This is a genomic window from Actinophytocola sp. NPDC049390, from assembly GCF_044466355.1.
In the GTDB taxonomy this organism is placed as follows: Bacteria; Actinomycetota; Actinomycetes; order Mycobacteriales; family Pseudonocardiaceae; genus Actinophytocola.
In genome coordinates this window covers 170,241-227,911 of sequence record NZ_JBITMQ010000012.1, presented here as the reverse complement: position 1 = coordinate 227,911, position 57,671 = coordinate 170,241, and the positions used below count along the sequence as shown (strand labels likewise).

General features: G+C 71.2%; 44 protein-coding genes and 1 pseudogene (2 of these 45 cut by a window edge). 23 read left to right on the top strand and 22 right to left on the bottom strand.

Annotation, left to right across the window (positions count from 1 at the left end; all coding sequences use genetic code 11):
- From ACIBVP_RS30755 to ACIBVP_RS30745, 3 genes are all read right to left on the bottom strand, one after another.
- Window positions 1-1,293, bottom strand: the 5' portion of a protein-coding gene (locus ACIBVP_RS30755) for an FGGY-family carbohydrate kinase (RefSeq protein ID WP_396109872.1). The gene continues 138 nt to the left of window position 1, outside the view; the window shows 1,293 of its 1,431 coding nt (coding positions 1-1,293); its start codon is at window positions 1,291-1,293; the stop codon falls past the left edge of the window.
- Entirely contained in the window at window positions 1,284-2,729 is a 1,446-nt protein-coding gene (locus ACIBVP_RS30750; RefSeq protein WP_396109871.1) for an FGGY family carbohydrate kinase, read from the bottom strand. Before ACIBVP_RS30750 ends, ACIBVP_RS30755 begins: the two co-directional genes overlap by 10 nt.
- Before the next feature lie 111 nt (window positions 2,730-2,840).
- Window positions 2,841-3,581, bottom strand: a complete 741-nt coding sequence (locus ACIBVP_RS30745; RefSeq protein ID WP_396109870.1) for a DeoR/GlpR family DNA-binding transcription regulator — start codon at window positions 3,579-3,581, stop codon at window positions 2,841-2,843.
- On the opposite strand from ACIBVP_RS30745, the gene ACIBVP_RS30740 reads away from it, so the two are divergent.
- The 9 genes from ACIBVP_RS30740 (at window position 3,580) to treZ (ending at window position 14,331) form a co-directional block, all read left to right on the top strand.
- Window positions 3,580-3,858: a hypothetical protein gene (locus ACIBVP_RS30740; RefSeq protein WP_396109869.1), complete on the top strand. Its 279-nt coding sequence runs from the start codon at window positions 3,580-3,582 to the stop codon at window positions 3,856-3,858. The genes ACIBVP_RS30745 and ACIBVP_RS30740 overlap by 2 nt on opposite strands.
- A 5-nt stretch (window positions 3,859-3,863) precedes the next feature.
- A complete protein-coding gene (locus ACIBVP_RS30735) occupies window positions 3,864-4,355 on the top strand; it encodes a GNAT family N-acetyltransferase (protein WP_396109868.1) in 492 nt (163 codons plus the stop codon).
- A gap of 121 nt (window positions 4,356-4,476) precedes the next feature.
- The gene (locus tag ACIBVP_RS30730) at window positions 4,477-4,665 is read left to right on the top strand and encodes a hypothetical protein (protein WP_396109867.1); all 189 of its coding nucleotides are present in this window, start codon (window positions 4,477-4,479) and stop codon (window positions 4,663-4,665) included.
- 89 nt (window positions 4,666-4,754) lie between these two features.
- A complete protein-coding gene (locus ACIBVP_RS30725; protein ID WP_396109866.1) occupies window positions 4,755-5,594 on the top strand; it encodes an endonuclease V in 840 nt (279 codons plus the stop codon).
- 137 nt (window positions 5,595-5,731) lie between these two features.
- Window positions 5,732-6,070, top strand: a complete 339-nt coding sequence (locus tag ACIBVP_RS30720) for a hypothetical protein (protein WP_396109865.1) — start codon at window positions 5,732-5,734, stop codon at window positions 6,068-6,070.
- Window positions 6,071-6,082: 12 nt separating this feature from the next.
- A complete protein-coding gene (gene malQ, locus ACIBVP_RS30715; RefSeq protein WP_396109864.1) occupies window positions 6,083-7,879 on the top strand; it encodes a 4-alpha-glucanotransferase in 1,797 nt (598 codons plus the stop codon).
- Window positions 7,880-7,958: 79 nt separating this feature from the next.
- Window positions 7,959-10,100, top strand: a complete 2,142-nt coding sequence (gene glgX, locus ACIBVP_RS30710; protein WP_396109863.1) for a glycogen debranching protein GlgX — start codon at window positions 7,959-7,961, stop codon at window positions 10,098-10,100.
- On the top strand, window positions 10,100-12,610 hold the full coding sequence (locus ACIBVP_RS30705; RefSeq protein ID WP_396110014.1) for an alpha-amylase family glycosyl hydrolase: 2,511 nt from the start codon (window positions 10,100-10,102) through the stop codon (window positions 12,608-12,610). The genes glgX and ACIBVP_RS30705 overlap by 1 nt, the downstream gene beginning before the upstream one ends.
- Window positions 12,607-14,331 carry a malto-oligosyltrehalose trehalohydrolase gene (treZ, locus tag ACIBVP_RS30700; RefSeq protein WP_396109862.1) on the top strand — a complete coding sequence of 575 codons (1,725 nt, stop codon included), beginning with the start codon at window positions 12,607-12,609 and terminating at the stop codon, window positions 14,329-14,331. The genes ACIBVP_RS30705 and treZ overlap by 4 nt, the downstream gene beginning before the upstream one ends.
- Before the next feature lie 32 nt (window positions 14,332-14,363).
- Here the strand turns inward: treZ and ACIBVP_RS30695 are convergent.
- Together ACIBVP_RS30695 and ACIBVP_RS30690 are read right to left on the bottom strand one after the other, a co-directional pair.
- Window positions 14,364-14,474 (bottom strand): annotated as a pseudogene (locus ACIBVP_RS30695) (oxidoreductase); the annotation flags it as partial.
- A complete protein-coding gene (locus tag ACIBVP_RS30690; RefSeq protein WP_396109861.1) occupies window positions 14,473-15,762 on the bottom strand; it encodes an MFS transporter in 1,290 nt (429 codons plus the stop codon). The pseudogene ACIBVP_RS30695 and the gene ACIBVP_RS30690, both read right to left, overlap by 2 nt.
- A 406-nt stretch (window positions 15,763-16,168) precedes the next feature.
- Here ACIBVP_RS30690 and ACIBVP_RS30685 point away from each other — a divergent pair, with 406 nt between their 5' ends.
- From ACIBVP_RS30685 to ACIBVP_RS30675, 3 genes are all read left to right on the top strand, one after another.
- Entirely contained in the window at window positions 16,169-16,798 is a 630-nt protein-coding gene (locus tag ACIBVP_RS30685) for a hypothetical protein (RefSeq protein WP_396109860.1), read from the top strand.
- A 207-nt stretch (window positions 16,799-17,005) separates the two neighbouring features.
- Window positions 17,006-17,173 carry a hypothetical protein gene (locus tag ACIBVP_RS30680; RefSeq protein ID WP_396109859.1) on the top strand — a complete coding sequence of 56 codons (168 nt, stop codon included), beginning with the start codon at window positions 17,006-17,008 and terminating at the stop codon, window positions 17,171-17,173.
- A gap of 371 nt (window positions 17,174-17,544) precedes the next feature.
- Window positions 17,545-17,934 (top strand): DUF6401 family natural product biosynthesis protein, encoded by a 390-nt coding sequence (locus ACIBVP_RS30675; RefSeq protein WP_396109858.1) that lies wholly within the window; start codon window positions 17,545-17,547, stop codon window positions 17,932-17,934.
- A gap of 89 nt (window positions 17,935-18,023) precedes the next feature.
- Here the strand turns inward: ACIBVP_RS30675 and ACIBVP_RS30670 are convergent, their stop codons facing one another.
- Entirely contained in the window at window positions 18,024-18,947 is a 924-nt protein-coding gene (locus ACIBVP_RS30670) for a hypothetical protein (RefSeq protein WP_396110013.1), read from the bottom strand.
- 334 nt (window positions 18,948-19,281) lie between these two features.
- On the opposite strand from ACIBVP_RS30670, the gene ACIBVP_RS30665 reads away from it, so the two are divergent.
- On the top strand, window positions 19,282-20,154 hold the full coding sequence (locus ACIBVP_RS30665) for a ParB N-terminal domain-containing protein (protein ID WP_396109857.1): 873 nt from the start codon (window positions 19,282-19,284) through the stop codon (window positions 20,152-20,154).
- Between the two features lie 321 nt (window positions 20,155-20,475).
- Here ACIBVP_RS30665 and ACIBVP_RS30660 read toward each other — a convergent pair whose 3' ends face one another.
- Window positions 20,476-22,533, bottom strand: a complete 2,058-nt coding sequence (locus ACIBVP_RS30660; protein WP_396109856.1) for an MMPL family transporter — start codon at window positions 22,531-22,533, stop codon at window positions 20,476-20,478.
- A gap of 104 nt (window positions 22,534-22,637) precedes the next feature.
- Here ACIBVP_RS30660 and ACIBVP_RS30655 point away from each other — a divergent pair, with 104 nt between their 5' ends.
- Genes ACIBVP_RS30655 through ACIBVP_RS30645 form a run of 3 tightly spaced genes read left to right on the top strand, consistent with a single transcriptional unit; the run spans window position 22,638 to window position 24,514 of the window.
- Window positions 22,638-23,078, top strand: a complete 441-nt coding sequence (locus ACIBVP_RS30655; protein WP_396109855.1) for a MarR family winged helix-turn-helix transcriptional regulator — start codon at window positions 22,638-22,640, stop codon at window positions 23,076-23,078.
- 18 nt (window positions 23,079-23,096) lie between these two features.
- Entirely contained in the window at window positions 23,097-23,513 is a 417-nt protein-coding gene (locus ACIBVP_RS30650; protein WP_396109854.1) for an organic hydroperoxide resistance protein, read from the top strand.
- A complete protein-coding gene (locus tag ACIBVP_RS30645) occupies window positions 23,513-24,514 on the top strand; it encodes an NADP-dependent oxidoreductase (protein WP_396109853.1) in 1,002 nt (333 codons plus the stop codon). Before ACIBVP_RS30650 ends, ACIBVP_RS30645 begins: the two co-directional genes overlap by 1 nt.
- Window positions 24,515-24,596: 82 nt before the next feature.
- Here the strand turns inward: ACIBVP_RS30645 and ACIBVP_RS30640 are convergent, their stop codons facing one another.
- A complete protein-coding gene (locus ACIBVP_RS30640) occupies window positions 24,597-27,224 on the bottom strand; it encodes a BTAD domain-containing putative transcriptional regulator (RefSeq protein ID WP_396109852.1) in 2,628 nt (875 codons plus the stop codon).
- A 121-nt stretch (window positions 27,225-27,345) separates the two neighbouring features.
- Between ACIBVP_RS30640 and ACIBVP_RS30635 the strand changes: the two genes are divergently transcribed.
- From ACIBVP_RS30635 to ACIBVP_RS30620, 4 genes are all read left to right on the top strand, one after another.
- Entirely contained in the window at window positions 27,346-28,920 is a 1,575-nt protein-coding gene (locus tag ACIBVP_RS30635; RefSeq protein WP_396109851.1) for a TIGR02677 family protein, read from the top strand.
- A gap of 116 nt (window positions 28,921-29,036) precedes the next feature.
- Window positions 29,037-30,227, top strand: coding sequence for a TIGR02678 family protein (locus ACIBVP_RS30630; protein ID WP_396109850.1), 1,191 nt, complete (start codon window positions 29,037-29,039; stop codon window positions 30,225-30,227).
- Window positions 30,224-34,300 (top strand): TIGR02680 family protein, encoded by a 4,077-nt coding sequence (locus tag ACIBVP_RS30625; RefSeq protein ID WP_396109849.1) that lies wholly within the window; start codon window positions 30,224-30,226, stop codon window positions 34,298-34,300. Before ACIBVP_RS30630 ends, ACIBVP_RS30625 begins: the two co-directional genes overlap by 4 nt.
- A 247-nt stretch (window positions 34,301-34,547) precedes the next feature.
- On the top strand, window positions 34,548-35,498 hold the full coding sequence (locus ACIBVP_RS30620; protein ID WP_396109848.1) for a hypothetical protein: 951 nt from the start codon (window positions 34,548-34,550) through the stop codon (window positions 35,496-35,498).
- A 39-nt stretch (window positions 35,499-35,537) separates the two neighbouring features.
- On the opposite strand, the gene ACIBVP_RS30615 is transcribed toward ACIBVP_RS30620, so the two are convergent.
- The 5 genes from ACIBVP_RS30615 to ACIBVP_RS30595 form a co-directional block, all read right to left on the bottom strand.
- The gene (locus tag ACIBVP_RS30615) at window positions 35,538-37,199 is read right to left on the bottom strand and encodes a hypothetical protein (protein WP_396109847.1); all 1,662 of its coding nucleotides are present in this window, start codon (window positions 37,197-37,199) and stop codon (window positions 35,538-35,540) included.
- A gap of 114 nt (window positions 37,200-37,313) precedes the next feature.
- Window positions 37,314-37,823, bottom strand: coding sequence for a DinB family protein (locus ACIBVP_RS30610; RefSeq protein ID WP_396109846.1), 510 nt, complete (start codon window positions 37,821-37,823; stop codon window positions 37,314-37,316).
- The gene (locus ACIBVP_RS30605; protein WP_396109845.1) at window positions 37,820-39,028 is read right to left on the bottom strand and encodes a sensor histidine kinase; all 1,209 of its coding nucleotides are present in this window, start codon (window positions 39,026-39,028) and stop codon (window positions 37,820-37,822) included. Before ACIBVP_RS30605 ends, ACIBVP_RS30610 begins: the two co-directional genes overlap by 4 nt.
- 118 nt (window positions 39,029-39,146) lie before the next feature.
- Window positions 39,147-39,839 (bottom strand): two-component system response regulator CseB, encoded by a 693-nt coding sequence (cseB, locus tag ACIBVP_RS30600; protein WP_396109844.1) that lies wholly within the window; start codon window positions 39,837-39,839, stop codon window positions 39,147-39,149.
- A 7-nt stretch (window positions 39,840-39,846) separates the two neighbouring features.
- Window positions 39,847-40,425 (bottom strand): hypothetical protein, encoded by a 579-nt coding sequence (locus tag ACIBVP_RS30595; protein ID WP_396109843.1) that lies wholly within the window; start codon window positions 40,423-40,425, stop codon window positions 39,847-39,849.
- A 147-nt stretch (window positions 40,426-40,572) separates the two neighbouring features.
- On the opposite strand from ACIBVP_RS30595, the gene ACIBVP_RS30590 reads away from it, so the two are divergent.
- The 3 genes from ACIBVP_RS30590 to ACIBVP_RS30580 all read left to right on the top strand — a co-directional run bounded on the left by ACIBVP_RS30590 (window position 40,573) and on the right by ACIBVP_RS30580 (window position 43,888).
- On the top strand, window positions 40,573-41,766 hold the full coding sequence (locus ACIBVP_RS30590; protein WP_396109842.1) for an LCP family protein: 1,194 nt from the start codon (window positions 40,573-40,575) through the stop codon (window positions 41,764-41,766).
- A 134-nt stretch (window positions 41,767-41,900) separates the two neighbouring features.
- A complete protein-coding gene (locus ACIBVP_RS30585) occupies window positions 41,901-42,095 on the top strand; it encodes a hypothetical protein (RefSeq protein WP_396109841.1) in 195 nt (64 codons plus the stop codon).
- 65 nt (window positions 42,096-42,160) lie between these two features.
- On the top strand, window positions 42,161-43,888 hold the full coding sequence (locus ACIBVP_RS30580; RefSeq protein WP_396109840.1) for an aKG-HExxH-type peptide beta-hydroxylase: 1,728 nt from the start codon (window positions 42,161-42,163) through the stop codon (window positions 43,886-43,888).
- Here ACIBVP_RS30580 and fxsT read toward each other — a convergent pair.
- From fxsT to ACIBVP_RS30535, 9 genes are all read right to left on the bottom strand, one after another.
- Window positions 43,851-48,242 (bottom strand): FxSxx-COOH system tetratricopeptide repeat protein, encoded by a 4,392-nt coding sequence (gene fxsT / locus ACIBVP_RS30575; protein WP_396109838.1) that lies wholly within the window; start codon window positions 48,240-48,242, stop codon window positions 43,851-43,853. The genes ACIBVP_RS30580 and fxsT overlap by 38 nt on opposite strands.
- Before the next feature lie 78 nt (window positions 48,243-48,320).
- Window positions 48,321-49,367, bottom strand: coding sequence for an AAA family ATPase (locus tag ACIBVP_RS30570; RefSeq protein ID WP_396109837.1), 1,047 nt, complete (start codon window positions 49,365-49,367; stop codon window positions 48,321-48,323).
- Between the two features lie 61 nt (window positions 49,368-49,428).
- Window positions 49,429-50,826 (bottom strand): hypothetical protein, encoded by a 1,398-nt coding sequence (locus tag ACIBVP_RS30565; protein ID WP_396110012.1) that lies wholly within the window; start codon window positions 50,824-50,826, stop codon window positions 49,429-49,431.
- 227 nt (window positions 50,827-51,053) lie between these two features.
- Window positions 51,054-52,028, bottom strand: a complete 975-nt coding sequence (locus ACIBVP_RS30560) for a hypothetical protein (protein ID WP_396109836.1) — start codon at window positions 52,026-52,028, stop codon at window positions 51,054-51,056.
- A gap of 127 nt (window positions 52,029-52,155) precedes the next feature.
- Entirely contained in the window at window positions 52,156-54,012 is a 1,857-nt protein-coding gene (locus tag ACIBVP_RS30555; protein ID WP_396109834.1) for a hypothetical protein, read from the bottom strand.
- On the bottom strand, window positions 54,009-55,070 hold the full coding sequence (locus tag ACIBVP_RS30550; RefSeq protein WP_396109833.1) for an AAA family ATPase: 1,062 nt from the start codon (window positions 55,068-55,070) through the stop codon (window positions 54,009-54,011). Before ACIBVP_RS30550 ends, ACIBVP_RS30555 begins: the two co-directional genes overlap by 4 nt.
- Before the next feature lie 224 nt (window positions 55,071-55,294).
- Window positions 55,295-56,092: an EamA family transporter gene (locus tag ACIBVP_RS30545; protein ID WP_396109832.1), complete on the bottom strand. Its 798-nt coding sequence runs from the start codon at window positions 56,090-56,092 to the stop codon at window positions 55,295-55,297.
- A 1-nt stretch (window position 56,093) separates the two neighbouring features.
- A complete protein-coding gene (locus ACIBVP_RS30540) occupies window positions 56,094-56,594 on the bottom strand; it encodes a MarR family winged helix-turn-helix transcriptional regulator (RefSeq protein ID WP_396109831.1) in 501 nt (166 codons plus the stop codon).
- A gap of 3 nt (window positions 56,595-56,597) precedes the next feature.
- Window positions 56,598-57,671: the 3' portion of a CHAD domain-containing protein gene (locus ACIBVP_RS30535; protein WP_396109830.1), read on the bottom strand. The gene runs 405 nt beyond the window's last position; only the last 1,074 of its 1,479 coding nucleotides appear in the window; its start codon lies beyond the right edge, outside the window — the gene reads right to left on this strand; its stop codon occupies window positions 56,598-56,600.

The following is a 57,671-nucleotide window of genomic DNA, read 5'->3' as shown; positions in this document are numbered from 1 at the left end:
ACCCGTCCGCGCGCCGGCCGCGAGCACCGCCATGCCCAGCGCGGGTTCGGGGTTCGCCGGCAACCGCACCGGTACCCCCAGCACGTCGCAGCGCAGCTGGTTCCACCACTCGTTGCGCGCGCCGCCGCCGGTGAACGTCACGGTCCCGCCCACGTCCGCGCCCGCCGAGGCCAGCAGCTCGAACGACAGCCGCTCGACGTGCGCGACGCCGGTGCACACGGCGGCGAACACCGTCGCCGAGTCGCCGGTCAGCGGCCCGTCGCCGAGGAACCCGCGGGCCTCCGGCGCCACGAACGGAAAGCGTTCTCCGTGCCCGACCAGCGGATAGCACAGCGGCACGTCCTTCACCTCGGCCGCGGCGGCGGTCAACACGTCCAGGTCCGCGCCGGGGAAGAGCGCTCTCACGGCCCCGGCCCCGGTGCTCGACGCGCCGCCGGGCAACCACAGGTCGCCGTGCGGCGCGCGGTGGGAGTAGACGGCGCCGGTCGGGTCATGCGGCAGCGACGTGCTGACCCCCTTGAGCGCCAACGTGGTCCCGAGCACGGAGTTCCACTCGCCCACGTCCAGCGCACCGGCCGCGAGCTGCGCGGCGCACCCGTCGGTCATGCCCGCGATCACGGGCGTCCCGGCCGGGAGCCCGGTGAGCGCGGCCGCCTCGGCGCACAGCTCGCCGAGCACCGTGCCCGGCCGGACCACCTCGGGGAGAGCGCTCTCCGACACGTCCAGGGCCGCGAGCACCTCGGCGGGCCAGCGGTCCTCGATCAGGTCGTAGCCGGTCTTCAACGCGTGGCTGGCGTCGCTCGCGACCGGGTGGCCGACGAGCGCGGCCGCGACCACGTCGGGCTGGTGCGCGAGCCGCACGCCCGGGCCGAGCAGGCCCTTGTCCCGCCACCACAACAACTTCGGCAGTGCCCACGCGGGCTGCATGCGGTAGCCCAGCCGCGTCCACAGCGCCTCGCCCGCCTCCTGCGCCTGCCGGGAGAGCGCTCCCGCGCGGGCGTCGTCGTACATCAGGCCGGGGGTGCGCGGCGTGCCGTCGGCGTCGGTCAGGAGGACTGTCCCCGAGGTCGCGCACACGGCGACGCCGCCGACCTCGCGACCACGTAGGTCCAACTCGGAGAGCGCTTCCGCGGCCAGCACCCACCACGCGTCGGGGTCCTGTTCGTGCCGCGTGCCCGAGCGAGTGCCGCGCAGTGGGCGCTTCGCCGCCGCGACGGTGTGGCCGTCGTCGTCGACCGCCAGCGCGCGGATGCTCTGGGTGCCGACGTCGACACCGACCCAGGTCACCGCCACTGGGCCCACCTGGTCGCCGCGAGCGCGCGGGTCTCGAGGAACTCGGCGTGCCTGGCCTCGTGGAGAGAGCGCTCTCCCGGGTTCGGTTCGTACCGTGCGGACGGCCGGACGAGCGCGGCCGCGGCAGCCGTCAGGTCGGGGTACTCGCCGAGCGCGGAGAGCGCGTACACGAGCGCGCCCTTCGCCCCAACCTGGGTGTCCTCAGTGGACACCGCGGGCACGCCCGTGATGTCGGCGATCACCTGGCACCACAGGGAACTCGCCGCGCCGCCGCCGCACAGCCCCAACTCGACCGGCCTGCCGGGGGCCGCGTCGAGGCAGTCGCGGATGACGTGGGCGAGCCCTTCGAGGACGGCTCGCGCGAGGTGGGCGCGGCCGTGCCCGAACAGCATGCCGGTAACGAGCCCGCTCGCGGCCGGGTCCAGGAAGGGAGAGCGCTCTCCCGCAGGTGAGAGGTACGGCAGGACACGCAGCCCGTCCGCGCCCGCGGGTGCCTGTGACGCGAGCTGGGTGACCTCGGCGTGGTCGGCGAGGCCGAGAAGGTCGACGAGCCAGTCGATCACGCCGGTGCCCGCGAGCGTGGGGAACGAGCGCATCAGCAGTCCGGGCACGCCGAAGTCGAGGGTGAGGCCGGACGGCTCACCGGTCGTGTCCGGTGCCTCGACGAGCATCTCCGTGCAGAGGGTCGTGCCGAGGATGCAGGTCGCCTGCCCCGCGGCGGTGGCGCCGGTGCCGAACGCGGTGGTCACGATGTCGTACGGGGCGAGCACCACGGGCGTGCCGGCCGGGAGACCGAGCTCGGTGGCGGTCAGCGGGTGGACCTGGTCGGTCAGCAGCGGCGGCAGGACGTCCGGGTCGATGCCGTACAGGTCGGTGAGCTCGGTCGAGTACGCGCCCGCGTGGATCTCGAGCCAGGGCGCGGACGCCTCGGATTTCTCGATGCCGCGCACACCGGTGAGCTTCGAGTACAGCCAGCCGCCGCAGGTGAGCACGGTGTGCGGGCGGGTCTCGCCGAGGCTGCGCAGGATCGCGTTCGGCAGGCCGGCGTTGGTGAGGGAGCCGTTGATCCGGTAGGCCCGCTCGAGGGTGCCGTCGGCACGCCAGCCGCGGACGACGTCGGCAGCGCGGCCGTCGTTCCACAGGACCGCGGGCCGCAGCGGTTCGCCGTCCGCGTCGACGAGCCACGCGCCGTCGCCCTGGGCGGTGACCGCCAGCAGCCGCACCGGGCGGGCGACCCGTTCGACCGCCTCACGCACGGTCGCCACGACCGCGGCCCACACCTCGTGCATGTCCTGTTCGCACTGTTCGCGGGTCGGGTGGCGCACCTCGGTGTCGCGCCGGGTGACCACCAGTTCCCGCCCGTCCGCGTCGAACACGACGGCCTTGATGACGGTCGTGCCCGCGTCGACACATACCGCGACTTCGCTGTCTGCCACGTCCGGTATTACAAGCGCGCCCAGGAGAACTTCGCAACTTTTAACATTGATCTTGGTCAGTCGGTCGCAAATCCCCAGGTTGAAACGTTCGACCGCCGACCGAACTTCACATCACTTAGCAACGACGTCGACCGTGGCACCCCGCGCCCGCTCCCGCCGGACCACCTGCTCCGACGTCGCGTCATCGACCACGACCCGGTCCAGCTCCCGCAACCCGACCAGCCGGTGCAACGCGCGCCGGTCGAACTTCGTGTGGTCGACGAGCGCGACACTGCGGGCCGCGGACGCGATCAGCGCGCGACGGGTGATCACCGTGTCGAGCGACTGGATGTAGCAGACCCCGTCGGCAACCGCGGTGGTCGACAGGAACAGCAGGTCGTAGCGCAGTCCGGCGGCGGCCTCGGCCGTGACCTGGCCGAGGAACGAGTCGTAGGCGGCGTCGTAGCGGCCGCCGAGCCCGATCAGCTCGATGCCGGGCTGGGCGGCGAGCGCACGGATGACCGGCAGGAAGTGCGTGACGACGGTCAGCGGCGCCTTCTCCGGCAGCAGCCGGGCGAGCACGAGCGAGGTGGTGCTGTCGTCGAGCGCGACCACCTGCCCGGACTCCACTTCGGACCGCAGCACCTCGCGGGCGATGGCGAGCTTCGCGTCGACCTGCGCCTGCATGCGGTGTTCGAGGTCGCCGTGGAAGGTGGTGGTCGGCGCGCTGGTGGCGCCACCGCGGACCTTGTGCAGGAACCCGAGCCGCTCCAGCTCGTCGAGGTCGCGGTGGACGGTCATGATGCTGACGCCGTAGTCGCGGGCCAGCGCGTCAACGCGCACGAACCCGGCCTCGGCGATCTGCCGCCGCATGGCGACGCGCCTCAGCTCGGGGTTGCGCCGCGCACTGTCCGGAAGCTCACTGACCACGGCCATCAGCATGCACCAGGGCCCGCACGACCCGCACGAACTCCCCGGCCAGCGGGGTGACCGGCTCGCGCGGCCACGCGAGCCGCGGCTGCGCAACCAGCGTGGCGTCACGCTCGTGCAGCCGTCCGGGCGCGACAGGCTGACGCTCGCCGAGCGCGACATCACCATGTCGCCCGGCGACGCGGCCGAGCGTGCGGGGCGGCCTGCGCGAGTAGGTTGACGTGCATGGCCTGGCTTCCCGACGAATTCACGCATCCCACCTGTGTGCCCGTGCTCGACGGGTACCACCTGAAGCCCATCCGTGAATCTCACACTGAGATCGACTACCCGGCGGTGATGGGTTCCCGGGAACGGCTGTGGGAGTTCTACGGCGAGGCCTGGGGATGGCCGCCCGCCACCATGACCGTCGAGGAGGACCGCGCGGACCTGGCCAGGCACGAGCGGGAGATCGAGGCGCACGAGTCGTTCAACTACGCGTTGCTGAACCTCGACGAGAGCGCGCTGTTCGGCTGTGTCTACATCGACCCGCCGGAGAGAGCAGGCGCGGACGCGGAGATCAGCTGGTGGGTCGTCGACGAGAAGGTCGGCACGCCGTTGGAGGACGCGCTCGACGTCCTCGTGCCGAGGTGGATCGCGCGGGTCTGGCCGTTCGAGAAGCCCAGGTACATCGGCAGGGACCTCAGCTGGGCGGAATGGCTCGCCCTACCCGGCGCCTGACCCCTTACCCACCCCTTCCGGCGGGCCTCACCGGCCGAGGTAAGGGGTTTGGTGCGTGATCGTCCGATGCCCGGGCACCGGCCTCAGGACGACTCTTCTCCTTGTCACCGAAACGAGGGGAATGAGATCGATGTTCATCACGCAGGAAGTCGTCAGCGCCGAGATGAGCTACCGCATGGAGCAGGCCCGCGACGCGGCACGGCGTGCGCAGGTCCAGCGCCTGTCGTTCTTCAGCAGGCTGTTCACGAGGGCACCGAGGGCCAGGTCCACGGTGGTCACGCGGGGTAGGCCGGTGTCCGCACGAATCTGACGTCGGGCAGCGGCACGGTCCGCGGCGCGCTGTCCGGACCGCTGTCGCACCGGTACCCGAGCGTGGCCCGAGGCCGATATCGTCGCCCGGTGCTGGTTCCGTCCACCGTCGAGGAGGCCGTCGCGCTGCAGTCGGCGCTGGCACCGTCGGTGATCAGGACCCCGCCGCCGGACTTCGCGCCGCGCACGGCGACGGGTCTCGACGTCGCGTACGCGATCGACTCGCCGGTGATCGCGGCGGCCGTGGTGACGATCGACGTCGCGACGGGCGAGGTACTGGAGTCGGCGACAGCGGTCGGCGAGACCGAGTTCCCCTACGTGCCGGGCCTGTTCGCGTTCCGCGAGCTGCCCGCGTTGCTGACGGCGCTGTCCCACCTGCGCACGACCCCGGACCTACTGGTCGCCGACGGCCACGGCCTCGCCCACCCGCGCCGGTTCGGCCTGGCATGCCACCTGGGCGTGGTAACCGGTCTCCCCACGATCGGAGTCGCAAAGACCCCAATGGGTGACTACGCCCCACCGGCACCAACACGAGGCGCCACCACCCCGTTGGTGGACCAGGCCGAAGAGGTGGGCGCGGCCCTACGCACCCAGCCACAGGTCAAACCGGTCTTCGTGTCGGTAGGCCACAAGATCGACCTGCCGACAGCATGCGCTCTGACCCTCACCCTGGCCCCCCGCTACCGCCTCCCGGAAACCACCCGCCAAGCAGACCACCTGAGCCGAACCACCCTGAAAACCCGCGAGTCGCGCCCCCACACATATAGCGAGTCGCGCCCCCAGACACCGCGAGTCGCGCCCCCAGGCAGAACGAGTTGCACGTTTCGTGCACCTCGCGCCCGCGCGGACCAGCACGAAACGTACAACTCGATGTGTCGTGGCGCGCGACTCGCGGTGTTCTCGCGCGCGACTCGCGGGGTTGGGCGTTAACTCTTTGTGTCGCTGGTCAATCATTCGGGTGCGGACTGGGTTATCGGGTTCAAGAGTGCGAGGATCAGGGCATTCAGGTTTGCCGCGGGACTGAAGGGGCCCCTGCCGGCATCACCTGAACAAGCTGGAGGGTCGCGGTGACCAAGCAACAGTTGTCCGTGCAGTCCCCAAGACGGGTTCCCCCCGTACGCAAGCGGCCGTTGCCCGTGCCGGGTGAGCGGCTCGGTCGTGCCGTGGACGTCGTGCTCACCAGGCTGGGAGCAGGCGACGCGGACCTCACCCACCTCGACGACGTCCTGCGCACCGCGCTCGCGTGGACCGCGGCCGCGGGGGAGACCTGCCGGATCGCACCCGCGGCGCGCCAGGTGCGGGACGCCCGCATCAGCCTCGCCCAGGCCGACACCGAGCACGCGAGGGTGGCCCTGCTCGCGGCTCGTGACGCCCTGCGCGTCGTGCCGAACCAACGCATGCACTGACATCCTTACCGGATGGACCAACAGCTGAGTGCGCTCGCCCGCGCGCACGGAGTTGCCACCTGGTACGAGAACGCCGACCGCCACCGGGTCACGGTGGCGGACGACGTGGTGCGTGCCGTGCTCACCGAGATGGGTGTGGACGAGAGCACTCCGCCACCGCCCAAGGTGAAGGTTGTCCGGGAAGGCCCGGACACTCCCCCACTCGGGTATCACCGACTCGATGACGGCCACGAGCTGATCGTCACACCGCGTCGCCTGCCGCCAGTGGCCCCGGCCTGGGGCTGGATGCTGCAGCTCTACGCACTGCGCTCCCCCGCCTCGTGGGGCATCGGCGACTACGCCGACCTGCGCGACTTCACGAACGCCTCGGGCGCGGGCGTGGTCCTGGTCAACCCCGTGCAGGCCATCACGCCCACCTTGCCGGTGCAGCGCTCCCCGTACTCGCCGTCGAGCCGCCGTTTCGCCAACCCGATCTACCTGCGCATCACCGAGACCGACGAGTTCGCCCGCGCCGACGCGGCGACGAAGGACGCCGTGCTCGCCCTCGCCCCACCGCACGCGGACCTGATCGACTACGACGCCGCGTGGACCGCGAAGCTCCGCGCCCTCGAACTGCTGTGGCCGGGCACGCCCCAGGACATGCCAGACGACCTGCGCGACTTCGCCACCTTCTGCGCGCTCGCCGAACGGCGCGGCTCCGACTGGCGGAAATGGCCGTCCTACCTGCGCGACCCTGCCCACCCGGCCGTCGCCACCGCCCGCGACGAGGTGCTGGCCGACCGCATCGCCTTCCACGCGTGGCTGCAGCGGCTGTGCGAACAGCAGCTCACGGCCGCGCGCCAGGCCACCACGGCGAAAATCGTCCACGACCTGCCGGTCGGCGTGGACCCGGCGGGCGCGGACGCGTGGGCGCTCCAGGACGTGCTGGCCTCCGACGTCACCGTCGGCGCGCCCCCGGACGCCTTCAGCCAGCAGGGCCAGGACTGGAACCTGCCGCCGTTCCGCCCCGACAAGCTCGCCGAGCAGGGCTACCGCCCTTTCCGCGACGTGATCCGCAGCGTGCTGCGGCACGCCGACGGCATCCGCGTCGACCACATCGCCGGCCTGTTCCGGCTGTGGTGGATCCCGCCGGGCCACCCGGCGAGCGAGGGCACGTACGTGTACTACGACGCCGACGCCATGCTCGGCATCCTCGCGCTCGAGGCGCACCTCGCGGGTGCGATGGTCGTCGGCGAGGACCTAGGCACCGTGCCCGACGAGGTCACCGACGCCATGCACGACCGGGGCGTGCTCAGCTCGTCGGTGCTGTACTTCGAACGCGACGCCGGCGAACCGGGCGAGCCGCTGCTGCCGCCGAAGCGCTGGCCCGCCGACGCGATGGCGAGCATCTCGACCCACGACCTGCCGACCACGTCGGGGTTCCTCCGCGGGGAGAACGTGCGGGTGCGTGCCGAGCTGGGGCTGGTCGGCGACCCGGACGCCGAGTACGCCCGCGCCGAGACCGCGAAGGAGGAGATGCTGGCGGCACTGGACGCGCACGGGCTGCTCCCGGACGACCCGTCAGAAGAGGACCTCGTCGTCGCCTTGCACCGGCTGCTGGCGACAGCGGCGAGCCGTCTCCTGCTGACGTCACCGCAGGACGCTCTCGGCGAACCGCGTCAACCCAATCTGCCCGGGACGGTCGACGAGTACCCGAACTGGCGAATTCCGCTCCCCCTGGAGGTCGACGCACTGCTGGCCGACCCCACGTTGCGGGCCGCCGTCGCTGCGTTGCGTGACGCGCGACCTGATGGGGTATCACCCAACTGACAGTCCGTTGGCGGTAGCGCCCCGACCCCAGCGCTCTACGGTGGTAGGGGCACAGAATCGATTCTCGTGAGGAGCAGGCGTGCAGCCCTGGCCAGGTTCTCCCTATCCGCTCGGCGCCACCTACGACGGCGCCGGCACCAACTTCGCGTTGTTCTCGGAGGTCGCGGAGCGGGTCGAACTGTGCCTGTTCGACGAGAACGGCAACGAGACCCGCGTCCGCCTACCCGAGGTCGACGGCTTCGTGCACCACGGCTACCTGCTGAACGTCAACCCCGGACAGCGCTACGGCTACCGGGTCCACGGGCCGTACGACCCGGCGCGCGGGCTGCGGTGCAACCCGAACAAGCTGCTGCTCGACCCGTACGCGAAAGCCGTCACCGGTCAGGTCGCGTGGGACCAGGCGGCGTTCGGCTACAACTTCGGCGAGCCGGAGAGCCGCAACGACGAGGACTCGGCCGGGCACACCATGCTCGGCGTGGTCGTGAACCCGTTCTTCGACTGGGCGAACGACCGGTCGCCGAACATCCCGTACAACGAGACGGTCATCTACGAGGCGCACGTCCGCGGCCTGACCAAGTTGCACCCGGACATCCCGGAGGAGCTGCGCGGCACGTACGCGGGCCTCGCGCACCCGGTGATGATCGACTACCTGAACACGCTCGGTGTGACGGCGGTCGAGCTGATGCCGGTGCACCAGTTCCTCCACGACCACGGGCTGATCGAGAAGGGCTTGCGGAACTACTGGGGCTACAACACGATCGCGTACTTCGCGCCACACGACGAGTACGCGACGCACTCGGCGGCCGGCAACCAGGTCCAGGAGTTCAAGGCCATGGTCCGGACGCTGCACGAGGCTGGCATCGAGGTGATCCTCGACGTGGTCTACAACCACACCGCCGAGGGCAACCAGCTCGGCCCGACGTTGTCCATGCGAGGCATCGACAACGAGGCGTACTACCGGCTCGTCGAGGACGACAAGCGGTACTACATGGACTACACGGGGACGGGCAACTCGCTGAACGTCCGCAACCCGCACACGCTGCAGCTGATCATGGACTCGCTGCGGTACTGGGTGAACGAGATGCACGTCGACGGTTTCCGCTTCGACCTCGCGGCGACGCTGGCCCGCGAGTTCTACGACGTGGACCGGCTGTCGACGTTCTTCGACCTGGTGCAGCAGGACCCGGTGATCAGCCAGGTCAAGCTGATCGCGGAACCGTGGGACGTCGGCCCCGGTGGCTACCAGGTGGGCAACTTCCCACCACTGTGGACGGAGTGGAACGGCCAGTTCCGCGACACGGTCAGGGATTTCTGGCGCGGCGAGCCCGCGACGCTCGGCGAGTTCGCGTCCCGCATCACCGGTTCGTCGGACCTGTACCAGGACGACGGCAGGCGCCCGTACGCGTCGATCAACTTCGTGACCGCGCACGACGGGTTCACGCTCAACGACCTGGTGTCCTACAACGACAAGCACAACGAGGCGAACGGCGAGGACAACCGCGACGGCGCCAACGACAACCGTTCGTGGAACCACGGCACCGAGGGTCCGACCGACGACGAGAAGGTCACCGAGCTGCGGGCGCGGCAACGCAGGAACATGATCGCCACGCTGTTGTTGTCGCAGGGCGTTCCGATGCTGCTGCACGGTGACGAGCTGGGCCGGACCCAGCGGGGCAACAACAACGCGTACTGCCAGGACAACGAACTGTCGTGGGTGGACTGGTCGCTGCTGGAGACCAACGGCGAGCTGGTGGACTTCGTGACCGGCGTGGTCGACCTTCGGCACAGCCACCCGGTGTTCCGCCGCCGCCGGTTCTTCGCGGGGAGACCGATCCGCAAGGGCGAGGAGCTGCGCGACATCGCGTGGTTCACCCCGGCGGGCGAGGAGATGTCCGACGAGGACTGGGAGTCCGGCTTCGGCCGGTCGATCGTCGTGTTCCTGAACGGCGAGGGCATCCCGGACCTGGACCGCAGAGGCGGACGCGTCACCGACGAGTCGTTCCTGATGTGCTTCAACGCCCACGACGACGAGATCGAGACGACGCTGCCGGACGACAGCTACGGTACCAAGTGGACGGTCGTGCTGGACACGTTCACCGGCGAGGTGCTGGAGCCGAACGGCGGCGGACCCGCGGAGGGTCGGTCGTTCGACGCGGGCACGGTGGTCCCGGTGCCCGCCCGGTCGTTGATCGTGTTGCAGCGCACGGGGACCAGCGAGTGATCACGTCGACCTATCGCCTGCAGATCAGCCCGAAGTTCACATTGGACGCCGCGGTGTCCGTTGTGGACTATCTGGCCCGCTTGGGGGTGTCCGCGGTCTACACGTCGCCGTTGCTGACGGCGTCCCCGGGCTCGACCCACGGCTACGACGTGGTGGACCCGACGGGGGCGTCGGCGGAACTGGGTGGCGAGGAGGCGCGCCGCAGGCTGGTGTCCACCGCACAGGCGTCGGGTCTGTCGGTGGTGGTCGACATCGTGCCGAACCACATGTCGGTGGAGGTTCCGTCGGCGAACCCGTGGTGGTGGGACGTGCTGCGACACGGCCCGGACTCGGCGTACGCGAGGTACTTCGACGTCGACTGGTCCCGGGGCAGGATCCTCCTGCCGGTCCTGGGCTCGGACTCACTGGACGACCTGTCGGTGCGCGACGACCGCCTCGTGTACTTCGAGCACGAGTTCCCGCTGGCGCCGGGGACGGCGGGCGGGACACCGCGGGAGGTGCACGACCGGCAGCACTACCGGCTGGTGAACTGGCGTGAGGGCAACGCGGAGCTGACGTACCGCCGGTTCTTCGACATCACGACGCTGGCGGGCGTGCGGGTGGAGGACCCCGCGGTCTTCGAGGCCACGCACGGCGAGGTGCTGCGATGGGTGCGCGCGGGCGAGGTGGCCGGGCTGCGGGTGGACCACCCGGACGGTCTGGCCGACCCGGGCGCGTACATGCGCAGGCTGCGGGCCGAGGCGCCGGACGCGTGGCTGGTGGTGGAGAAGATCCTCGCGGTGGACGAGTCGCTGCCGGCGTCCTGGCCGGTGGACGGCACCACGGGGTACGACGCACTGCGCGAGATCTGCGGCGTGTTCGTCGACCCGGCGGGCGAACCCGCCCTGACGGCGCTCGCTCATCTCGGTGGCGGCCTCCGGCCCCCCGACAACCAGCCTACCGGTGAGCACCGACACAACCCGGCCGCCGAGACCCACCCTGTGGACAACTCGGCGGAGCGTGGCCTCCGGCCCCCCGAAATCCAGCGTACTGGGGAGCACCGACAGGAATCCGCGCGTGGCGCCGAGGCTGTGGACAACCCCGTCGCCGACGGCGGCCCTGTGGACAACCCCCGAGGACTGTCGGGCCCTTCCGGTAGCGTGGAAACCGGGGGCCGGAGGCCGACCCTCCATGAGGTCGAGACCGAGTGCCGTCGGCTCATCACGCGTACCTCGCTCGTCGCCGAGATGCGGCGGATCGCCGTGCTCGCGAACGTGGCGCCCGAGGCGATCGCCGAGATCATGGTCGCCTTCCCGGTGTACCGGTCCTACCTCCCCGAAGGCCTCGACAACTGGACCGCGGCCGTCTCCGGCGCCAAGCAGGCCAACCCGGACCTCGCCGACGACATCGACTCCGTCGACCACGCCGTGCGGACCGACCCGCGCGGCGAACTGGCCACCCGCATCCAGCAGACCTCTGGCATGGTCGTCGCCAAGGGCGTCGAGGACACCGCCTTCTACCGGTGGAACCGGTTTGTCGCGCTCAACGAGGTCGGCGGCGCGCCCGACCGGTTCGGTGTCACCCCCGACGAGTTCCACACCCGCGCCGCCGCGCGGGCCGCCGGATGGCCACGCACCATGACCACACTGTCCACACACGACACGAAGCGCTCCGAGGACGTGCGGGCGCGGCTCGCCGTGCTCTCGGAGATCCCGGACGAGTGGGCGGCGACCGTCACGCGATGGTCCGCTAAGCACGGCATCGACGAGCCCTCGCTGAACGACCTCGCCTGGCAGTCGCTCGTCGGCGCCTGGCCGATCAGCGCCGACCGGCTCCGCGCCTACCTCGACAAAGCCGCCAAGGAAGCCAAGGTCCGCACCTCCTGGACCGACCACGACGAGGCCTTCGAGGCCGCCGTCGCCGAATGGCCGGACAAGGTCATCGCCGACCTCGGCGCCGAGATCGAGGAGTTCGTGGCGCGGATCGCGGGCCCCGGCTGGTCCAACGCGCTCGGCCAGAAGATCGTCCAGCTCGCCGGACCGGGTGTGCCGGACGTCTACCAGGGCACCGACCTGTTCGACCTGTCCCTGGTGGACCCCGACAACCGGCGACCGGTCGACTTCGCCGCGCGGCAGCGGTTCCTGAGCCGCCTGGAGGACGGTTGGCTCCCCGACGTCGACGACACCGGCGCCGCCAAGCTGCACGTCGTCCGCCAGGTGCTGCGCCTGCGCCGCGACCGGCCCGACCTGTTCACCGGCTACCGCCCACTCGCCGCGGAAGGCCCCGCCGCCGAGCACGTGCTCGCCTTCGCACGCAGTCCCGAACTGGTCGTCGTCGCCACGCGGCTACCGGTGAGGCTGGCCAGGAACGGATGGCGGGAGAGCGCTCTCCCGCTGCCGGCCGGCCCGGGCACCTGGCGCAACCTGCTCACCGGCAACCCCGTCGACGTCGGACCCGAGCCGCGCTGTGCCGCCCTCGCCGACCTGCTCTCCCGCTACCCCGTCGCCCTCCTGCTGCGAGGAAACCGTTGACCCACTTCTCCGTCTGGGCCCCCGAACGCGACCGCGTACGCCTTCAGATCGGCCCGGGCGTCCACGACATGACCCGTGACGACCGCGGCTGGTGGCACGCCGACGTTCCCGGCACGGGCGAGGGCACCGACTACGCGTTCCTCCTGGACGACGATGACGATCGTGGCGGGAGAGCGCTCCCCGACCCGCGTTCCGCCTGGCAGCCCGCCGGGGTGCACGGCCCGTCGCGCCGCTACTCCCACGACGCGTTCGACTGGACCGACGACGCGTGGACCGGGAGAGCGCTCCCCGGCAGCGTGATCTACGAACTGCACGTGGGCACCTTCACCGAGCAGGGCACGTTCAACGCCGCGCTCGACCACCTCGACCACCTCGTCGACCTGGGCATCGACTTCGTGGAGGTGCTGCCGGTCAACGCGTTCGACGGCACCGCGGGCTGGGGCTACGACGGCGTCGCGTGGGGCGCGGTGCACGAACCCTACGGCGGCCCCGACGCGTTCAAACGGTTCGTCGACGCCTGCCACCACCGCGGCCTCGGCGTGCTGCTCGACGTCGTCTACAACCACCTCGGCCCGTCCGGCGCCTACCTCGACCGCTTCGGCCCCTACTTCGCGGGCCGCACCATCTGGGGGCCCGCGCTCAACCTCGATGGAGCGCTCTCCGACGAGGTCCGCCGGTACGTCATCGACAACGCGCTCGGCTGGCTGCGCGACTTCCACGTCGACGGGCTGCGCCTCGACGCCGTCCACGCGCTGGTGGACAAGGGCGCGACGCACCTGCTCGAAGAGCTCGCGACCGAGGTGGACGCCCTGGCCACGGGGCTTCGGAGACCGCTCTCCCTGATCGCCGAGTCGGACCTCAACGACGCCCGGCTCGTCACGTCCCGCGACGCGGGCGGCTACGGCCTGACCGCACAGTGGTGCGACGACATCCACCACGCACTGCACGTCGCGCTCACCGGTGAGGTCGAGGGCTACTACACGGACTTCGGCGCGCCGGGTGCGCTGGAGAAGACCTTGGAGAGCGCTTTCTTCCACGCCGGCACCTGGTCGTCGTTCCGGCGGCGCACGCACGGCCGCCCGTTCGACCGCACCCGCGTCTCCGGTCACCGCTTCCTCGCCTACCTGCAGAACCACGACCAGATCGGCAACCGCGCACAGGGCGACCGGCTGACCGCGACGATCTCCCCCGCACGCCAGCTGTGCGGCGCCGCGATCGTGCTGACGTCGCCGTACACGCCGATGCTGTTCATGGGTGAGGAGTGGGCCGCGAGCTCACCGTGGCAGTTCTTCGCGTCGTTCGAGGACCCGGAGCTGGCGCGGGCGGTCCGCGACGGCCGCCGCGAGGAGTTCGCCGAGCACGGCTGGGGCGCGTCGGAGGTCCCCGACCCGATGGACGTGTCGACCGTCGCGCGGTCGACACTGCCGTGGGGCGAGCTGACCGACCCGGCACACCGGGCGGTGTACGACACCTACCGCGCGCTGATCGCCTTGCGCCGCAAGCACCCCGAGCTGTCCGACCCGCGGCTGGACCGCTACCGGGTGGCGCATGTGGACGGTGCGCTCGTGCTGCACCGCGGTTCGCTGCGGGTGCTGGTGAACCTGGGCACGACCACCGCCGAGGTCGCCGTGAACAGCCGGGAGGTGCTCATCGGCACCGCCGAGGTCCGGGACGAGGGCGTCACCCTCGCACCGGACACCTTCGCCGTCATCCGTGTGTGACGGCGTCCACCCCGGTCAGCTCGATCATCTCCGCGCCGACCGTCCTCCACGACGAAGGCGCCCGCGTGCACGAGCGCCTTCGTCGTCTCGATGCCGATCCTCGAGTACCCACCGGTGACCACCGCCGGCCTGCCGGTCAGGTCAAACCGCGGCGGCTTTCACCTGCACCGGCTCCATCTGCGGCTTGGTGTCGATACCCGGGATGCCGTCGCCGCGGATGGAGCACGCCCGCGTCTCCGGCACGAACCACAGCGCGACCGCACCGACCACACAGGCGGCCATCATGTAGTAGGCGGGCATGAGCTGGTCGCCGGTGGAGTTGATCAACGCCTGGTTCACGGCGGGCGCGGTGCCACCGAACAGCGACGTGGACACGTTGTAGGCGATGGCGAAGCCCGCGTACCGCACCTTCGTCGGGAACATGGCCGGGAACATCGCGGAGATGGTCGACAGCTGCGGCACGTACAGCAGGCCCAGGATCGCGAACGCGATGATCGCCTGCGCGAAGCCGGCGCCCATCAGCTTGAACAACGGGATCGCCAGCACGAACAACCCGACGATGCTGATCCACCACATGGTCTTGCGGCCGACCCGGTCTGACAGCGCACCGGAGAACGGGACCACCAGCATCATCGCGGTCTGCCCGATGATGATCAGGACGAGCGACGCCCGCGAGGAGAGCCCGATCTCGCCCTCGAGGTAGGTGGGCATGTAGGCGAGCAGCGTGTAGTTCGCGATGTTGAGCGTGACCACCAGGCCCATCAGCAGGACGAGCGGCTTCCAGTACTTGAGCAGGTCACGCAGGTACGTCTTGGTCTCGTGGTCGATCTTGCCCTCGGCCTCGGCCTCGCGGAACACGGGCGTGTCCTCGAGCCTGCTCCGCAGGTAGAGCCCGATGAGGCCCATCGGCGCGGCGACGAGGAACGGCAGGCGCCAGCCCCAGTCGGCCATGTTCTCTGGGCCGACGACCAGCTCGGTGATCAGCACGAGCGTGGCGCCGAGGGTGAAACCGGCGAGCGTGCCGAACTCGAGGAACGACCCGAAGCGACCGCGCTTGCGGTCGGGCGCGTACTCGGCCATGAAGGTGGCCGCGCCGCCGTACTCGCCGCCGGTCGAGAAGCCCTGGATCATCCGGAGCACGATGAGGCCGATCGGCGCGAGGATGCCGATGGTGACGTAGCCGGGGAGGATGCCGACGCAGAAGGTCGCCGCGGCCATGAGCAGGATCGTGGTCGCGAGGACCCGCCGCCTGCCGAGCCGGTCGCCGAGCGGTCCCCACACCATGCCGCCGAGCGGCCGGATGAGGAACGACACCGCGAAGACGAGCAAACTACCCAAAGTGGACGCCGTCTCGTTCTCGCTCGGGAAGAACGCGTCACCGATGTAGACCGCGGTGTACGCGTAGACCCCATAGTCGAACCATTCGGTCATATTGCCGATAGCGGACGCGGATATCGCCCGCCGCAGTGTCTTCGCATCGGGTTCTGCCACCCGACCAGCAGCACCGTCCGCGTGAGCCGACGTCATGTTTTCCCTCCGACCTGGGCAAACGCCTGCCCCCACCAGAAGCACAGGCGTAGCTGACCGGACGGGGGTACCCAACTCCGCAGGTACAAAACTCTCCGAAGTGAACGCCTACCCAAAGTGACGAACGCGGGTGGCCGCCGGCCCCCGGAATCCAGCGTAGAAGGGGGCACCGACGGAAACGGGCCGGTGGACGTGGTGATGGACCGTTCGTTCGGGTCCCTTAGGGGATGACCAAGGGCCTTACCCGGATGTGGCGGGGTTCACCGGGTGACACGGTTTCTCCGCCGCCACATCACGGGGAGAACCGTCAATGATCAGAACCGCCTTCGTCGTCGCGCCGTTGTTTCTGCTGCTCGGCGTGCTGGGCATGAAGCTCGGCTGGAAACCCAATCCCGATCTGGACCGGACGATCGCGCTCCCGCTGTGGACCGCCGCGCACCTCGCGTACATCGTCGGGAACCTCGCGATGTTCGTCGTCATCGCAACCCTGTGGTCGCGGGTCCGGAACGCCGCCCGGCACCCGGCCGAGCGGATCGCGGTCGGCGGGGTCGCACTCGCGGGGGTCGTCGGTACGGTCGCGATGACCGGTCAGATGGTGATTGACCTTGTTGTCGGATTCCGCGCGGGGGCACGGAGCGAGATGTCCGCCATCTCCCGCTCGATCCACGAGCTACCCGGCTTCGAGGCGTTCTTCTACGGCGTGGTCCCCGCCCTCGGTCTCACGGGTGTCGCACTGCTCGCAGTGATCTCGGCCGCGCGGCGGCAAATGTCATTCTGGGTCGCGGGCACGTTCTTCGTCGGCGCGCTGCTGATCGGCTCCGGGGTCACCGTGCTCATGATCATCGGGGGCCTGACCTCGTGCGTCACGATGCCCGCGATGGTGCGACCCGGCCGCGACACACCCGCGGCAGATGCCGGTCGCGTCACGGTGGCGTCCTGATCGGATTCCGCTGGTAAATAGCGTCGGCTATTGCCGGTATCTTTTCGCTGGATTTGACAATTGCCCCGCGCACTTGCATCGGCACTCGCGAACACGGAATGTCATCCTGTTATCCTGGTGGCCGCCGTCCGGGTGACACCACTCGCGACGGACTTCCGAATGTCGCATCATGAGACACACATTCCGCCGATTCTTCAGGAGTACGCGATGTCCGAACCCTCGCACCGCGCGATATCGGGCTACGTGAACGACGACTGCATCTGGACGTACTCCGTGTACGACCAGAACAGTCGGGCGTGGCTAGACGTCAGCCAGAACCGGCACGAGGCCGAGCAGTACGCGGCCCATCTCCCCGAACCGCGACGCGGCGACTAATCCATAGTCGACGCCGCACAGGACGGGGAATCGTGTCAACGTGACGCACATCTCGTCCTGCCAAGTGGGAAACGCTGACGATCAGCTCGGATAATTCAGCGCCATCCCATTTGTCACCGCAGTTGGAATGCGAAGTAGATCCGTACGGGGTACTTCGGTAGTCCATCCGTCGCGCCGTCGGCAATGCCGGCGGCGACGATGCGGTGTTCACGTCGAGCAAGCCGACGGTCACGGTGACGATCCTCCCAGGACCTTCACGCGCTCGAACCCCGCTGGGGTCGGCGTGTGGTTCCGCCCACTTCCGCAATCGTCACAGCTACCGCGCGTGATACACACGCGGGTGGTTTTCGACTGATTAGTGGGTGATCTTCATGGGGGTCCGGCGCCTCGAACGCTCGGCACGGCGAACGCTCGAGCGTCTTCACGAGCAGTTGGGCACGGCCGGCCTGGTGGCCGCGGCGTCCGTTCCCGGCCTCGCGGCGGTGCTCGACCAGCACTCGGCCGCGGTCCGCGACATCCTGACCACGGGCGTCGAGTCGGGCGCGACCGTGGCGGGCGCGGTGCTGCTCGCAGGCTATGCGCAGGGCATCCAGGACCACATCCGGGAGCGCGGTCTGACCCTCCCGATCCCGACGGACGTCATCGAGTGGCGCGAGGCGAGCTGGTTCCACGTGCGCCTGCTGGCGGTCTGTTCGCTGGCCACGAACGTCCTCCCGGGTCACCCGGTCGCGAGAGCCGACGACCTGCCGTCCCTGGCCTGAGACCGGCGGGAGCGGCGGGCTCCTGACACGTTCGGCGGCGGCTCGGGAGCCGAAGAGGCTCCTGAGCCGCCGCCGAGATCGTCAGACCGTCACTGCGGACGGGTCGGCGGCAGGGTGCCGCCCTGTTGGGGGTAACCGGGGCTCTGCGGATACTGCTCGTAGCCCTGCGACGTGCGCTGCTGGTGCATGCCCTGCGTGCCGCCCGGCGTCGTGCCGGTCTGGGCGCTGTGGGCACCGCCACCTGCGTGCGCCATGTGCTCCGCACGCGTCGGAGTACCCGCGCGGGTCGCGTCCTCCTTACCGCGCTGGTAGGCCTGCGTAGCCGCCTTGGCCTGCGGGAACTCGTTCTCCGCGCGGTTCAGCCAGCCCTCCCAGCGCTGCTGCATCGGCCGCACCAGGCCGCCGCCGACGCCGATGATCGCGATGCCCGCGACGGTCGCGAGGACCGCGATCAGCACCGGGGTGGTCACCGTCGTCGCGACGCCGATCTGGTTCAGCGCGGCGATGATGCCGAGGCCCCAGATGAACACCGAGGCGAGCGTGCCGAGGAGCCGGCCGTACGACAGGCCGCCGAGAGCGCCCGTGACCAGGTCCTTGACCGCGCTGGCGACGGCACCGGCCACGACGATGATGACGATCGCGACGATGGCCTTCGGCAGCCAGGCCACGACGGCGGCCAGCATGGCGCTCACCGGGTTCGGGCCGAACACGCCGAACGCCATCTGGAGGGCGATCAGCAGCACGGCGTAGTACACGATCTTCGCGATGATGTCCGACGCGTCGTACTTGCTCCGGGACATCATGCGCTTGATCCCGCCGCGTTCCACCACACGGTCGAACCCGACCCGCTCGAGGACCTTGTCCACGAGCTTGCTGAGCGCCTTGGCGATCAACCAGCCGACGAACAGGATCACCAGGAACGCGAGCAGTTTGGGCACGAACGTGGCGATCGTGTTCCACGCGTTCGAAAGCCCCTGACCGAAATCGACGGCCGCGAGGTTGGAACTCTGCAACGCCATCGCCTCCTTCCAGGCGTGACGGCACGTCCCCTCTGGACGCGCGTTAGAGAAAGCCTGTACCCACTCTGTGACCTGCCACACTTCGTAACGGGGGTATTCACCTGGCCGGGTGAGGTCGGACGATCAATCCGCAGGGGCCTCTACCAGCGACGTTCCGGCTGGTCCGGGTCGACATCGGCACCCTTCGCGCGAATGCGGCCGGGAGCAAATCCCACCCGTTCCGTGAATCGGTCACTGGCGGCGAGGACCACGGCCTGGAAACGTCATACGGAACGTTTGCTTCTCGACCGCGGCCCGAGCGTGGCCGCCGTTTTCCTGGGGGGCCGGCATGCCGTTCGACGTCGACGGTCCTGTCACCATGGTCGTGGTGTCGGAGGTGCGCGGCGGCCACTCGCCCCGTCAGGGCGGGGAGAACCTCGAGCACGTCCGCACACTGGCCGACACCGACAGCGGACTGCCACCCATCATCGTCCGCCGCGATGACATGCGGGTCGTGGACGGCATGCACCGGCTTCGAGCCGCCCGCATGCGCGGCGACGAGCGGATCGCGGTCCGGTTCTTCGACGGCGGCGACGACGAGGCGTTCGTGCTGGCCGTGCGCACGAACGTGACACATGGCCTGCCACTGTCACTCGCGGACCGGAAGGCGGCCGCGACGCGCATCATGGCCTCGCACGCGCACTGGTCGGACCGCATGATCGCCAAGGTCGCAGGGCTGTCCGCGGCGACCGTCGCGCGGATCCGCCGGGAACGGCCGGGGCCCGCGCCGGACGTGCGCCTCGGGCACGACGGCAAGCTGCGGCCGGTCAACAGCCTGGAACGGCGGCGGGTGGCACGCGCGATCCTGCTGACGGAGCCGGACCTGTCGCTGCGGGAGGTCGCGCGGCGGGCGGGCATCTCCCCGGAGACCGCCCGGACGGTGCGCAAACGACTGACGGAGGCCGGCCCCACACCGAGCCCGGACCCGGCGACGCTGGTGATACGGCTGCGCAACGACCCGACGCTGCGGTTCTCGGAGACCGGCCGGACGCTGCTGCGGCTGCTCGACGCCCGTTCGGTACCGCCGGAGAAGTGGGCCGAGATCGCGGCCAACGTCCCGCCGCACTGGCGGGACACGGTCGCACGGATGGCCGTCGAGTGCGCCGACACCTGGCGCACCTTCGCAGAAACCCTGCTGACCCCCCGCACCAAAGCAGGCTGACCCCGCGAGTCGCGCGTTCGCGCACACCGAGCTGTCAGGTTCATGCAGGCCACACAGACCCGAACCTGCACGAAACCGACAACTCAACCTGTTCGAGAACGCGACTCGCCCTGATCTACAGCGCGACTCGCCGGGCTCCGGAACGCGAGTCACGCGCCCGGACAGCGCGAGTCACGCGTTCGCGCGCACCGAGTTGTCGGGTTCATGCAGGCCACACAGGCCCGGGTGTGCACGAAACCGACAACTCGACGTGTTCTAGAGCGCGACTCGCCCTGTTCTGGGGCGTGACTCGCGGTGTTCTAGAGCGTGACTCGCGGTGTTCTAGAGCGTGACTCGCGGGTTACTTTGGGGGGCTTGGTGGCTTAGTTTGGCTGGCCACCAGATTTTTTGGCCTATGTCGATCGTGAGGGCTGGGACCAGTAGTGAGCGGACCACGATGGTGTCCAGTAGGACGCCGAACGCGACGATGAACGCTATCTGGGCCAGGAACAGCACGGGGATGACCGACAGGGCCGCGAACGTCGCCGCGAGGACCACGCCCGCCGACGTGATCACGCCGCCGGTGACCGCGAGGCCACGTAGTGTGCCCTTGCGGGTGCCGGACTCCAGTGCCTCCTCCCGCACCCTGGTCATCAGGAAGATGTTGTAGTCGATGCCCAGTGCGACCAGGAAGATGAACCCGAACAGCGGTATGGCCGGGTCGGCGCCGGGGAAGTCGAGCAGGTCGTTGAACACGATCGCGGACACGCCCATCGTCGCCGCGAACGACAGCACGACCGTCGCGATCAGCAGGAGCGGGGCCACGAGCGCGCGTAGCAGCAGCGCGAGGACGAGGAAGATCACCACCAGCACGATCGGGATGATCAACGTGCGGTCGTGACGGGACGCGGTCTGCACGTCGAGCTGGATCGCGGTCTGGCCGCCGACCCGGGCGTCGGCGCCCGGCACGTCGTGTACCGCGGTGCGGATTCGTTCCACCGTGGACAGCGCGGCCTCGGAGTCGGCCGGGTCCTCCAGGGTCGCCTGCAGCAGCACGAGGCCGTTCTTCTCCCCCGTGGGCAGCACCCGCGCCACGCCGTCCACCGTGGCGGCCCGCGTGACCTGTTCGGTCTGCGCCGCGTTCGCGATGATCACCGTCGGTGCGCCGGAGCCGCCCGGGAAGTGCGCCGACAGCACGTCCTGGCCGCGTACGGAGTCCACTTCGGTCAGGAAGATGTCCGACTGCGCGGTGCCGTTCGCCTTCAGCTGCGGGACGAACGCGACCCCGGCGAGCAGCACGATCGTCGTGAGGACCCAGATCAGCCGGGGCCGCGCGCCGACGTGCCGCGCGATCCAGCCCCACATGCCGCGGTGTTCCGGCTTCTCCGAGCCGTGTTTGGGGAGGAACGGCCAGAACGCGGCGCGGCCGACGAGCGCGAGCGCGGCGGGCAGGAACGTGAGCGAGGCGAGCAGTGCCGCGCCGATGCCGATCGCGGCGACCGGGCCGAGGCCCTGGTTGGAGCGCAGGTCGCTGAACAGCAGGCACAGCAGGCCGAGCACGACGGTGCCCGCGGACGCGGCGATCGGTTCGAGGGTCGCGCGCCACGCGGTGCGGACCGCGGTGTACTTGTCGTCGGCGTCGCGCAGCTCTTCGCGGAACCGGGACACGAGCAGCAGCGCGTAGTCGGTGGCCGCGCCGAAGACCAGGATGAACAGGATGCCCTGGCTCTGGCCGTTGAGCGTCAGCACGTCGTGGTCGGCGAGCTGGTAGACGACGAACGCGGCGACCCCGAGCGCGAACACCGCCGACAGCAGCACGATCAGCGGCAGCAGGGGGCTGCGGTACACGACGACGAGGATCAGCGCGACCACCAGACCGGCGACGAGCAGCAGCAGCCCGTCGATGCCGCCGAACGCGACGACGAGGTCGCCGATCTGCCCGCCCGGTCCGGTGACCAGCACGGTCAGCCCGTCCGGCGTGCCCTTCGCCAGCTCGTCGCGGACGTCCGCGACGACCTTGTCCGGTTCACCCCCGTCTGCGGCGATCGGGACGACGAACTGCGCGGCCTTGCCGTCGTCCGACGGTTCCGGCGGCATCGACCGGCCGGCGATCCCCTCGACCCGCGCCAGCGCCGCACCGCGTTCGGCGAGGAAGCGCAGGTCGCCCTCGGTGATCCCGGACTTCCGCTCGGCGACGACCACGGCGGGCAGCACCTGCCGGTCGCTGAACTGCCGCTGCAGGTGCTCGACCTCGGTGGCCTCGGCCGACTCCGGCAGAAAGGACGCGTTGTCGTTCTTCGCCACGTCGGCGAGCTTTCCCGCGAACGGACCGCCGACTCCGCCGACGGCGAGCCAGACGACCACGAGCAGCGCGGGCAACCACCATCGGATACGACCCATGCGCAGAGCCTAGAGGCACTATTGGCAGCGTGCTCAATAGTGGTGCGGGGTGAGCCGGGGCACATTGAGTTGTGTACAACTGAATTGTGCGTAACGTACCTGTCGTGCCGGCCGACGACCTGAGGCTCGAGAAGCAGGTGTGCTTCGCGCTCTACGCGGCGTCGCGGGCGGTCATCAACCTCTACCGGCCCGCGCTCGACGCGCTCGGCCTCACCTATCCGCAGTACCTCGTGCTGCTCGTGCTCTGGGAGCGCGGTCCCGCGCTGGTCAAGGAGCTCGGCGAGGCGCTCGACCTGGACTCGGGCACCCTCTCGCCGCTGCTCAAGCGGCTCGAGGCGAACGGGCTCGTGCGCCGTGAGCGGTGCACGGAGGACGAGCGCGCGGTCCGGATCCACCTCACGGACTCGGGGAGCGCTCTCCGAGCCCGGGCGGCCAACGTGCCGCGCAAGCTCTCCGGCACGACCGGCATGGCACTGAGGGAACTCGAGGCGCTGCGGGACAACCTCACGCGTCTGACCCGAGAGATCACCACACAGCAGGACTGACCGAGAAGGGGATCCACCATGGAAGCGCTCTACACGGCGGCGGCCACCTCGTCCGGGGCCGGCCGCAACGGCCACGTCGCGTCGTCGGACGGCGTGCTCGCGCTCGACTTGTCCATGCCGAAGGAGATCGGGGGCGCAGGCGGCGCGGGCACCAACCCCGAGCAGCTGTTCGCCGCCGGGTACGCGGCCTGTTTCCACAGCGCGCTGCAGGCGGTCGCGCGCCGGGAGAAGGTGTCCGTGCGCGACTCGACGGTGACCGCCGAGGTCGGCATCGGCAAGCAGGACGGCGGTTTCGGCCTCACCGTCGACCTGGTGGTGTCGCTGCCGGGCGTCGAGGAGGAGGCCGGCCGCAAGCTGGTCGACGCCGCGCACCAGGTGTGCCCGTACTCCAACGCGACGCGGGGCAACATCGACGTCAACCTGCGGGTCGCCTGATGGGCGTCACCGCACGGGAGATCCGGCTCGCGGCACGGCCGAGCGGCTGGCCGACCGACGAGAATTTCGCGTTCGCGGACGTCGAGGTGCCCTCGCCTGGCGCGGGGGAACTACTGGTACGCAACACGTTCATGTCCGTCGACCCGTACATGCGGGGCCGGATGAACGACGTGAAGTCCTACACGCCGCCGTTCGAGCTCGGCAAGGCCCTCGAGGGCGGCGCGGTCGGCGAGGTCGTCGAGTCCGGTGTGGACGGTGTGGCCACCGGCGATCTGGTGCTGCACAACGCGGGCTGGCGGTCACACGCGCTGGTGTCGCAGTACACGCCCCTGACGCCGATCGAGGGGGTCTCGCCGTCGCGCTTCCTCGGCGCGCTGGGCATGCCCGCGCTGACCGCGTACGTCGGTCTGCTGGACATCGCACGGTTCACGCCGGGCGAGGCGGTGTTCGTGTCGGGCGCCGCGGGCGCGGTCGGCAGCGTGGCCGGGCAGATCGCGCGGCTGAAGGGTGCGAGCCGGGTGATCGGCAGCGCCGGTTCGGCCGAGAAGGTCGCGCACCTGACGGACGACCTGGGCTTCGACGCGGCGTTCAACTACCGCGACGGCGACGTGGGCGAGTTGCTCGCGCAGGCCGCGCCGGACGGGATCGACGTCTACTTCGACAACGTGGGCGGCGACCACCTGCAGGCCGCGATCGACGCGCTGCGCACCAACGGGCGGGTCGCCGTGTGCGGGTCGATCTCCATGTACAACGAGAAACAACCACCGCCCGGGCCGCGCAACCTGCACCTGCTGGTCGGGAAACGGTTGACGCTGCGCGGTTTCATCATCCTGGACCACTACGACCGGTTCGGCGCCATGGCCGAGGAGGTCGGTCAGTGGCTCGCGAACGGCGAACTGGTGGCCGAGGAGACCGTTGTGGACGGTCTCGACAACGCGCCCGCCGCGTTCGTCGGCATGCTGCGTGGTGAGAACACCGGCAAGATGGTGGTCCGGCTGTAGACGGCGGAGAGCGCTCCCCCGCAGGTCTGGGAGAGCGCTCTCCAGTCCGCGGGTCCGCCGGGTTCCCACGTATTGCCGGCTGTCACACAGCGGCCAGCAGCTTCTGGATCTCGGCCGCGGACTCGGTGTCCCCCACCTCGTCGAACAGCGCGCGGGCCTGCCGCAGGCGCTCGCCGGGCTCCCCGTCCAGCGCGGCCAGCCGCATGAGCAACTTCGCGGCCAGCCAACGGTCCCCGGCGGCGAGACCGGCCGCGACGCCCTTCTCGTACCACTCACGCGCGTCGACGAGCCGGTCCCAGTCCCAGCACAGGTCGGCGAGGTGGGCGAACGTGTACCGCAGCCCGTCGTCCTCCCCCACCTCCTGCTGCAGGGCCAGCGCCCGCAGCAGGTTCGCCTCCGCGGCCACGAATTCCCGCCGCTGCCGGAACACGTCCCCGAGGTTGTTCAGGCTGTAGCCGATCCCCCGGTCGTCCGCGACCGCGCGGAAGAGTTCCAGCGCCTCGTGGTGCGTGGCGACCGCGTCGTCGAACCGCCCGAGCCGGTCGTACACCACACCGAGGTTGTTCAGGTTCCACGCGGCGAAATGCGGTTGCCCGACCCGTGCGAACAACTCCGCCGCCCGCGTGTGACACGCGATCGCCTGGTCGTCGTGGCCGAGATCGTCGTGGACCACCCCGAGACCGTTAAGCACCACGGCCTCGCCCAGCTCCGAACCGGACCGGCGGGCGGCGGCGAGGCCCGCGCCGTGGACGGCGAGCCAGTCGTCCCAGTGCTTGCCGATGTTGAAGTACGTCAACGACAGTCCCGCCAGCCGCCAGGCGAGGTCGTCCTCCCGGCCGCTCGTCGCGAGCGCCACCAGCACGGCCCGTTCCGCGTCGAACCAGGCGAGCGCCGACGACGCGTCCGGGAAGGTGACTTCCGGCGCACCGGCGATGGGAATCGCCGGGGACTGCGGGACGATCGCCATCCGGGCGGCGGCCGCGGTGCGCGTGTACCACTCGAACAGCCGCCGGACCGCGCCCTCGTCGTCCTCCGGCTGTTCCGCCGCGTACGCGCGCAGCAGGTCGTGCATGCCGAACCGGCCGCCGGCGGACTCCTCGACCAGGTGCGCCCGCGCCAGCGACGCCAGCGCGCGCCGCGTGGTGCGTTCGTCGAACCCGGCCAGTGCCGCCAGCGCGGCGGGCGGCGCGTCCCACGGATGCCTGCCCATCAACCGGAACAGGCGGGCGGCGTGGTCGTCCAGGTGCCGGTGCGACCACGAGAACACCGCACGGATGTCGGTGCTCGGGTCGCCGGTCGCGTCCAGCACGTCCAGGTCCAGGTCCGCGACCACGTCCGTGACCCGCAGACCGGCGCGGTTGCCGACGGACTCCGCCGCGATCCGCAGCGCCAGCGGCAGCCGCGCGCACCGGTCCACCAGCTCCGCCACCGCCGTGTGCTCGGCGTCCGCGCGGGCGCCGACCAGCCTGCGCACCAGGTCCAGCGCGTCCCCCGGAGGCAACCGGTCCAGGTCGATCCTGGTGGCGCCGTCGCGGGCGACGAGCCCGGCCAGCGAGTCCCGGCTGGTGATCAGGACGAGGCAGTCCGGCCCACCCGGCAGCAGCGGCCGCACCTGCGCCACCGAGTGCGCGTTGTCCAGCACCACCACGAGCCGCTTGTCGTGCACGAGCGACCGGTACCGCGCGGCCCGCTCCGCCGGGTCGGACGGCGCGCCGGCGCCCGCGACCCCCAGCGCGCGCAGGAAACCACCCAGCACGTCCTCCGGCGCGAGCGGCCGGCCCGGTCCGAAGCCGTGCAGGTCGACGTACAGCTGGCCGTCGGGGAACGCGTCCCTGTTCTGGTGTGCCCAGCGGACGGCGAGCGCGGTCTTGCCGACCCCGGCGGTGCCGGCGATCACGACCGGCCCGCCGCGTGCCGCCCACACCCGGTCGAGCCCCGCCATGGCGTCGGCCCGGCCGACGAACGTCGGCACGTCCTTGGGCAGCTGCGCGGGCCCGGCCGTGGTGGCGGCGGGCTCTCCCGCGAGCATCCGCGCCTCGAGCTCCCGCAGCTCGAAACCCGGCTCGATCCCCAGCTCGACGACCAGCACGTCCCGTGCGGCGCGGTACGCGGCGAGCGCGTCGGCCCGCCGCCCCAGCTCGTACAGGGCGGTCACGTACAGCAGGTGCGCCCGCTCCCGCAGCGGGTGGGCGCGGACCAGCTCGGCGAGGTCACCGACGACGGTCGCGGCGCGGCCGGCGGCCAGTTCCGCGGCGAGCCGGGTCTCCTGCGCCGTCACGCGCAGCTCGACGAGCCGGGCGGCCTCGTCGGCGAGCAGTGGCACGTCCAGGCCCAGGTACGGGTCGCCCTGCCACAGTGCGATGGCCTCGGCCAGCGACTCGGGCCGTCCGTCGCGGACGAGCAGCTCGAACCGGGTCGCGTCCAGCTCGTCGGCCGCGACCCGCAGCCGGTAGCCGTCGGCGTGGAACGTCAGCCGGCTCGGGTCGTCCAGCGCCCGGCGCAGGCGGTGCACGTGGAGCTGCAGCCGCTGCGCGCCACGCGGGTCCGGCGCGCCCCACATGGACTCGATCAGCACGCCGACGGGCACCACGGCGTTCGCCCTGGCGAGGAGCACCCCGAGCAGCACGGACTGCATCCTGCCCGCGGCGGGCCGCACCCGCGGGCCGGCGTGCAGCCGCACCGACCCCAGGACCCCGAACGTGATCGTCATCGGAGAACAAGAGTGCCCGATGGGGCAGCAGATACGGCACGCCGCCCCGAATGCCGTGTCCCCCGGCCGGGTGGGGCACGTCGCCCGGCGTTGTCGGCAGGCGCGGGTAGGGTGAGCGACCGTGTCATCGGAACCGGCAGCCAACGCGTCCGACGCGCCGGCCGACCTGGCCGCGGACGAGGCGCGCCGGCTCAAGCTGTACGCCTACCTGGACGCACGCGAGCACCGCCGCACCTATCTGTGGATCATGCGGCTGTTCGCGTCGACGCTGCTCGCGGACCTGTCCGCGGGTGAGGTGTCGGCCGCGCTGAGCGCCGCGGAACGCCGAGGTGACATCGCGCAGGGCGAGTCCCGCGTGGAGAACGTGATCACCCGGCTCAAGCAGCTCGTGGAATGGGGCAACCTGGTCGCGGGGCGGCGTGAGGTGGTCGCGTCGTCGATCGCCGAGTTCCAGCACGGCAGCGTCCGCTACCAGGTCAGCAAGCTGGGTGTGCGCGTCCAGCGGGACGTGGACGAGCTGCTGCGCACCACGGAGGGCGCCCGCGAGGTGTCCCGGGAGCTGCTGCCCGCCATCGCCGCGGGCCTCGACGAGCTGCTGGTCCGGCTGTCCCGCGCGAGCTACGAGCACACCCGCGACCCGGCCTCGGAGTCGGCGCAGAAGGCGGTCGAACGGCTGGCCGAGCAGGTCACCACGCTCTTCCTGCAGCACGGCGAGCTGGCCGCGACCGTCCGCGACTTCTACGCCTACCTCGGCCAGGTCGTCACCCGCTACCACCTGGCCTCCGACGAGATCTCCGGCTTCCGGAACCTGCTCGTCGAGTACATCCAGATGGTCGTCGAGGACGTGCTGCGCTACACGCCCGCGATCGCCGAGATCCTCACCCGCGACGAGTTCGCGGGCGCCACCCGCCACCTGCTGCGGCTGCTCACCCCGTCCGGCTCGCTGGGCCGCGACGTGGAACGCGCCCGCGGCCGCGCGGCCGCCGACTGGCGCGAGCTGACCGACTGGTTCGTCGACCGGCCCGGCCGTCCGTCGCAGGTCACCGCGCTGCGGGAGGCCACGGCCCGCGCCATCGGCACGCTGCTGGCCACGGTCAAGCGCGCCACGTCCGCAGGCGGCCCGGAACCCGGCCGCCGCGCCGAGCTGCTCCAGCTCGCCACGTGGTTCGACGAGTCGACCCCCGACCAGGCGCACACGCTGGCGGCGGCCGCGTTCGGGCTGTACCCGGCCCGCCACCTCGGCCCGCCGCCCGAGCACGACGGCGACGACGAGCAGACCCCGTGGGCCGACGGGCCGGTGGTGGACGTGCTGGTCACCGTGCGCGGCCGGGGTGAGCGCACCCGAGGCCGCACCTCCCGCATCCTCGAGAACCCGCTCGGCCGCGAGCAGCTGCTCGCCGAGGCCCGCAACGCCGACGCCCGGCACGCGGCCGCGGTCGCCGAGCTGGCCGCGGTGAAAGGGCTGGCCGACGTGACCCTGTCGGCCGACGCCCTGGGCACGCTGTGCGGTCTGCTGACCGACGCCATGGCGCAACGCGAACGCGCCACCGACCCCGGCGAGGCCGTCGACCCGGTCGGCGGGCTGACGCTGCGGTTGCGTCCCGAGTCCGGCGGCACGGCCGTCATCCGCACGGAGGGCGGTGTGCTGGAGCTGCAGAACACCGCCGTGGAGTTCAGTACGGGCGGTGCTCGTTGAGCGCGAGCGAGAGCGAAGGAGCGGCCACCGTCTGGACTGAGGAGTGCGCGCAGGCGCGCCAGCGCCGAGCACGCGACGAGGGAAGACGGTGGTTGAGCGGATGAGCGAAGCGAGCCATGAACACTGACGTGTTGGACAAGCTCTCCGAGATCGACCAGGCCGACGCGGTGCGGTGTGCCCGCGTGCTCCTGCGCCGACCGCTCGTGCGCACAGGCGGGCCCGAGAGCGAGCTGCTGCCGCTGATCTACCGGCACCGCGCGGTGCTGTCCGAGCTGTTCGCCGGGGTCCTCGGCTACCGGCTCGTCGTGGAACGCCGGTTCGCGCGGCTGTACAAGTCCGGGCCCGGCCACGACGCCACCCGCGGCGAGCCCACGCTCACCCCGCGCGGCTACGCCTACCTGGCGCTCACGCTCGCCTCGCTCACCGGCGTCGGCCAGCAGACCCTCCTGTCACGCCTGGTCACCGACATCCGCTCGGCCGCGACGCAGGCCGGCATCGAGGTGTCCGACGACCTCGGCGAGCTGCGGGCCATCGCGTCCGCGCTGCGCTACCTGGTGTCGCTGGGCGTGCTCACCGAGATCGAGGGCACGGTCACCGGCGACGAGGAGGCACTCCTCACGATCGACACGACGCTGCTCGGCCAGCTCGTCGCGGGCCCGCTCGGCGTCGCCACCACGCCCAGCGAGCTGGTCGCGCTCGCCGCGCGCCCCGGCCCGCGCGGCGTCGAGCACGCGCTGCGCAGGAGGCTGGTCGAGAACCCGGTCACCCACTACGCCGACCTCACCGACGATGCGGCCGCCTGGCTGCGCAAACGTGCCCGGGCGGAGTCACGCCTGATCGAGAGGTGCTTCGGGCTGGTCGCCGAGGTCCGCCGCGAGGGCATCGCGGTCACCGACCCCGAGGACTACCTCACCGACGTCTCCTTCCCGGGCCAGTCGACGGTGGCGCGGGTGGCGCTGCTCGCGCTGCCGGACCTGCTGTCGTCCGGCGAGCGACGGGACGGCTGGGTCGCGGTGCCGGTCGAGCGCGTCACGACGGTGTGCGACGAGCTGGTCGACGCCTACCCCGCCGCCTGGTCGAAGCTGATGGTGGCGAGCATCCCGAAGCTGGTCGACGACGTCCTGCACCTGTTGCTGTCGCTGGGGCTGGCCAGGCCGGCCGAGGACGGGACGTGGCTGCTCAGCCCGGCCGCGCACCGGTGGGCGCCGGAACCGGACGGGGCGCCGCGGCACGCCGAGGAGCCGGAGAAGGCCCTGGAACCGGAGCCGGGCTGGTCGCTGTTCGATCATGAGGGGGAGGCCGGATGACCACGCGCTGGAAGCTGCACCGCGGCGGCATCGTCAACGTCTGGCAGTACGCGGTCGAGGAGTTCGACTTCTCCGGCGGCCGCGTGATCTTCCAGGGCACCAACGGGTCCGGCAAGTCCCGCACGCTCGAACTGCTGCTGCCGCTGTGCCTCGACGGCGACCTGCGCCAGATCGGCTCCAAGGGCTACGACACGGTCTCCATGCGGCGCCTCATGCTCGACGACTACACCGGCGGCCCCAACCGGATCGGGTACGCCTGGATCGAGCTGCGCCGCGAGGTGGGTGGCCGCGAGGAGTTCCTGACCAGCGGCATCGGCATCAAGGCGTCCGCGAACTCGCAGCAGATCGGCGACTCGTGGCGGTTCGTCACCGACCGCCGCGTCGGTGCCGGGCTGGAGGACTTCCAGCTGGTCTACGACGGCACGCCCGTCGGCGCGACGCAGCTGCGTGACCTGCTCGGCGCGGACTGCCTGCACGACGAGGGCCCGTTCCGCGCGAAGATCGCCGAGCTGGTGTACGGCATCCCGGCCGTGCGCTACGCCGACCTGCTGCACCTGCAGCGCACGCTGCGCAACCCGGACGTGGGCCTGAAGGTCCTGGAGGGGCAGCTGGAGCAGATCCTGTCCGACTCGCTGCCGCCGCTCGACCCGACCGTGATCGAGCAGCTGGCGCGGTCGTTCGAGGACCTGGAGTCCATCCGCGACAACATCCGCACCCTGGGCGCGGCCGACACCGCGCTGCAGCGGTTCCTGTCGAGCTACGCGGGTTACGCGTACCGCGAGCTGCGGTCGGCGGGCAAGCGTGGCGTGGACGCGAGCAAGGAGCTGTCTGCCGCGCGCACCGAGATCACCAAGCTCATGGCGCGGCTGCGGGACGAGGAGGCGGCGGCGGAGAAGGCCGAGGTCGAGGTCGCGCAGCTGGAGGAGCAGGAGCTGACGCTCGAGTCGAAGATCGACTCGCTGAAGAGCAGCCCCGCCTACGACAGCGTGCGGGACCTGGCCGACCGCAAGCGGGTCGTGTCCGCGGCCCGGCAGGCGGCGGTGAGCGCGCTCAAGCAGCTGCGCACCCAGCGGGAGCACACCGAGCAGCTCGTCGACTCGGTCGTGTCCGAGCTGGCCCGGTTCGTCGACGACACCAACCAGGCCGCCGAGCTGGCCGACTCCGTCCGGTCCCGCATGCGGGAGGCCGGGCTGGACCCGCGCCTGTGCCCGCAGGTCCCGGCGGTGCCGGAGGCGGCGGCGACCGAGGTGCACGAGTTCGTGCGCCTGTCGCTGGACCCGGAGGCGGAGCCGGAGGAGGCGACCCGGCGGGTGCCGCCGGACATCCAGCCGCACTCGCTGCGTGCCGCGCTGGAGGCGTGCGGCGCGCAGGCCGCGGAGGCGGTGGCGGCGCTGCGGGAGCGGTGCGCGGTCACGCTGACGCTGCTGGAACGGGCGCGTGAGCTGGACTCCGAGCGGTCCGAGGTGGAGCGGCTGCAACGCGAGGCGCGTGAGGCGCAGCTGGAGGCGACCGAGTCGGTCGGGCGGCGCAACGAGGCGGCGCAGCGGCTGGAGGACGTGGCCGCGACCTGGCACGCGGCGGTGCTGCGGTGGTCGTCGGCCGGTCCGCTCGCCACGGTCGAACAGGCGGCGGAGCTGGTCCCGCCCGCGCTGGCCGACCTGGCGGCCGACGTGGACGCGGCCCGCGGCGCGACCGAGCGGGCGGCGGCGTGGCTGCGTGGCCGGCTGCCCGTGCTGCACGCGGAGGTGGACCGGGCCGGCCGCGGTGTCGACGAGCTGGACCGGCGGATGGCCGCGGCCGAGGACGAGCTGAACGCGCTGCGGTCCGGTGTCGACCCGGAACCGGCGCTGCCGGTGTCCGATGTGGACCGGGACCCGGCGACGGGTGCCGCGTTCTACCGCCTCGTCGACTTCGCCCCGGCGCTGTCGGCGGCCGAACGCGCGGGTTGCGAGGCGGCGCTGGAGTCGTCGGGCCTGCTGAACGCGTGGGTCACCGCCGACGGGACGCTGACGGACGCGTCGTCGCGGGACCTCACCGCGATCGTCGCCGGCCCGACGGTGTCGCCGTCGCTGTCGGACGTGCTGGTCCCCGCGGTGCCACCGGGCTCGCCGGTGTCGGCGGACCTGGTGACGCAGGTGCTCGGCCGCGTCGGTCTCGGCACGGACGCGGGCCTGTCCATCGCCCTGGACGGCCGCTGGCGGGCGGGGGTGCTGACCGGCGCGATGACCAAGCCGGCCGCCGAGTTCGTCGGCGCGGGTGCCCGGGAGACCGCCCGGCAGAAGCGGATCGGCGACCTGGCCTCGGAGCTGGCGCGGCTGGCCGACGAACGCGAACTGGCCGTGAAGGCGCTGACCGTGGCGCAGGAGCACGTGGTCGCGTGGGAACACCACACCGACGAGTACCCGGACGACCGCGAGCTGCTGGCCGCGCACGTGACGCTGCGGGCGGCGGCCGCGTCGGCCGACGACGCGAGCAACAAGGCGTTCTCGTTGCGGGACAAGCACTCCGGCACCGGCGACCGCTACCGGGCCCGGCAGGACGCACTGCTCACCGACGCGCGCGCGGCCGGTCTGGACGCGACCGCGGAGTCCCTGCAGCTCGCCAGGGCGTCAGCGCTGGAGGCCCGCACGACGGCCGAGCAGCTGCAGACCGCGCTGACGAAGCGCTGCCTGGGTGGCGTGGACAGCCTCACCCGGTCGCTGGACAACCACGCGCGCGTCGACGCGGAACTGGCCGACGTGCAGGCGGGTGCCGACCGCGCGTGCCTGGACCACCGGAGCGAGCAGGCTGGGTACGAGGAGCGGGTCCGCGCCATCGGCGGTGCCGCCGAGCAGCTGGAACGCGAACTTTCGGCGGCCGAGGAGGAACGCGCGTCCGTCCGCCAGCGCCTGCCGGAGATCCGCCAGGAGGCGACCGCGGCCCGGGTCAGGGCGGGCAAGACGCAGACGCAGATCGACACCAAGCAGTCGAAGGTCGCGGAGCTGACCGACCGTGAAGCCGCGGCGCGGCAACGCTTCCGCGACGCCCTGTCCGCGGACGGCGTGTGGCCCGCGGCGGTCGACGCGCCGGTGCCGGACGACCTGACCGAGGCGTACCAGGTCCTCACGGCACACCCGCGTGACGGGGTCGGCGAGGACACAGTGCTCGGCAACCTGCAGACGCTGCAGTCCACACTGGCGGGCAGCCACGACGTGATCGCCCAGCGGTCCGCGGACATCCTCACGGTCACGGTGACCGGCGCCCAGGGCCCGCAGCCGGTGGCGGTCGCGGCCCGCGAGGTGGCGGAACGCCTGACCGCGCAACGGGACCTGCTGTCGGAGGAGTACCAGCAGATCTTCGACGCGTTCATGCTGCGCGACCTGGCCGACAAGCTGGCCACGCAGATCGAGGTGGCCGACGACCTGTGCCGGCGCATGAACGAGACGCTCGACCGGGCCCGCTCCAGCCAGGGCGTGCACGTCCAGCTGGACTGGCAGCCCGCCCCGGACCTGGACGACGACATGCGCCAGGCCATGCAGCTCATCCGCACCCCGTTCGCGAAACGCGCCGAAGGTCAGGACGAGGCGCTGCGCACCGCGCTGACCGAACGCATCACCGCGGAACGCGACGGCCACTCGGGCGACTACGCGGAGGTCCTCGCCCGCGCACTGGACTACCGCTCGTGGTACCGCTTCACGGTGCGCGTCAAGGACCTCGGCCCCGACGGCGGTCCCCGCACCCGCCGCATGCGCCAGCTGTCGTCCGGCGAGACCCGCCTGATCTCGTACGTGACCCTGTTCGCGGCCGCGTCCGCGTTCTACGACGCGGTCAGCACGGCCGCCGACCAGCCCCCGGTGCGGCTCGTGCTGCTGGACGAGGCGTTCGAACGCCTCGACGAGCCGACCATCGCCCGCATGCTGGGCCTGCTGGTGGACCTGGACATGGACTGGATCATCACGTGGCCGAGCGGCTGGGGTCTGTCGGAGAAGATCCCCCGCATGCACATCTACGACGTGCTGCGCCCCAAGGGCGGCACCGGCATCGCCTGCACCCACGCCATCTGGACCGGCAAGTCCCTCACAGACCCCAACTAACCCCACCCCACCCACCCCCCACCCCCCGTCCCCCCGGTCCCCGTCCCCCCGGTCCCCCCGTCCCGATGTCGCGAAGGTGCCCTTGGGGACGTTCAACGCCCTCATGGTGCCCCTCGCGACGGGGGGTGGGGGTGGGGGGTGGGGGTGGGGGGTGGGGGTGGGGGTGGGTTGTCCACAGGTTGGGTGGTTGTCCACAGGTTGGGTGCGTTGGGTTTCGGGTGGCTCGCTGAGGGCCGATGGTGAGGGTATGAAACGAGGAGGCTGGGCCAACGACCCGAATGTGCTGCTGGCGGCGAGCCGGGACGGCACGATCAAGGTTACGACCCTCACCAACCTGGGAGTTCCCTCGCGGACCGCGTACCGGCGATGCATGCCTGGCGGGCCATGGCAAAGGTTGCTTCCTGGTGTCGTGCTGCTCGGCAACCTGCCACCGACAAGGAGACAGCTTGTCGCGGCGGCGTTGCTCTACGCCGGGCCCGGCTCAGTGATCACCGGACTCGAAGCGTGCCGACGGCACGGCCTCAGGAACATGCCGGACGACCAACGGGTTCACCTGCTCGTTCCGCATGAGCGCAGGGCCATCTGCAGCGACTACGTCATTGTCGAGCGCACCAGACGAATGCCCCGCCCGGTGATCCGCGATGGCGTCCCGCTCGCGCCTCTGACCAGATCGGTTCTCGACGCCTGTCGCCGGTTCACGAGCTATGACCCGACGCGTGCGCTGATCACTGAGGCCGTGCAGCGCTGTCGGTTGTCGCCGCGCTGGCTGAGGCACGAGCTGGAAGCCGGCAGCCAGCGCGGCACGGCGGTGCCGCGTGCGGTGCTCAAAGACGTCGCCATTGGCGCCCGGTCGGTTGCTGAGATCGATGCCATGCGGGTGTGGAAGCGCACCGACCTCCCGCGGCCGAGGTGGAACGTGGCTCTGCGCGACTCCCACGGCGAGTACGTCGCTGTTCCGGATGCGTGGTTCGAGGTCGGTCTCGCCTGGGAGATCGACTCCTATGAGTTCCACTTCCAGCGTGAGGACTATGCGAAAACGATCAACCGAAACGCCAGATATGCGGCGGTGGGCGTGACGGTCCTGCAAACTCTGCCGAACCGCCTCCGCAGCGCTCCAGACTCCGTCGCCGCCGAACTGACCGCCGCCTACCGGGCAGCAGCAGCCCGATCCCGCCCGGACGTGCGAGCGGTGTCCTGAAGGGCACCATGCGGACGTTCAACGTCCTGAAGGGCACCCTCACGACATGGCCGGCACTCGGATCGGGCCGGTCGGGTCGTCGGGCCTGCCGACGGTCGCCGTCATCCGGTCCAGGTGCAGCGCCTGCAGCGCGGCCAGCACCACGAACCCGAGGACGACCGCCACCAGCGGCGTCGTCGACGCCACGGAGAAGTCCCGCGCCGTCAGGCTCGAGTTCACCATGTACAGCACCAGCGGGGCCGAGCCGTCCTCCGGTGTCCGCGTCGTGAGCAGGCTCCAGAACAGGTCCTGCGCGTTGACGAACGCGGTCACCACCAGCAGCAGCACCGCGACGGGCAACGTGGGCAGCACGACCGTGCGGAAGAACGAACCCACCGCGGGCGCCCCGGCCGCCGTCCGCTGCTGCCAGCGCTCCGCCTGCCCCCGGCACAGCACGGCGAGAACCAGCAGCGAGACGAGGCTGACGAGGATCGGCGGGAACACGGCGCCCTCGCCGAACTCGCCATCGTCGCGCAGCGTCATGAAGAACTCGACACCCAGCGGCGCCACCCCGACGAACAGCCACGGCGCGAACGGCATCAGCAGCCACTCGCTGTGCCTGCCCAGCGGGCGCAGGCCGCTGATCCCCAGCGCGGCGAGATACGCGACGCCCACCGCCACGAGTGCCGCCAGGAACGCCGGTTGCCAGGTGGGACCACCGGGCCGTCTCTCCTGCTCCGGCCCGCCCAGCGCGTCGAGCCACGGCTCCATCGTGAGCACCGCGAGGACGACCACCACGGCCAACGCCACCAGGGCCACCACGATCGCGCCCGCGTCCACTCGCGACCGTCCACCCGGGGACCGCCACGGCGCCACGCTGACCCGCAACCGGGTCAGGATCACGACGAGGACCGCGACCACCCCGAGGACGGCCAGCAGCAGGAGGAGCACCGTCGACGCGGCGGCCCCGACGCCGATCCTGCCGTTCTCGAACGCCTCCCGGTACACCAGGCCCAGCGGTGTCATGGTCTCGTTCCCGGGCCCGAACGCGGTCATCACGAACGGCAGCGTGAACTGCTGCAGCCCGACCGCGAGCATGCCCACCACGACCAGCCCCGCCAGGGTGAACAGCGTCGGCCACAGCCTGCGCCGCGCGCGGAAGGCGGGCAGGAACACCATCACCCCGATCGCGCACACCACGCCGAACGTCATGAACGCCACGCTGGTCCGCAGCGCGGTGCCCACCAGCTCGGGGTCGCCCAGCAGGCGGGGCTCCTCCCGCAGGCCACGCAGCCAGGCGATGCCCAGCGCCACCGGCGAGAACACCACGATCGCCAGCGACAGCACCACCCGCGTGGTCACCCGCGCCCAGCCACCGGCCCAGTTCGCGGCCGCGGCGAGCAGCGGCGCCACGACCACGGCGACGACGATCGGCAACAGCACGAGCGACACCGCGAACCACAGCGCGGGCCAGAAGCCCGCGTCCCCCAGCACCGTGCCGTAGTTGTCGAAGCCGACGTACTCGGCCTCGCTCCGGCTGGCGAAGTTCTCGTCGCGCATGCTGGTCCCGACCGTCCCCACGGTCGGGATGACCAGCGTGGTGATCGTGAGCACGGCGGCGGGCAGCGCCAGGAGCACGCCGACCACGCCCGCGACGGCACGCCCGTCCGAGGACCGCGGTCGCTGCTGGGTGACGGCGTGGGGCTGCATCTGTGGCTGCATCGCGATGCTTCCTTTGCTCCGAGGTGGCGAACCGCTGACGCGGTGACCGATCCTCTGGTTCCCCACACCCTGGCACGACCGGAACCTTCCGGCGATCGCACACGCGGGAGACGCTCAGGCGGGTTCGGTGACCACCGGACGCCTCGCCGCCCGGTACAGGTCACGCATGAGCACGACCTCGGCGCCGTAGTGGATGATCTCCCGGTTCATGTGGAGGATCAGGGTGGTGAACGAGTCCTCGTCCGCGGGCTCGTGGATGCGGGCGCCGCGCCGCCAGTGTTCGTAGTGGGTCGCCAGGGCACGCAGGCCCTCCGCCGCGGTGCGGGGCCAGCGGACCGTCTCGACGGTCAGCGACCCGTCACCGAACAGCGCGCTGGCTCTGCTCCCCAGCGTCTGTATGCCCATGTGGGCGAGGCGCCAGGCGATCGTCGTGACCGGTGGCGGAGTGGGCGTCGGCCACTCCCAGTCCATCGCCCACGTGTCGTCCTCGCGCTTGCGCACGGACCAGCAACCGGGGACCGGCTCCCAGAAGCACTCCTCGTCCGTGAGCCCGCGCAGGCGCGGCCACAGGGTGTGATCCCAGTAGAACTCCAGCTGTGCCAACAGCTCCTCACGACCACTCACGGCGCAGACGGTAGTACCACCACGACCTCGGCTCCACCATCGGTCGCGTTCTGGAGCGTGAGTTCGGCCGACAGGACGCGTGCCTGCGCCAACGCGATGGTCAGTCCGAGCCCGTGACCGTCGGCCCGGTTGGGGTCGGCGGTCCGGAACCGGCTCGGCCCCTCCGCCAGGATCTCGGGCGGGAAGCCCGGTCCGTGGTCCCGCACCCGGATCGTGGCACCCTCGACGGCCACCACCACGGGTGGCTCGCCGTGGCGTTCCGCGTTCTGCAGCAGGTTCACCAGCACGCGTTCGAGCCTGCGGGGGTCGGTCCGGACCGTCTCCGCGTCCGTGACGACGGCCGAGGGCACCCGGCGGGACACGAACTCGCCCAGCGGCACGTCCACCAGCTCCGCCCGCTCGGTCGCGGCGTCGAGCCGCGCCACCTCCAGGATGTCCTCCACCAGCGCCCGCAGCACGGTCACGCGGTCCCGCACCAGCTCCGCGGGCCGGGACGGGGGCAGGAGCTCCGCCGCCGTCACCAGACCGGTGACCGGGGTGCGCAGCTCGTGCGCGATGTCCGCGGTCACCCGCCGCTCGGCCACCAGCCGTGCCCGCAGCGCCGCCGCCATCGCGTCCACCGCGTGCGCCAGCTCGGTCGCCTCGTCGCGCGGCCGGTCGCCGATCTCCGCACCGACCGACAGGGTCGCGTCGCCGTCCGCGACCCGGCGGGCGGCGACCGCGGCCCGCCGCAGCCGCCGCGACAACCGTCCACCCAGGACAATCCCGAGCACGGTGGCCAGCACCAGCACCGCCGCGGAACCGAGGACCAGCACGCGGTCGAGCTGCCGGAGCGTCGCGTCGCGGTCGGCGTAGGAGCTGCGCAGCGACAGCACCTTCCCGTCGGTCTGCGCCGCCGCCCAGATCCACGCGCCGTCGGGCGTGCGCTGCAGGTAGGTGGCGCGGCGGCCGCCGCGGACCGCGTCGAGCAGCTCGTCCGGCACGTCCGCCGCGTCGATCCGGCTGCCGAGCGCGGCCCGCCCGGTCAGCCCGTAGTCCCGCACGACGAGCTGGATCCGTTCGTCCTGCACCCGCCGCGCGTCGGCGAGCTGCGCACGGCTGAACTCCGACCGCACGAGCAGCGACAGCGCCACCGCGAGCACGACGCTGACGAGCGCGATCACCGCGGACAGCCGCCACCGCAACGACTGCGGGAAGGCCCTCACGCGTCGATGGTTCGCTCCGCTCATCCGCTCAACCACCGTCTTCCCTCGTCGCGTGCTCGGCGCTGACGCGCCTGCGCGCGCTCCTCAGTCCAGACGGTGGCCGCTCCTTCGCTCCCGCTCACGCCCCGTTGCGGAGCTTGTACCCGAAGCCCCGCACGGTCTCGATCATGTCCTGGCCGATCTTCGCGCGCAGGCGCTGCACGTGGACGTCGACGACCCGCGAGTCGCCGCCCCACTGGTAGTCCCACACCTGCTCCAGCAGGACGTCCCTGGTCAGCACGGTGCCCGGCGAGTCGACGAAGCACAGCAGCAGCCGCAGCTCGGTCGGCGTCAGCTCAACCGGCCTGCCCGCCAGGCGCACCTCCAGCGCGTCCCGGTCGACCTCCAGCGCGCCGAACACGCTCCCCTGTTGTGACGGCACGGCCGCGCGGCTCATCCTGCGCACCACCGCACGGATGCGGGCCACGAGCACGGTGCTGTCGAACGGTTTGGTGACGTAGTCGTCGGCGCCCGCCTCCAGCCCCAGCACCACGTCGACCGGGTCCGCGCGGGCCGACATCATGATCACCGGGGTGGGGCTCTCCTCACGGATCTGGCGGCACAGCGACACCCCGTTCATGCCGGGCAGCATGATGTCGAGCAACGCCACGTCCGGCCGCCGCGCGCGGAACGCGGCCAGGCCGGTGAGCCCGTCGGCGGCCACGTCGACGGTGAACCCGTTGCGTTCCAGCGCGAGCTGTGTGGCCTCCCGGATCACGTCGTCGTCCTCCACCAGCAACACGATCATCGGCATGGGTGGTTCGCTCCGCATGCTTCGCTCACCTGGGCACCTCGACGAGTCTCGAGCCGTTCCACCGGTACAGCACCACCGTCTGCTCGAACGGGCAGCACGGGTCGTCCTCCGCCGACCACGTACCGCGGATCAGCACGAGATCCTTGCCCTTGCCCGGCAGGACGTCGATGGACTGGCCCTCGACGCCGAGCAGGCGCGTCGGCGGTTCCGTGACCAGGTTGTACACGTAGGCCGCGTAGCCGGGGTACGGCACCAGCCCCACCCCCTCGGCGGCCGCCTTGGCGTACCGGTCGGAGCGGCAGTCGAACAGCAGCACGACCAGTTCGCCCTTGCCGTCGCCGGTGAGGTCGACGTACCGGTCGTCGGTCGGGTACTGGCCGCCCTCGCACGGCACCAGACCCGCCTTGACCTTCGGGGTGACCTGCGGATCGGCCCGCAGCACCGCGACCGGGTCGGCGGAGGCGGGGGTGCCGCTGGGCAGTGTCGGCTGCGACGGCGGCGGGCTGACCTGGCTCGCCCGGCCCGCCACCTCGACACCGCCCTGGGTGGCGCAGCCCGCGACGAGCAGCAGGACGAGCCCGCACAGGGCCACCGCCGATCGCATCGTTCCGCGCACGAGCACAGGAGACCACGCCGCGCCCGGCGCGGCCACACGGGTCGTCCAGGCTGTTACGTGCCCGCGAAACGACCGCCGGACGGCTGTTACAGAACAGAGGCACGACGGGCGGAATCGGTCCATAGCGTCGGAACCATGCTGGTGTGGGCGGGGAGGGCGCTGGTGGCACTGGTGTCGGCCGCGGTCGTCGCGACGATCGGGTTCGGCTGGTACACCTACCGCACGGCCGACGAGAACGTGGTCCGCGACGACGTCATCGCCGCCGACCCGCCCCCGGACCCGGCCGACCTCCCGTCGGTGCGGGACCTCCCCCGCTCGGAACAGACCATCCTGCTGGTGGGCCTCGACTCGCGCACCGACACGCACGGCAACCCGCTGCCCCAGGACGTGCTGGACGCGCTGCGGGCCGGGGAGGCGGACGGCGAGCAGAACACCGACACGATGATGCTGGTGCACATCCCCGCCGACCCCGAGAAGAAGGCGTTCGCGCTCTCCCTCCCCCGCGATTCCTATGTGGACATCCCGGGTGGCTTCGGCACGCACAAGCTGAACTCGGCGTACGCGCGGGGGAAGAACGACGCCGCCGCCCGCCTGCGCGCCGAGGGCGCCGACGACGCGACCGTCGAGCGCGAGTCCACCACCGAGGGCAGGAAGACCCTGATCGCGACGGTGTCCGCGCTGACCGGTCTCACGGTCGACCACTACGCGGAGATCGGCCTGTACGGGTTCAGCGAGCTGACGAAGGCCGTCGGCGGGGTGCCGGTGTGCCTGAACGAACCCGTGCACGACAGGTACTCCGGCGCCGACTTCCCGGCGGGGAGGCAGACGTTGAAGGGCGTGGCCGCGCTGAAGTTCGTGCGGCAGCGCCACGGTCTCCCGAACGGCGACCTGGACCGGGTGCGCCGCCAGCAGGCGTTCCTCGCCGGCGTGGCCAACCAGGTGTTCAGCTCGGGCACGCTGAGCTCACCGAGCCGGATCAGCGCGCTGGTCGACGCGCTCACGAAGTCCGTGGTGCTGGACAGGAACTGGGACCTCATGTCCTTCGCGGCGCAGCTGACCACGCTGACCGGCGACGACATCGAGTTCTCCACCATCCCCACCGGCACCATCGACCTGACGACCCCGTCGGACGGCAGCGCCGTCGAGGTCGACCCGGCGCGGGTGCGTGCGTACGTGCGGAACCTGCTGACCGGTCCCCCGCCGAGCACCACCACCAGAAGCGTCCCCGGCACGACCCCGGTCGACACCGGAAAGGTGGTCGTGCGCAACGTGGCCCAGAACTCCGGTGAACGACCGATAACCGCAGGTGGGATCCCGTGCGTCAACTGAACAGGCCACCCGAGCGCACGGGACAAAAGCTGGACAAACCCCCTGCGCGCCATGATCTTGACCGGTAATCCGCCGGAAACGGGCTGGGAAACGGCTACAATCGGCGTAGACCTGCGACAGTTCGGGGAGGCGGCATGGCACATCTGACGGATGCTGATCTGGACTCGCAACTGGTCGATCTGACCGCGGTCCCGCTGGCCGAGTTGCGCGAGCTGAGATCATCAGAGCTGGTCACCGCCTTGGATCAACTCTACCGGACCGCCGAATGGCACACCGGCAACGAGTTACAGGGAAAGCAGGACGACCCGCCGCGGTTGGGGATGCACTGAGCACGCATCGACTGACCCGGGCCACGTTCGACGAGCTGTGCTCCGGCCCGACCGCCGATGTCACCATGCGGCTGCTCGAGGCGGCACAACACAGTCACCGGCGCCTGCGGTTGCGGGCCCTGCTCGACCGGCTCGAGGCGAACCCGGCCGCGATGGGCACCCAGGTCGACATCGCGGCCTGCTGGGCTGTGCTCGCGGAGGCGGAGGCCCGTGATGCCGACGCGACGGCGGACATCTTCCTGCACCCGTCCGTCGGCGTGTGGCTGACCAGGGCGCTGCACCACCACGCGCGGCCGGACGTGGTCACACCGTGGTCGGAACTCGGTTACCTGCACGCGATCGCGGCCGCCGCCGCGGTGCGCACCGGCGTCGCCCGCACGATCCGCGTTCCGGTGTGGCACGGCGTGGTGTCGCTGCCCACCGTCGGGCACGTGACCCTTCCCGGCTCGTTCCCCGTCGGCACGGCCGACGTGGTCAGCGCGGGCATCGACACGCACCTCCGCGTCAGTCCCTCGACCTCCATCGCGCTCGACGGGTCGGACGAGGCGTTCTTCCCCGCGCGGCGCCACACCAGCACCAGCCACGGCCTCACCGTGGACGCGTGGCTCGACCACCACGACCCCTACCACGGCTTCGGGCCGCCGAGCCCACCGACCGAACTGTCCGATGTGGACCTCGCCGACTGGCGCAAGCTCGTCGACGAGGCGTGGCACGTGCTGACCCGGGACCACCGGCCGTACGCGCGGGAGATCGCGACCGGGCTGCGACTGCTGGTGCCCATCGAACCGAGCAGCGGCACGGTCGGCGAGTCGTCGCCGTCCGCGTTCGGCGGGGTGCGGTTGTCGGCGTGCGATTCCGCGACCGAGTTCGCCGAGGCGCTGGTGCACGAGATGCAGCACTCGAAGCTGAACGCGCTACTGGACCTGGTGAAACTCACCGACGGCCATCGCGCCCAGCGGTACCTGGCGCCGTGGCGGGACGACCCGCGTCCGCTCACCGGTGTCCTGCACGGGCTGTACGCGTTCACCTGCGGAGTCGAGTTCTGGTTGGCCGAGGCGGACGTGGCGGACGAGAACGAGCAGATCCGTTTCGAGATAGCGTTCCGGCGCACACAGGTCCGGCACGCGTTGCGTGCGCTCGACGGCGACCCGCACCTGACGAACGCGGGACGGGCGCTGGTCGACGCCGTCTCGGCCCGGCTCGAGGTGTGCGAACGAACCCCGGTGCTCGACCAGCTGTCCACAGTGGTCACCGCGATGGTCGACGACCACCAGGCGCTGTGGCGGTTGCGGCACGCGCGGCCGAACCCGGAGGTGGTCGACGCGGTAGCCGCCGCGTGGTGCGCCGACCGGCCGCCGCCGACCTGGGCGGATCGCACCAGGATCAGCGCCGAGGACACCCGACGGCTGCCCGCGAACCGGCGAAACCTGTTGCACGTCAAGGCGGTCGACCGGGAGTTGTTCACGTCGCTCACCCGAGGCCGGGGCTCGCTGCCGGGCTCGACGCCGTACGCGGACGCCGCGTTCTGCACCGGTGACATGGAAGCGGCCGCGGACGCCTACCACCGGCACCTGACGTCCAGGCCGGATGACGTCCAGGCATGGGTCGGTCTTGGACTCGCGCTCAGAGCACAGGGCAGGGACGCGGCTTCACTGCTCGACCGCCCGGAGTTGACCGTCGCCGTGCACCGCCGGATCAGGGTGCTCACGGGACGAGCCCCCGATCCGTTGGCCATGGTCGCGTGGCTCGCGCCCGCTACAGCTGCATCGTGTCGGAGTCGAAGTTCGCCCTGACGTTCTGGCTCGCGGCCACGGTCGCCGGGTGCTCCTCGCCGAGCACCTTCCGGAAGCTCGCCGCCGTCTTCGTGTGCAGGATGGCGGCCTCCTCGGACTGGCCGAGCAGGTTCAGGTCGATCGACAGGTTGTGCGCGATCGCGAGCGTCGTCGGGTGTTCGGCGCCGAGCCGCTCCGTGCTGTGGACCAGGGTGTCCTCGTCGAGCAACCGCGCCTTCTCCGCCTCACCCAGCTCGGCGAGGTCGCTCGCCAGGTTGCTGCGCACGACGATGACGTACGGGTGGTCCTCGTACAGCCGTTCGAGCAGCCCGGCGACAGCGCGCTCGTTGAGGTTGCGCGCCTCGTCGAGGTCGCCGCGAAGCCTGCGGGTGACGGCCAGGGTGGTCATGGCGATCATCACGTACGGGTGCTCGTGGTAGTAGACCTTCTCGAAGTCCCGGACACCGCGCACACCGAAGTCGAGCGACTTGTCCAGCTCGCCGAGGTGACGTAGCTCGGTCGCCATGTCCACCATCGCGGTCACGGTGTCGAGGTGGCCTTCGCCGTGCCGGAGTCGGTAGCGGTTGTAGACGTCCTCGGTGAGCTCCATCGCCTGGTCGTGGCGGCCCGCCTTGCGGCGCGCGACCGCGAGGCACCGGTCACTGCCGATGGTCGTGGGGTGGTCGCGGCCGAGGATCTCCGTGGCGACGGCGCAGGTCTCCTCCTGCATGCGGCAGGCACCGACGTAGTCGCCGCACTCCCGGATGTCCATCGCCAGGCTGCTGCGTGTGCCCAGGGTCGCCGTGTGGTGCGCGCCGAGGACCGCCGTCCGGCGCCGCAGGGTCTCCTGGTCGAGATCGCGGGCCGCGAAGTACTCGCCGGTGAGGCGCAGGGTCGACGCGTAGTTGTTGGCGTACACCAGGGTCGACGGGTCGTCCTCACCCAGCACCCGCCGCGCGCTGGCCAGCGTGGTTTCCGCGGCGTCCCGTTCGTCGTAGAGCCTGCCCTCCAACTCGTGGATCACCAGGGTGGAGTTGCCCATCGCGATGGTCGTCTCGTCGTCGTCGCCCAGGTGTTCGCGGGTCAACGCGTAGACCTCCGCGCTGAGCGTGCTGGCGTCCGCGGGGCGGCCGATCCGTCGCAGCGCGTTGGCCAGGTGACGGCCCATGACCAGCGTGTCGACGTGGGTCTCGCCGATGCTCGCCGTCCAGGTCTCCCTGGCCTCCTCCGCGAGGGAGAGGCCACCCTGGTAGTCGCCGACGGCGAGGAGGTACCGCACCATGTTCGTGACCATGGTGCGAACCCAGCTGTCCTCGCAGTCGACCGCCCTGGAGTTGATGGCGTGCGGCAGCAGGTCCGCGTAGACCGGCCAGTTGACACTGTTCGCCGGGTCCCCCGGGTCGCCGTTCACGAGCATGAGGTGGACCGAGTGGCGGGTGTCCTCCCACTTGGTCTTGTCGAGCTGATCACGCAAGACTGCTTGCACCAATCGGTGTAGTTGAATCGTGTTGCGTGCGTGGTCGATCTTCGCGAGGCTGTACCGGTGGATCTCCCGGATCGCCGAGTTCAGTTTGATCGGATCCGCGAGTGCCTCCGCCAGCGCCGGTGGCACCGGAGCCCCGCGCACACCTGTGAACAGGCTGCGGGCAATGGGTTCCGGGCTGAAGAACGCGCACACCTGTAGGAGCTCCAACGCGGCACGCCGGTCGGTTCGCAACCGGTTGAGTGGCACGTTCCAGGCCGCCGCCACCGACAACTCGTACTCGCCGGTCGCGCCTGCCGTCAGCAGCTCAGCACTGTTCTTCTCGAGGAGGTCGACGTATTCGGCGACGGGCATCCCGGTCTGCGCACGCCACGCCGCCGCCTGCTCAACCGCTAGCGGAAGGTCGCCAAGAGCCTCGGCGAGGCGATCGGCGTCTTCGTCGGAGATAGTGCCACCGCCCCTGCGGCGCAGCAACTCGATGCTCTCCGAACGTGTGAAGAGGTCGACCTCGACCGTGCGGGCGACGCCAGCCCACTCGGCGTTGCGTGAGGTCACCACGACGTGGCCGGAACCGGGCGGCAGGAACGGTCGCACGTCATCCGGTCGTTCGGCGTTGTCGAAGACGAGAATCCACTTGCGGTCCGGGATCCCGCTGCGCAGCATTTCCAGCACCGCCGGCACGGCGGTCTCCGCGCTGCCCGCCGTGATACCCAGCCGTTTCGCGAGTTCGACGAAACTCGACCGGATCTGTGTGGTGTGCTCGGCCGGGATCCACCACACGATGTCGTATTCCGAGACGTTCCGGTAGATGTACTCGACGACGCTCTGCGACTTACCGACGCCGCCCATTCCGTGCAACGCTTCCGGCAGAACCGCGGTCGTCGTTTCGCCGGGTTCGCTCAACCGCCTGCGCAGTTGTTCGAGCAACGGCTCACGACCGACGAAGTCCGGGTTCCGCAGCGGCACCCCACCCCAGATCTGCGGTTGCCGCACCAGGGAACGACCTTCCAGCTGACCCGAACCCGACGCAGGCATGTTGTCTCCTTCGAAAGGGGGCGGGAGCGTCCACTCGTGCCGGGATGGCGGTTCCGGCTGGGGCAGCTTAGCGCCCTCGCCGACGTCGACATCGGGTGGATTGATCTTCCTCTTGCGACGCAGACGGGTGGCTCGCGCCGCGTAACGTCCGGAAAGCGCCCGGAAGACAGCTTCCTGCACCTTGAGGTACGGACGGTTTTCCGGGGTCACTTCCGGTTCGGGGGTGCGTTCCGGATCATCCAGCGCCTCCCGGAAATTGCGCAGCACCGGATTTCGCTGACCGAGATAACCGGCGATCAGCCGGGCCACCCGGATGGTGTCCCCCCGTCTGCCCGCGGCCAGCAGTTCCGCACGCACACCTCTGTGGAACTCATAACCGACGCCATCGACGCCGTCGCCGCCGTCGTCCCCGGCCGCCTGCGGGACCGGGTCCGGTTTCATCGAGGTCTTCCGCAACAACCCGCCGAGCACCACCTCGGCGATGGCGGAGATGTCCGCGCTCGGCAGCATCACCCGCTGCACCAGCTTGATCGTCGGCATGGTCAGCGGCACCGCGGCGAGCAGGGTCGCGAGTTGGAACGCGGACGCCGACGCGAACGTGCGGAACCGCAGCACCCGGTCCCTCGGCGCCAGTTCCGTCCGCGGTTGCGCCGGGGTCCCAGCCACGTCGATGACCCGCGTGTCGGGTTCGACGAACACGGTCGTGCTGTCCACCCAGCCCGCACCGGGAGTGCCGAGCAGCTTCGCCCAGTTCGCCCAGAACACCGGATCGAGGCTCAGCACCGGGATCGGGACAGCGTGGCCGTCCTCGCTCCCGTCGGTGTTCTCCACGCGCAGCCGCACGTTGGGGGCACCCGGTTTCGCCGCGCGCAGTCGCACCCGGCGGGGTGTCAGCCCGCTCCAGTGCCACAACCGCTCCGGCAGGAGGTTCACGATGGCGGTGGGCGTGTGCCGCGCCCACGAGGCCACCACCCGGGTGACGGCGTCGGACCGCCAGCCCTCGCCGATACCGTCGGTGAGCACGACGAAGACGGTTCGCCCGGTCGGGTCGATCTGGTCGCGCCAGCCGCGCACCACGCCGTCCGGGCCGGGCGTGCGCAGCAGCACCTCCTCCTCGTTCGTCACGGAGCCGTCGACCAGCAGTGTGCGCACGTCGCGGAACGCGCCCTGGCGGCGGAAGAGGTCGCACAACTCGTCGACCTGCTGCTGCCACACGTCCGCGGCGCCCGCGGTGTCGATCACCACGACCAGCTCGAACCGGCGGGACCTCGCGGGGCGGAACGCGGGGAACCACATGCGGTCCTGCGCCGCCCGCACCGCCGTCTCCTCCTCGTCCAGCTCCGTCCGCCACGGCGAGGCGACCCGCCTGCCGAGGGGACGCAGGGCCTTCGCGATCTGGCGCCGGTTCGCCAGCGCGGGCGCCGTCGGCCAGGTCAGCGGGGCCGTCTCGGCAGGCGCGTGCCGGTCGAGCACGGCCGCGCGGACGGGGTGCGGCTTGCCGACCCGCCAGTCCTGCGGCGCGGGTTCGTGGTCCGGCTCCCGGGGCTCCTCCTGGTCCTCCGGGGCCGGACCGGGCTCCGGCGGCTCAGGAGGGCCGGTGGGCTTCGGCGTCCGTGCGTCCGGGCCGGCGGGCACGTCCGGCGGCCGGGCCTGCGGGGGCTGCGGCGCGTCCCCCTCCTGCACAGGGGGACGCAGCATGTGCGCGAGCCACAACGCGTCGCGAACCTCGTGCCACTCCAGTTCGTCGGTGGACAGGCGGGGCACCTCGGCCGCGTCCCTGTCCTCGAAGTGCGGGAACACCCCCGAGGCGAGCCCGGGAGCGCCGTCCGGCGAATCATCGAGTGGCAGGCCGCTCACGGCTCCCCCTCGCGGGCTACGGGGAGCCGCTCGCGGTCGCCCCGTGCCCGCTGATTCGCTCGGCAAGCTCCGCACATGTCACGTCTCCGTGACCGACGAGGACAACGGGTGCCAGATCGCCGTGAGCAACTCCTGCCAGTCGTGGTCGGGTTGGTACGCCCCCGAGGTCGCCAGCTCCACCGCGAGGTGGACGGCGTTGAGCAGCTGGTCGGAGGCGAGCCCGCCGGTCGCGTCGCTGCGTGCCGTGAAGTCCGTGATCAGCCGGGCGACGTCGACGCGTTCGATGCCCTCGACAGCACCGAACTGCGCGGCCACCATCGCGCCGAGCTGTTGCGGCGTCGGCGGTTCGACGTGCAGCTTCAGGCAGCGGCGCAGGAAAGGCGCGGGGAACTCGCGTTCACCGTTGCTGGTGACGATGACGATGGGGAACGCACGGCACCGCACCCGGCCGCGCCGCACCACCGCGGTGCCCTCTCGGTCGCCGGTCAGCACCGTGACCTCGGGGTGCCTGCCCCCGATCCGGGTCAGCTCCGGGATCTCGTACTCGCCGTCCTCGAAGACGTTGAGCAGGTCGTTCGGCAGGTCGATGTCGCTCTTGTCCAGCTCGTCGATCAACAGCACCCGCGGCCGCTCGTACGGCAGCAGCGCGGTGCCGAGCGGGCCGAGGTGCACGAACTCACCGATGTCCGGTTCCTCGCCGCGGCGCGCGTTGATCTCCTGGACCCGGCCGATCGCGTCGTAGAGGTACAGGCCCTCCTTGAGCGTGGTGCGGCTCGTGATCGACCAGCGCAGCACCGGCCCGAGCCCCAGCTCGCGGGAGATCAGGTAGGCGAGGCTGGACTTTCCGGTGCCGGGCCGTCCGGTCACCAGCAACGGCCTGCGCAGGTAGATCGCGGCGTTGACCATCGCGATCTCGTGCGGGCTCGGTACGCGGCCGATGCCGTGCACGCCGCCGATCCGCCGGTCCGCCTCGCCACCGTCGTCGGTGGGCGCGGAGTTGACCGGCTCACCGGAGAACCGGCGCCACGGCGGCGGCGCGGGCAGTTCGTCGACGGTGCCGGGGTTGCCGGTGCCCCGGTACACGTGCCAGTCCACCGGCAACGGCTCGTTGGGCAGAGCGCTCATGACTCCCCCTCGCAGTCGCCCCGCGCCTGACGATTCGCTCCGCAAGCTCCGCTAGCTCCGCTCATGCCACGCTCACCTCACCCGGTGGCACGACGATGCGTTCCGGGTCGTCCCACATCACCGCCAGGTGGTGGCCGATGTGACCGGGGTGTGACTCGTACGCGGTGGTCCGCAGATGCTTGACGCGCTGCAGGACCGAGCCCGACTCGTCGTTGTGGAGCAGGTGCCCGACCGTTGTCAAGAATTCCTCCGAAATGCCCTCCTCGCGGTTCCACACCACGACAGGAACCCCTGCCCTCAGACCGATCGCGATGTCGGCGTTGCGCATCGGTGGCTCCCTCAGGACGAGCGCGACGACGTTCTGGTTGTTCTCGAAGTCGACGATGAGCTTGCGGATCGCGTCCCCCTCGGCGACCCACCGCACGGATTCCCGTTCGACCGTGCCGGTTTCGCCGAGCTGACTGCCGAGCACGGACCACCTCGCGTGCCACGGGCGATGCCACTGGCCCTTCTGCATGCGTTCCAGGGACCGGATCACGAACACGTACCGGCACCCGATGGGCAGCTCCGGCAGCGCGCTCTCCACCTCCCACGACCACTGCTCGATGTCGAGGTTCAGCAGGTCGTCGGACAGGACCGCCTCGATGTGGATGGCCGGCTGGAACCGCGCCCACTTCGTCTCCACCGTCTCGATCAGGGTCGCGACGTGGCGCTTGATCTCCTCCAGGGTCCCGATGACGTCCTCACCGCGTTCGGGGTGCCACCCGTCCGACAGGTCGAGCTGCGACCAGTGGCAGAGCTGGTACTTCTCGTCGGTGAGGCCGGTGCGGCGCAACAACAGCACGAGGTAGGCGGGCGCGCCGGGCGGCGGACCCGGCGACGGCGCGGCGAACGCACGGCGCAGGGCCTGCAGCTGGGTGATCACGCCGAGGCGGTTCGCCTGCCGGTCGGCCCACCTGCGCAGCTCGTTCGCGAGCTCGGGGCGGCGGCCCTTGGCGAGGTGCTCGACGAACACGATCGGCTTCGGCAACCCGTCCGGATCGGCGTTCAGGCTCTCCAGCGTCGCGAACACGTCGCGATAGGTCGTCTCGGCAGGGAGTTCGGGCGCGCCCAGACCGGCGACCTGCCCGTACAGGTCCACCAGGTCCTTGAAAATCATCCCTGACAGCAAGGCGAAGAGCCTTTCTCGTTCCTCCTCAGGCCACAGCTCGTGAGCGTCGCGCTCAGCGATTATGCGCGCAACCTCTCGCAGATGGATCGTGCCTTCGTCAAGTTCACCGAGAATGTCCAACAGTGCACCCAGACCGTCGGAACGGCGGGCGCACACCTCGACGATGCTCAGCACGTGCGGACCGATCCGGGGGCTTTCCTCGATCTGCAACGGCCCGAGCCGGTCGATCAGCAGGCGTACGACGAAGTTGCGGTCCTGCTGCGAGGTCAGGCAGGGCAGCGCCTGCATCGCCTTCACGAGCGGCCACAACGGTCCGCCGGCACTACTCGACGTCACTGGAGCCGCTCCCTCCCGCACCACCGCGCTGGACACCCCGCGGGCGCAGGATAGCGATCATGTGCGCCTCGTGGGCAGGTTCGTCCAGGATGCCCACGGCACAGCAGGTCGGCAAGCCGCGGCGGGGACGATCTTCGGGATGGTGGGATCTGTCCTTGATTTGTCCAGCCGGGGACGCCTTACGCGCCGTTGCCCAGCAACGAGACGAGGCGGTTCAGCGGCAGCGAGCCGCTCGGTTCCTGTTCGGAGATCGCGGTGACCAGCTGGACCACACCGTCCTCGAAGTCGAGGCAGGTGCGCAGGATGCTCGTCACGTGCGCCCTGCGGTTCGGGAAGTAGCGGATGGCGCCCGCGAAGCGCAGCTGGTCGATCACGAACGAACGGGTGTGTTCGCCCTGCATGCAGGGAATCGCCTCGATCGCGTCGACCACCTGGTAGAACTCGGGCGACGCGGGCCGCACGACCGGGGAGACCGTGACGACGGACGATCCGTTGGCGGGCGCGGTGTCCTCGCGCTTCTCGATCTCGTGCCGCGGCGGAGGTTCGGGCCGCGCACCGTCGGGCAGGCGGATCCAGCCGGTCCCGCTGGTCTCCTTGACGCTCACGTCGAACCGCACGTAGTCCTCCGGCGCGTTCTCGGTGTGCTGGCGGATGACCTCGTCGTAGAACCAGGCCGAGGCGATGACGGCGAGCAGGCCGGTCGACGTGCGCAGCGCCTCCTTGAGCGGCGGTGCCTCGAGCAGGCGGGCGGCGTGGATGATGGCCGTGCCGGTCACGCCGCGGGCGTCGCGGGTGATCTCGCCCGCGTGCAGTGCCATGCGCAGCCGGAGCCGTTCCTCCGGCGGGTGTTCGGCGTTGTGGGCCCGCAACGTCGCGGCAAGTGCCGTCGGCAGGTTCGCGGCGAACGTCGCCTTGCCGACAGTTGACGGGGCGAGCGCGAGGATGCTGTCGCCCGCGCCCTCGTGGTAGCAGTTGTCCCACGGGATGCCCGACCGCTGGAACGCCTGCTCGACGGCGGTGTACATGCCCTCGCGGAGTGCGACGTAGTTCGGGCGGGTGCGGTCACCGCCGCCGAAGCCCTCGATGTCGACCGCGCAGATCGTGTTGTGCTCGTCGGTGGTCGTGCGACCGTTCGTCGTCCGCTCGTCTGCCATGCTGCTCACCCCCACGTCGTTCCATTCAGGATGCCTACGGCATTTGACCCCGGCAAGCGATCGCCGGAACCGGCCGGCGATTCCGGCGATCTGTCCATGATTTGTCCGGTGGCGACGGTGAACCGGGTCAGCTGACCCGGAACACGGGGCCGCGCGGGGTGAACGGGAGCCGCGCACCGGCCGGGATCAGGAACGCGTGCTCGCGGCGCACGCGCACCACGTCGCAGTCGCCGTCGGTGATCACCAGGATCGGGCCGTCCGCCGGGAAGTCGGGCGCGTGTTCGAGCAGCCGCACCCCCGGTCGCAGCACGGTGCCGCCGCGGCCGCGGACCTTCACCCGGCCCGCGATGTCGGCCGGGGCGAGGTAGCCGGCGTCGTAGGCGACCGCGTCGCAGAACACGACCCTGGCGGCCGGGACGTCGCGAGCCGTGGCGTAGGACGCGATCGCGCCCAGCGCCTTGCCAAGCAACCGCGTGTCCATGGACCCGGACGTGTCCAGCACGACGCCGAAGGTCGCGCGCTGTGACAGTTCCTCCGGGCGGAGCTTGCCCGGCCGGGGGATTTCCGGGCTGGCGGACTGACGTCGCGACGCCCGTGCGTAGCTGCGCCGCGGTTCCGGGACGCGGACGTGCTCGTCGAACCAGCGCGCGAGCCGCGCGTCCCACGGCCGCGGCGGGTGTTCCAGCGCGCGGATCTCCTCCTCCAGGCCGCCCGGCACCAGACCACGGCCGCTGCCGCGGTGGTACTCGAGGCCCTGGGTGAGGGCGCGGCGGTAGAAGTCGTCGAGATTCACGTTCGTGACGCGGTCCCACGGCGTCGGCCGGTCCGTGCGCCGGGAGCCGCGACGGGCCGCCGCTTCCGGCTCGGACAGCCAGTCGCCGAGCACGTCACCGGCCGGGGCGCCGAGCGTGCGCAGCTTGCGGGCCCTGCGCAGGTCGGTGACGAGCGTGTCGTACACCGACTCGGCGGACAGGCCGGTCAGTTTCTGGTCGTACAGCGCGCCTTCCGGCAGGTGACCGACGCCCATCGCGACCAGCCAGCCGTTGATCACGAAGTCGCAGGCCACGTTCCACAGGTACGGTTCGCGGCCCTGCGCGCGGCGGTCGTGGCCGAGCGCGGCGTGCAGCATCTCGTGCGCGAGCACGAACCGCCACTCCTCGGCCGACAGCGTCGCGTACGGGTTGACGTAGATCTCGCCGTGTTCCGGCGACACCGCGGCGACGCTGATGTCCCACGCCCGCGCCACGTCCGCGTCCGGCACGAGCGTGAACCCGGCGGCGACCGCGCCGAGCAGCGGGAACGACGACACGAACCACGACAGCGCCCGGTCCCACTCCCGCCGCGGCCGCAGGTGCGCGGTCTGCCCGCGCGACTCGGCGGCGTGCGTGATGGCCTCGGTCGCGGCGTCGGTCAGGCCGAGCGCGAACTGCTGGTCCCACACGGGTTTCCGCACCGGGCGGTAGTCGCCGGCAGGGGGCGTGCCCAGGCACGGCCGCGTGCCGTTGGTGCCGAGCGCGGCGTACTCGGCCGGCACGCCGGTGTCGCGCCAGCGCCTGGCCAGCGCCTCCTCCTCGCCACCGGGCAGCTCCGGCATCAGCACGAGCGGCCGGCCGATCCGCACGGTCTGCGCGAACCGGTTGACCGCGACACAGCAGGCGGCCGTGTGGATCCGGTCGTAACTGCCGTTCACGAGCGGCACGCCCGTGTCGTCGTCCGCGTGGCCGAGTCCGAGGTGCAGCAACAGGTGCGCGAACACCCACGCCCACTCCGCCGGTTCGCCGTCCCGTTCCTGGTTGACGGTGATGTGGCCGTACGCGTCGGTGACCGCCCACGCGTCGGCACCGGTGAGGCTCTCGCCGACGCTGACGTGGACCGCGTCCGCGAGCCTGCGCAGGACCGTCGTGTCGCGGACCGTCGCCCAGCCCGCCGCCCGCGCCTTCCGCCTGCGTTCCCGGCGCTCGGCCTCGGCGGTTCTGCGGCTCATGACCGCGCGGCGACGAGCCGGGGCATGTCCCGGGCGGCCTCGACGAGGAACCACGACGGCAGCGGCGTGCCCCTCTCGTCCTCGGCGATGACGAGCTGCGCGATCTCCAGGGAGATCTCGGCCAGCTCCACGAGCAGCGACTTGGCACGGAACGCGAACCGGCGCACCCCGTCCGAGGCGTGCCGCCGGTCGGCGGGCAGTTCCTTCGCGAGACGGGCGCGGAAGGTCTCGGCGAGGAAGTACAGCAGGTCGCGGTCCGCGGGCTCCTGCGGCCACCGCTTGTCGCCCTTGATGATCGCGTCCAGGTCGTAGGCGTGCCGGGCGACCTTGAGGTAGGCGCGGAACGCCCCCGCGTGCTGCGGCGTGAGGGTGCCGTAGGCGAGCAGCGCGACGGTGTCGTCGTCGAGCCCGCCGTCACCGTAGGAGTGCAGGACGTCGGACAGCATGTGCCACGCCCGCGGTGTGGAGAACGGCTCCTCGGTCTTGGGCGGCGCGCTCCACAGGTGGTCCGGCCGCTGGGTGAGGTACTCGACGATCCACGGGTGGATGCCGTTGTCCACCGCCCACACCAACCAGTCGGCGGCCGAGGCACGCAGGTGGATGTGCACGAGCCGGTTGACCAGTGCCGAGGCCATCGGCCGTGCGAGCGCCTGGTCGGTGGCCCGGTTGCCCGCGCCGAGCACCACCGAGCCCGCCGGCAGCGCGTAGGACCCGATCCGGCGGTCGAGGATCAGGGAGTAGAAGGCCTTCTGCACGTCCGGCGCGGCCGCGTTCAGCTCGTCGAGGAACAGCACGTACGGGGTTTCCCGCGCGATCTGCTCCGGCGGGCAGAACTGGCTGCGCCCGTCGACGATCCTCGGCACCCCCATGAGGTCCTCCGGCGCGAGCTGCGTGCCGAGCAACGACACGCAGTCGAGCCCGAGCGACGCGGCGAACTGCCGCACCAGCGACGACTTCCCGATGCCGGGCGCACCCCACAGGAACACGGGACGCACGACGGCGACGTTCAGCAGCACCTCGGGCAGCTGCGCCGGCGTGACCGTCTTCGTGGCGTGCACGGTGGACCTCCTGCTGTGTCAGGACATCCCTTCGTACGACGCCCCCGTTCCTGGGACTGATGATCGCGCGTGTTTCGTTCCCGCCGCACCTGGTTATCCGCCCCGGTTCACCGGCAGAACGGGGTGCACCGGGGCACCCCCAGGGCCCCGGCACACCGGGGCTGATGATCGGACACGCGGCTAAGTCCTGACTACATTCTCCGCGACCCGCAGGTCAGGGGCCGTCAATTGACGACGAGCAGACCGATCGCGCCCGCCGCGCCGCCGAGCCCGGCCACCTGCCACCGGCTCAGCCGCTCACGCAGGAGGGTGACGCCCAGCAGCACCGGGATGGCCGGGTACAGCGACGACAGCACGACCGCCACGGTCACGAGCTGGTACCGCGTGGCGAGCAGGTAGCAGGTCAGCGCGAGCGCGGCGGTGGCACCGCAGGCAGCGGCGGGCACCACCGCCGTGACCGGCCTCCGCACGGCGGGCAGCACCACCGCGGCGGCCGCGACCCGGCCCGCCACCACGGCCCACAGACCGGCGTCGGCCTGTGCCAGCGCGAGGTACTGCACGGCGATCCCGACGCTGGCGAAGAGCGCGTCCGCGACCCCGTCCGCCTTCGCGGGCCCTCGGGTGCGCGCGACCAGCCACAACGCGGGCACCGCCATCACGATCCCCGCCCAGGTGAGCACGGAAGGCCGGTCGCCCAGCACCGCCACGCCCACGAGCACGGGCAGCGCGACCCCGCCGACCGCACTGACCGGCACCACCACGCTCATGGCGCCGCGGCTGATCCCCCGGTACAGGAACAGCATTCCGGCGCCGGTGCCGACCCCGGAGAGCGCTCCCCAGGCCAGCCCGTCCCATCCGGCAGGCGCGGGCACGAACGGGGCTGCCGCCAGCGCGAACACCAGCCCGCCGACCTGCCCGACGAACGCGACGGTCCCGAAGTGCGCACGACGGGACAGGAGCCCGCCCGCGTAGTCCGCGATCCCGTACGCGACCGCCGACGCCAGCGCGAGCAGCGCGCCCACGTCAGCTCCTGGCCGCCTGACCGACCGGACAGTGCCCGCCGGTGGTGCACGCGGCCCGGTCGCACAGGCGGCACATGAGGTCCGCGCTGCCGATGTCGCCGTACAGCCTGGTGAGCAGCTTCTCCAGCAGCCCACCGAGCTCCGCCCGCTCCTCGGCGGACAGCGCCGAAAGCACGCCGGTCAGCGTCGACGCCCGTGCGGCCAGCAGCTCCTCGGCCGCCCGCCGACCGGCCGAGGTGAGGCCGACCAGCACCACCCGGCCCGCCCGCGCGGACCGTTCCGCGAGCCCGGCCCTGACCAGCGAATCGACCAGCCTGGTGGCCGCCGACTGCGTCAGCCCGACCTGCCTGCCCAGCTCGGTGCCGCTGACCGGCCCGGACGCCAGCAGCACGACCGCGGCGGCGGCGCTCGCGCTCAGCCGTGCGGTGACGTTCCGCAACGTCAGGTCGGCGACCGCCAGCCCGCAGGCGCCGAGCAGGTTCGCGAGGCGCGACTCATGCATGCCTCATGCATTCCACGGACGGGCCTTTCGCAAACGCCGCCAGTACGCCGGGTACGCCTCCGCCACCCGCGCGCAACGGGCCCGCTCCTGCTCCAGCAGCAGCCCGTAGGTGAACCCGTTCTCGCCCGCCGAGTTGGCCTGCATGCCCAGGTCACGCAGCACCGGCTGCGCGATCGTGCCGTCCTGGTGCTCGCCGAGCACCTTCGTGAAGTCCTTCGCCCGCTGCCGCGCCCTGCGCACCGGCTTGCCGACGGCGGGTTCCGCCACCTCCAGGCCGTACCGGTACCGCTTGGCCGCCTTCCTGGCGCGGTGCGGTGTCTCGTCCGCCAGGCGGCGCTTCGTCGTCCGGTACGGGCGCCGCAGGTGCTTGGGCAGTTCCTTCGCGGCCGACCGCGACGCACGCGGGGTCAGCTCGGGGTCCGCCAGCAGCCGGGCCAGGTCGTCGAGCACCCGCCGGTACCGCCTGTCCGCCAGCGTGGCCGTCACCTCCTGCCGTGCCGCAGCCGCCGCCGGGGAGAAATGCCTGGTCAGCCGCGCGGACACGGGCCCGACGACCAGCTCCGCCGGCAGTGCGCCGACGGCCGAGGTCAGGTGTTTCTCCTGCACCTCCAGGTCCCGCGCGTCCGCGAGCCGCCTGCCGAGCCACCGCAGGTCGGCACGCAGGCGCTCGGTGTCCGGCAGGAGCCGCCGGTACACGCGGAGGGCCGCCCGCAGCCGTCGCGCCGCGATCCGCATCCGGTGCACGCCGTCCGGCTGGTCCCTGCGGATCGCGAGGTCCTGCCGCACCAGCACGTCGTACTGGACCTTCACGTACGCGAGCAGGGCCTCCCCCGCTGTGCCCGTCGCGTCGAACTCGACGGCCGCGGGTGGTGGCACGAGCCTGCCCAGCTTGGAGCTGTGCCCGGCCCGTTTGATGCCCGCCATGCGGAGCACCTTCTCCGCGGCCGCGAGGACGCCGTTCGCGGCCGGGTCGGCCAGCTCGACCTCCAGCTCGCGCCATTCCTCCACATTGGACGAGCCGTTGAGCCGGGTCGCGGTGACCCGGTCGTCGGTCACCTCGGCGAGCGGCCGCCCGCC

Coding starts and splice junctions, on each gene's coding strand:
- ACIBVP_RS30740 (WP_396109869.1), top strand. CDS start 3,580: ATGGCGACGCGCCTCAGCTCGGGGTTGCGCCGCGCACTGTCCGGAAGC.
- ACIBVP_RS30745 (WP_396109870.1), bottom strand. CDS start 3,581: ATGCGGCGGCAGATCGCCGAGGCCGGGTTCGTGCGCGTTGACGCGCTG.
- ACIBVP_RS30735 (WP_396109868.1), top strand. CDS start 3,864: ATGGCCTGGCTTCCCGACGAATTCACGCATCCCACCTGTGTGCCCGTG.
- ACIBVP_RS30730 (WP_396109867.1), top strand. CDS start 4,477: ATGAGATCGATGTTCATCACGCAGGAAGTCGTCAGCGCCGAGATGAGC.
- malQ (WP_396109864.1), top strand. CDS start 6,083: ATGGACCAACAGCTGAGTGCGCTCGCCCGCGCGCACGGAGTTGCCACC.
- ACIBVP_RS30690 (WP_396109861.1), bottom strand. CDS start 15,762: ATGACCGAATGGTTCGACTATGGGGTCTACGCGTACACCGCGGTCTAC.
- ACIBVP_RS30685 (WP_396109860.1), top strand. CDS start 16,169: ATGATCAGAACCGCCTTCGTCGTCGCGCCGTTGTTTCTGCTGCTCGGC.
- ACIBVP_RS30680 (WP_396109859.1), top strand. CDS start 17,006: ATGTCCGAACCCTCGCACCGCGCGATATCGGGCTACGTGAACGACGAC.
- ACIBVP_RS30675 (WP_396109858.1), top strand. CDS start 17,545: ATGGGGGTCCGGCGCCTCGAACGCTCGGCACGGCGAACGCTCGAGCGT.
- ACIBVP_RS30665 (WP_396109857.1), top strand. CDS start 19,282: ATGCCGTTCGACGTCGACGGTCCTGTCACCATGGTCGTGGTGTCGGAG.
- ACIBVP_RS30660 (WP_396109856.1), bottom strand. CDS start 22,533: ATGGGTCGTATCCGATGGTGGTTGCCCGCGCTGCTCGTGGTCGTCTGG.
- ACIBVP_RS30650 (WP_396109854.1), top strand. CDS start 23,097: ATGGAAGCGCTCTACACGGCGGCGGCCACCTCGTCCGGGGCCGGCCGC.
- ACIBVP_RS30645 (WP_396109853.1), top strand. CDS start 23,513: ATGGGCGTCACCGCACGGGAGATCCGGCTCGCGGCACGGCCGAGCGGC.
- ACIBVP_RS30640 (WP_396109852.1), bottom strand. CDS start 27,224: ATGACGATCACGTTCGGGGTCCTGGGGTCGGTGCGGCTGCACGCCGGC.
- ACIBVP_RS30630 (WP_396109850.1), top strand. CDS start 29,037: ATGAACACTGACGTGTTGGACAAGCTCTCCGAGATCGACCAGGCCGAC.
- ACIBVP_RS30625 (WP_396109849.1), top strand. CDS start 30,224: ATGACCACGCGCTGGAAGCTGCACCGCGGCGGCATCGTCAACGTCTGG.
- ACIBVP_RS30620 (WP_396109848.1), top strand. CDS start 34,548: ATGAAACGAGGAGGCTGGGCCAACGACCCGAATGTGCTGCTGGCGGCG.
- ACIBVP_RS30615 (WP_396109847.1), bottom strand. CDS start 37,199: ATGCAGCCACAGATGCAGCCCCACGCCGTCACCCAGCAGCGACCGCGG.
- cseB (WP_396109844.1), bottom strand. CDS start 39,839: ATGCGGAGCGAACCACCCATGCCGATGATCGTGTTGCTGGTGGAGGAC.
- ACIBVP_RS30595 (WP_396109843.1), bottom strand. CDS start 40,425: ATGCGATCGGCGGTGGCCCTGTGCGGGCTCGTCCTGCTGCTCGTCGCG.
- ACIBVP_RS30590 (WP_396109842.1), top strand. CDS start 40,573: ATGCTGGTGTGGGCGGGGAGGGCGCTGGTGGCACTGGTGTCGGCCGCG.
- ACIBVP_RS30585 (WP_396109841.1), top strand. CDS start 41,901: ATGGCACATCTGACGGATGCTGATCTGGACTCGCAACTGGTCGATCTG.
- ACIBVP_RS30580 (WP_396109840.1), top strand. CDS start 42,161: ATGCGGCTGCTCGAGGCGGCACAACACAGTCACCGGCGCCTGCGGTTG.
- ACIBVP_RS30570 (WP_396109837.1), bottom strand. CDS start 49,367: ATGAGCGCTCTGCCCAACGAGCCGTTGCCGGTGGACTGGCACGTGTAC.
- ACIBVP_RS30565 (WP_396110012.1), bottom strand. CDS start 50,826: ATGCAGGCGCTGCCCTGCCTGACCTCGCAGCAGGACCGCAACTTCGTC.
- ACIBVP_RS30560 (WP_396109836.1), bottom strand. CDS start 52,028: ATGGCAGACGAGCGGACGACGAACGGTCGCACGACCACCGACGAGCAC.
- ACIBVP_RS30555 (WP_396109834.1), bottom strand. CDS start 54,012: ATGAGCCGCAGAACCGCCGAGGCCGAGCGCCGGGAACGCAGGCGGAAG.
- ACIBVP_RS30540 (WP_396109831.1), bottom strand. CDS start 56,594: ATGCATGAGTCGCGCCTCGCGAACCTGCTCGGCGCCTGCGGGCTGGCG.